The organism is Diplocloster agilis (genome assembly GCF_019042275.1).
Taxonomy (GTDB): domain Bacteria; phylum Bacillota; class Clostridia; order Lachnospirales; family Lachnospiraceae; genus Diplocloster; species Diplocloster agilis.
The window spans coordinates 1-57,671 of record NZ_JAHQCW010000034.1 but is presented as its reverse complement, the minus strand read 5'-3'; the positions used below and the strand labels follow the sequence as shown (position 1 = coordinate 57,671).

Annotated in this window: 49 protein-coding genes and 2 pseudogenes (1 of these 51 running past the window's edge); 9 read left to right on the top strand and 42 right to left on the bottom strand. The window is 50.8% G+C overall.

The window, feature by feature from the left end:
• The 13 genes from KTH89_RS17930 to KTH89_RS17870 all read right to left on the bottom strand — a co-directional run.
• Positions 1 to 916, bottom strand: the 5' portion of a protein-coding gene (locus KTH89_RS17930) for a response regulator (protein WP_238722589.1). 596 nt of this gene lie to the left of the window's left edge; 916 of the gene's 1,512 nt are visible here — the first part of the coding sequence; it begins with the start codon at positions 914 to 916; its stop codon lies off the left edge, out of view.
• A gap of 1 nt (position 917) precedes the next feature.
• Positions 918 to 1,565: an SGNH/GDSL hydrolase family protein gene (locus KTH89_RS17925; RefSeq protein ID WP_238722588.1), complete on the bottom strand. Its 648-nt coding sequence runs from the start codon at positions 1,563 to 1,565 to the stop codon at positions 918 to 920.
• A gap of 114 nt (positions 1,566 to 1,679) precedes the next feature.
• On the bottom strand, positions 1,680 to 2,495 hold the full coding sequence (locus KTH89_RS17920; RefSeq protein ID WP_238722587.1) for a carbohydrate ABC transporter permease: 816 nt from the start codon (positions 2,493 to 2,495) through the stop codon (positions 1,680 to 1,682).
• Complete coding sequence (locus KTH89_RS17915) at positions 2,492 to 3,415, bottom strand: carbohydrate ABC transporter permease (RefSeq protein ID WP_238722586.1); 924 nt, start codon at positions 3,413 to 3,415, stop codon at positions 2,492 to 2,494. Before KTH89_RS17915 ends, KTH89_RS17920 begins: the two co-directional genes overlap by 4 nt.
• A 105-nt stretch (positions 3,416 to 3,520) precedes the next feature.
• On the bottom strand, positions 3,521 to 4,870 hold the full coding sequence (locus tag KTH89_RS17910) for an ABC transporter substrate-binding protein (protein ID WP_238722585.1): 1,350 nt from the start codon (positions 4,868 to 4,870) through the stop codon (positions 3,521 to 3,523).
• 294 nt (positions 4,871 to 5,164) lie between these two features.
• Complete coding sequence (locus KTH89_RS17905) at positions 5,165 to 6,421, bottom strand: site-specific integrase (protein WP_003505062.1); 1,257 nt, start codon at positions 6,419 to 6,421, stop codon at positions 5,165 to 5,167.
• Between the two features lie 79 nt (positions 6,422 to 6,500).
• Positions 6,501 to 6,704 carry an excisionase gene (locus tag KTH89_RS17900; RefSeq protein WP_129878395.1) on the bottom strand — a complete coding sequence of 68 codons (204 nt, stop codon included), beginning with the start codon at positions 6,702 to 6,704 and terminating at the stop codon, positions 6,501 to 6,503.
• A gap of 430 nt (positions 6,705 to 7,134) precedes the next feature.
• Positions 7,135 to 7,374 (bottom strand): helix-turn-helix domain-containing protein, encoded by a 240-nt coding sequence (locus KTH89_RS17895; protein ID WP_003505055.1) that lies wholly within the window; start codon positions 7,372 to 7,374, stop codon positions 7,135 to 7,137.
• Positions 7,371 to 7,814 carry an RNA polymerase sigma factor gene (locus tag KTH89_RS17890; protein WP_044911539.1) on the bottom strand — a complete coding sequence of 148 codons (444 nt, stop codon included), beginning with the start codon at positions 7,812 to 7,814 and terminating at the stop codon, positions 7,371 to 7,373. The genes KTH89_RS17895 and KTH89_RS17890 overlap by 4 nt, the downstream gene beginning before the upstream one ends.
• 514 nt (positions 7,815 to 8,328) lie before the next feature.
• Complete coding sequence (locus KTH89_RS17885; protein WP_003505050.1) at positions 8,329 to 8,691, bottom strand: metal-dependent transcriptional regulator; 363 nt, start codon at positions 8,689 to 8,691, stop codon at positions 8,329 to 8,331.
• A 21-nt stretch (positions 8,692 to 8,712) separates the two neighbouring features.
• Positions 8,713 to 10,446, bottom strand: coding sequence for an ABC transporter ATP-binding protein (locus KTH89_RS17880; RefSeq protein WP_003505048.1), 1,734 nt, complete (start codon positions 10,444 to 10,446; stop codon positions 8,713 to 8,715).
• A 3-nt stretch (positions 10,447 to 10,449) separates the two neighbouring features.
• Complete coding sequence (locus tag KTH89_RS17875) at positions 10,450 to 12,264, bottom strand: ABC transporter ATP-binding protein (protein ID WP_003505046.1); 1,815 nt, start codon at positions 12,262 to 12,264, stop codon at positions 10,450 to 10,452.
• Positions 12,265 to 12,266: 2 nt separating this feature from the next.
• The gene (locus KTH89_RS17870) at positions 12,267 to 13,745 is read right to left on the bottom strand and encodes an ABC transporter ATP-binding protein (protein ID WP_117441017.1); all 1,479 of its coding nucleotides are present in this window, start codon (positions 13,743 to 13,745) and stop codon (positions 12,267 to 12,269) included.
• A 423-nt stretch (positions 13,746 to 14,168) separates the two neighbouring features.
• On the opposite strand from KTH89_RS17870, the gene KTH89_RS17865 reads away from it, so the two are divergent.
• The gene (locus KTH89_RS17865; RefSeq protein ID WP_227117340.1) at positions 14,169 to 15,470 is read left to right on the top strand and encodes an IS110 family RNA-guided transposase; all 1,302 of its coding nucleotides are present in this window, start codon (positions 14,169 to 14,171) and stop codon (positions 15,468 to 15,470) included.
• A 103-nt stretch (positions 15,471 to 15,573) separates the two neighbouring features.
• Here the strand turns inward: KTH89_RS17865 and KTH89_RS17860 are convergent, their stop codons facing one another.
• From KTH89_RS17860 to KTH89_RS17850, 3 genes are all read right to left on the bottom strand, one after another.
• Positions 15,574 to 16,272 carry an energy-coupling factor transporter transmembrane component T family protein gene (locus KTH89_RS17860; RefSeq protein WP_003505041.1) on the bottom strand — a complete coding sequence of 233 codons (699 nt, stop codon included), beginning with the start codon at positions 16,270 to 16,272 and terminating at the stop codon, positions 15,574 to 15,576.
• Positions 16,269 to 16,880 carry an MptD family putative ECF transporter S component gene (locus KTH89_RS17855; protein WP_003505039.1) on the bottom strand — a complete coding sequence of 204 codons (612 nt, stop codon included), beginning with the start codon at positions 16,878 to 16,880 and terminating at the stop codon, positions 16,269 to 16,271. The genes KTH89_RS17860 and KTH89_RS17855 overlap by 4 nt, the downstream gene beginning before the upstream one ends.
• A gap of 132 nt (positions 16,881 to 17,012) precedes the next feature.
• Positions 17,013 to 17,963, bottom strand: a complete 951-nt coding sequence (locus tag KTH89_RS17850) for a helix-turn-helix domain-containing protein (protein ID WP_003505037.1) — start codon at positions 17,961 to 17,963, stop codon at positions 17,013 to 17,015.
• Between the two features lie 659 nt (positions 17,964 to 18,622).
• Between KTH89_RS17850 and KTH89_RS17845 the strand changes: the two genes are divergently transcribed.
• The 5 genes from KTH89_RS17845 (at position 18,623) to KTH89_RS17825 (ending at position 21,918) form a co-directional block, all read left to right on the top strand.
• Entirely contained in the window at positions 18,623 to 18,946 is a 324-nt protein-coding gene (locus KTH89_RS17845; RefSeq protein WP_003505034.1) for a plasmid mobilization protein, read from the top strand.
• Complete coding sequence (locus KTH89_RS17840; RefSeq protein ID WP_003505032.1) at positions 18,913 to 20,247, top strand: relaxase/mobilization nuclease domain-containing protein; 1,335 nt, start codon at positions 18,913 to 18,915, stop codon at positions 20,245 to 20,247. The genes KTH89_RS17845 and KTH89_RS17840 overlap by 34 nt, the downstream gene beginning before the upstream one ends.
• Positions 20,244 to 20,597: a cysteine-rich VLP domain-containing protein gene (locus tag KTH89_RS17835; RefSeq protein WP_044911538.1), complete on the top strand. Its 354-nt coding sequence runs from the start codon at positions 20,244 to 20,246 to the stop codon at positions 20,595 to 20,597. Before KTH89_RS17840 ends, KTH89_RS17835 begins: the two co-directional genes overlap by 4 nt.
• Positions 20,598 to 20,877: 280 nt before the next feature.
• The gene (locus KTH89_RS17830; protein WP_003505027.1) at positions 20,878 to 21,516 is read left to right on the top strand and encodes a class I SAM-dependent methyltransferase; all 639 of its coding nucleotides are present in this window, start codon (positions 20,878 to 20,880) and stop codon (positions 21,514 to 21,516) included.
• A gap of 69 nt (positions 21,517 to 21,585) precedes the next feature.
• Positions 21,586 to 21,918: a DUF6050 family protein gene (locus tag KTH89_RS17825; protein ID WP_117441019.1), complete on the top strand. Its 333-nt coding sequence runs from the start codon at positions 21,586 to 21,588 to the stop codon at positions 21,916 to 21,918.
• Positions 21,919 to 22,246: 328 nt separating this feature from the next.
• Here the strand turns inward: KTH89_RS17825 and KTH89_RS17820 are convergent, their stop codons facing one another.
• The 25 genes and pseudogenes from KTH89_RS17820 to KTH89_RS17700 form a co-directional block, all read right to left on the bottom strand.
• Entirely contained in the window at positions 22,247 to 22,447 is a 201-nt protein-coding gene (locus KTH89_RS17820) for a transposon-transfer assisting family protein (protein WP_003505023.1), read from the bottom strand.
• A gap of 3 nt (positions 22,448 to 22,450) precedes the next feature.
• Positions 22,451 to 26,878, bottom strand: coding sequence for an LPD25 domain-containing protein (locus KTH89_RS17815; RefSeq protein ID WP_003505021.1), 4,428 nt, complete (start codon positions 26,876 to 26,878; stop codon positions 22,451 to 22,453).
• Positions 26,879 to 27,021: 143 nt separating this feature from the next.
• A complete protein-coding gene (locus KTH89_RS17810; RefSeq protein ID WP_129878397.1) occupies positions 27,022 to 29,112 on the bottom strand; it encodes a DNA topoisomerase 3 in 2,091 nt (696 codons plus the stop codon).
• Positions 29,109 to 29,906, bottom strand: coding sequence for a DUF4366 domain-containing protein (locus KTH89_RS17805; protein WP_003505015.1), 798 nt, complete (start codon positions 29,904 to 29,906; stop codon positions 29,109 to 29,111). The genes KTH89_RS17810 and KTH89_RS17805 overlap by 4 nt, the downstream gene beginning before the upstream one ends.
• Entirely contained in the window at positions 29,896 to 30,150 is a 255-nt protein-coding gene (locus tag KTH89_RS17800; protein ID WP_003505014.1) for a DUF4315 family protein, read from the bottom strand. Before KTH89_RS17800 ends, KTH89_RS17805 begins: the two co-directional genes overlap by 11 nt.
• 22 nt (positions 30,151 to 30,172) lie before the next feature.
• The gene (locus KTH89_RS17795; RefSeq protein WP_003505012.1) at positions 30,173 to 32,143 is read right to left on the bottom strand and encodes a C40 family peptidase; all 1,971 of its coding nucleotides are present in this window, start codon (positions 32,141 to 32,143) and stop codon (positions 30,173 to 30,175) included.
• A 29-nt stretch (positions 32,144 to 32,172) separates the two neighbouring features.
• Positions 32,173 to 34,578 carry a VirB4-like conjugal transfer ATPase, CD1110 family gene (locus tag KTH89_RS17790; protein ID WP_129878399.1) on the bottom strand — a complete coding sequence of 802 codons (2,406 nt, stop codon included), beginning with the start codon at positions 34,576 to 34,578 and terminating at the stop codon, positions 32,173 to 32,175.
• Complete coding sequence (locus tag KTH89_RS17785) at positions 34,481 to 34,930, bottom strand: PrgI family protein (protein ID WP_003505010.1); 450 nt, start codon at positions 34,928 to 34,930, stop codon at positions 34,481 to 34,483. Before KTH89_RS17785 ends, KTH89_RS17790 begins: the two co-directional genes overlap by 98 nt.
• Before the next feature lie 6 nt (positions 34,931 to 34,936).
• A complete protein-coding gene (locus KTH89_RS17780) occupies positions 34,937 to 35,503 on the bottom strand; it encodes an MT-A70 family methyltransferase (protein WP_081459767.1) in 567 nt (188 codons plus the stop codon).
• Between the two features lie 21 nt (positions 35,504 to 35,524).
• A complete protein-coding gene (locus KTH89_RS17775; protein ID WP_003505008.1) occupies positions 35,525 to 36,388 on the bottom strand; it encodes a VirB6/TrbL-like conjugal transfer protein, CD1112 family in 864 nt (287 codons plus the stop codon).
• An 85-nt stretch (positions 36,389 to 36,473) separates the two neighbouring features.
• The gene (locus KTH89_RS17770; protein WP_003505007.1) at positions 36,474 to 36,689 is read right to left on the bottom strand and encodes a Maff2 family mobile element protein; all 216 of its coding nucleotides are present in this window, start codon (positions 36,687 to 36,689) and stop codon (positions 36,474 to 36,476) included.
• A gap of 100 nt (positions 36,690 to 36,789) precedes the next feature.
• Complete coding sequence (locus KTH89_RS17765; RefSeq protein ID WP_003505006.1) at positions 36,790 to 37,017, bottom strand: hypothetical protein; 228 nt, start codon at positions 37,015 to 37,017, stop codon at positions 36,790 to 36,792.
• A gap of 29 nt (positions 37,018 to 37,046) precedes the next feature.
• Positions 37,047 to 38,372: pseudogene (locus KTH89_RS17760) on the bottom strand (VirD4-like conjugal transfer protein, CD1115 family); the annotation flags it as partial.
• Positions 38,373 to 38,477: 105 nt separating this feature from the next.
• Entirely contained in the window at positions 38,478 to 40,295 is a 1,818-nt protein-coding gene (locus tag KTH89_RS17755) for a reverse transcriptase domain-containing protein (protein ID WP_003504504.1), read from the bottom strand.
• A 580-nt stretch (positions 40,296 to 40,875) separates the two neighbouring features.
• Positions 40,876 to 41,355, bottom strand: a pseudogene (locus tag KTH89_RS17750) (VirD4-like conjugal transfer protein, CD1115 family); the annotation flags it as partial.
• Complete coding sequence (locus tag KTH89_RS17745) at positions 41,352 to 41,828, bottom strand: PcfB family protein (protein WP_117441073.1); 477 nt, start codon at positions 41,826 to 41,828, stop codon at positions 41,352 to 41,354. The gene KTH89_RS17745 and the pseudogene KTH89_RS17750, both read right to left, overlap by 4 nt.
• Positions 41,829 to 41,871: 43 nt before the next feature.
• On the bottom strand, positions 41,872 to 42,084 hold the full coding sequence (locus tag KTH89_RS17740) for a DUF5348 domain-containing protein (protein WP_129878401.1): 213 nt from the start codon (positions 42,082 to 42,084) through the stop codon (positions 41,872 to 41,874).
• A gap of 15 nt (positions 42,085 to 42,099) precedes the next feature.
• Complete coding sequence (locus KTH89_RS17735; RefSeq protein ID WP_270629536.1) at positions 42,100 to 42,987, bottom strand: DUF6017 domain-containing protein; 888 nt, start codon at positions 42,985 to 42,987, stop codon at positions 42,100 to 42,102.
• Between the two features lie 689 nt (positions 42,988 to 43,676).
• Positions 43,677 to 46,487, bottom strand: a complete 2,811-nt coding sequence (locus tag KTH89_RS17730) for a glycoside hydrolase family 2 protein (protein ID WP_238722584.1) — start codon at positions 46,485 to 46,487, stop codon at positions 43,677 to 43,679.
• A 350-nt stretch (positions 46,488 to 46,837) separates the two neighbouring features.
• Positions 46,838 to 47,404: a hypothetical protein gene (locus tag KTH89_RS17725; protein ID WP_238722583.1), complete on the bottom strand. Its 567-nt coding sequence runs from the start codon at positions 47,402 to 47,404 to the stop codon at positions 46,838 to 46,840.
• Positions 47,405 to 47,406: 2 nt separating this feature from the next.
• Entirely contained in the window at positions 47,407 to 48,222 is an 816-nt protein-coding gene (locus tag KTH89_RS17720) for an ImmA/IrrE family metallo-endopeptidase (protein ID WP_238722582.1), read from the bottom strand.
• On the bottom strand, positions 48,215 to 48,559 hold the full coding sequence (locus KTH89_RS17715; RefSeq protein ID WP_238722581.1) for a helix-turn-helix domain-containing protein: 345 nt from the start codon (positions 48,557 to 48,559) through the stop codon (positions 48,215 to 48,217). The genes KTH89_RS17720 and KTH89_RS17715 overlap by 8 nt, the downstream gene beginning before the upstream one ends.
• 881 nt (positions 48,560 to 49,440) lie before the next feature.
• Positions 49,441 to 50,457 (bottom strand): hypothetical protein, encoded by a 1,017-nt coding sequence (locus KTH89_RS17710; RefSeq protein ID WP_238722580.1) that lies wholly within the window; start codon positions 50,455 to 50,457, stop codon positions 49,441 to 49,443.
• A 33-nt stretch (positions 50,458 to 50,490) separates the two neighbouring features.
• Positions 50,491 to 51,504: a UDP-glucose 4-epimerase GalE gene (gene galE, locus KTH89_RS17705; RefSeq protein ID WP_238722579.1), complete on the bottom strand. Its 1,014-nt coding sequence runs from the start codon at positions 51,502 to 51,504 to the stop codon at positions 50,491 to 50,493.
• A gap of 10 nt (positions 51,505 to 51,514) precedes the next feature.
• Positions 51,515 to 52,441 carry a nucleotidyltransferase family protein gene (locus tag KTH89_RS17700; RefSeq protein ID WP_158348741.1) on the bottom strand — a complete coding sequence of 309 codons (927 nt, stop codon included), beginning with the start codon at positions 52,439 to 52,441 and terminating at the stop codon, positions 51,515 to 51,517.
• A gap of 320 nt (positions 52,442 to 52,761) precedes the next feature.
• Between KTH89_RS17700 and nagB the strand changes: the two genes are divergently transcribed.
• The 3 genes from nagB to KTH89_RS17685 all read left to right on the top strand — a co-directional run bounded on the left by nagB (position 52,762) and on the right by KTH89_RS17685 (position 55,964).
• Positions 52,762 to 53,490, top strand: a complete 729-nt coding sequence (gene nagB / locus KTH89_RS17695; RefSeq protein ID WP_238722578.1) for a glucosamine-6-phosphate deaminase — start codon at positions 52,762 to 52,764, stop codon at positions 53,488 to 53,490.
• Between the two features lie 29 nt (positions 53,491 to 53,519).
• Positions 53,520 to 54,641 carry an N-acetylglucosamine-6-phosphate deacetylase gene (nagA, locus tag KTH89_RS17690; protein WP_238722577.1) on the top strand — a complete coding sequence of 374 codons (1,122 nt, stop codon included), beginning with the start codon at positions 53,520 to 53,522 and terminating at the stop codon, positions 54,639 to 54,641.
• Positions 54,642 to 54,815: 174 nt separating this feature from the next.
• Positions 54,816 to 55,964: a M20 family metallopeptidase gene (locus tag KTH89_RS17685; protein WP_238722576.1), complete on the top strand. Its 1,149-nt coding sequence runs from the start codon at positions 54,816 to 54,818 to the stop codon at positions 55,962 to 55,964.
• Between the two features lie 7 nt (positions 55,965 to 55,971).
• Here KTH89_RS17685 and KTH89_RS17680 read toward each other — a convergent pair whose 3' ends face one another.
• A complete protein-coding gene (locus KTH89_RS17680; RefSeq protein WP_238722575.1) occupies positions 55,972 to 57,276 on the bottom strand; it encodes a Na+/H+ antiporter NhaC family protein in 1,305 nt (434 codons plus the stop codon).
• Between the last annotated feature and the right edge of the window lie 395 nt (positions 57,277 to 57,671).

Genomic DNA, 57,671 nt, shown 5'->3' with positions numbered 1-57,671 from the left:
GCAGTTCCAGTTCATATTGCATGAGATTCAGGTTCGTGATCTCTCTCCTGCCGGTTTCTTCCGCGGCGATCAGGCTTCCTTTCCCATAACAGAGCTTCTCCTCTTCAACCCGAAGTTCCCGCTCATACCAATCCGGCAGATCATCGGGAGTGCTCAGCCATTCGCTGTAAAGCACCAGGGCCGCGCTTTCCCGCCCTTCCAGATATTTGAGCACAATCCCGGCCGCGTCCCTTAATCTTTCCCTTGATCCGTCTTTCCGGCCGTGCATCCGAATCAGTCCGCACCACCCCAGATCGATCCTGAAAAAATATTCACAGCTGATTCCCTCGGGATAGGTAAGCTTCTCAACTTCACCGCTGTCGATCTTGAGGATCTGTTCCTCCTGTTTGCGGACATGGATCACATAAGGCGCAGTCACATACAGGAGGCCGTAAAACTCCCCTTCTTTAAAAAAACCGGTAAAGCCCTCACCGACCCTGGCTCTTCGCAAATACTGTCTTAAGCTGTGTTCCCGGTATACCTTATCCTGTTCCTTCTCACGCTTAATTTCCTCTGTGATCCGCAAGATCTCCTGTTCCAGCTTTTCCCTGGTGAGTTCATTCTTCAACAGATAGGCATTGATACCGATATCCATGCCTTTCTTTATGTAGTCAAAGTCGCGGTATGATGTCAAAAAGACGATCTTCTGCTTTGGATTCTGTGTCAGCACTGCTTCCGCAACTTCCAGTCCGTTCATCACCGGCATATTGATGTCCACAAATAAAATATCCGCCTTTACCGATTGAAGCTGATCCAGCGCGCTTTTACCATCTAACGCGGTTCCCGCCACCTCATAGTCCAGGGACGTCTTCGCCAGCAGGCTTTGAAAATATTGGACCGCCATCCTCTCATCATCCACCACAAATAACTTCACCATATTATACCAACTTTCGGATTTCCCTCTCTATTGCTTCTGCTAATTTACGGTGCTCTTCCATCCCTATATGAACGCTGTCCGTCTCGGATACTTTTGCAACGTCCGCCGCATCCAGGAAACCGCAGCCATAGGTGTCCGCTATTCTTTTGTAAATGGAGGCCAATTGTTCGACACGATTCGCAGAGTCCTCATCAAAGACGTCTCCAAGCCAAGAGGTCCTGATCTTTTCTCCCAACCGTACAGGTGATATGATTAACACCTTCGGAGTTTTCATTATATCATACACGTACGGGTTCAGACAAATTTTCACCAGTTCCTCCATCCCCCGCCCGATCTCCATGGCCGATGCATTATAAACCCGTTTCGCATCATTGGTTCCCAGCATTAATATGATCAGATCCAGCGGCTGATGAGTCTGCAAAAGCGGCACGATTTCCTTCAGCCCGTTCCGCCCCTGGGTGGGCGGATCATCCCAGGCGGTTGTTCTGCCGCCCAGCCCTTCCTCTATAATCTCGTACCCCTCCCCCAGCATCCGTCCTAGAATTCCGGTCCAGCGCTTGTCTTTCGGGAAGCGCATCTCCTGTGGAGCCGTCCACTCCGGATTGAATCCGAATGTGTTAGAATCGCCAAAGCATAAAATATTGATCAATGTATTCCTTCCTTTCCAACCGCAAATTTTATCTCAACAGTCCTCTGCTGAATCAACCTTATCCGTATCCGGCTTTAACTGAATCAGCCTTTACCCGACTAATTCTCAGCCGAATCATCCCTTGACTGCACCGGCTGTCAGACCCTGTATAAAATTCTTGGAGCCCGCAATAAACAGCACCAGCAAAGGCACAGTCGCCACCGCGAGACCGGTCAGCTGAGCGCCGTAATCCGTCCGGTAGGCATTTCCCAGACTCTTGATGAAGATTGGTATCGTCATAACACTGTTGTCATTGACAAATACCAGCGGTACCAGATAGCTGTTCCAGGACCAGAGGAATATCAGCAGCACCAGTGTAACCAGGCCGGGTTTGATGCAGGGCATCACAATTCTGAAAAATGTGTTCATTTCATTGGAACCGTCAATCCTGGCGCTCTCCACGATTTCCATGGGCAGCGAGGACTGCATGAACTGGATCATCCAAAAGGCTCCGAATCCGTTCGCCAGCCAGATCAGGATCATCGGCATCAGCGTCCCGGTCATATGCATGGTCCTCATCTCGATCATGTATCCCACCACCCCGATCTGAACCGGGACCATCATGGTCAGCATGACAAGATTAATCAACAATCTGCGGCCCTTAAACCGGTATGCCGTAATCCCGTATCCCACCATGGCGCTGATCACGACGCAAACCACGGTAGATAAGATTGAAACCAGCAGGCTGTTCACATAGGAGCCGATAAAATTAGACTGGAATACCGTTTTCATATTTGTCATGAAATAATTGGAGGGCAGAAACGGCAGTCCCTTAAATATCTCCTCGGTCTTGTAGGTAGACATTACGATCATCAGATAAAACGGAAACAGGGAGACCACCGATATAAACGCTAATATGACATAGGAGAATATTTTCGATCCCTTTTTCATATCACATCCTCCTTCCGGTTCATAAGCTTCATGCCGATCAGGGAAATCAACACGATCACAATAAAGATGCACACCGCCACCGCCGAACCATATCCAAGCTTTGCGGTCGATCCGAACGCCACGTCATAAAAGTTCCATAACAGGGTCAGGCACGACCGGTCCGGACCGCCGATCACGCTGGTGGTAGAGACGTTAAACATCAGGTTCGGTTCATCGAACAATTGGAGCCCGCCGATCATGCTGGTCACAATGATAAAGATCGTAATCGGTTTCAGCAGAGGCATCGTGATCTTTCGGAATATAGTCAGCGCACCGGCTCCGTCCACCCTGGCCGCTTCATAGATATCTTCCGATATAGATGTGATCCCGGCCAGATATAACGCCATATAATAACCCGTATATTTCCAGGCAATCATGATAGCGATCACCACCTGGGCAAGCCTCGGATTCCCAAGCCAGTTCAGGCCGTTCACGTTCAGCAGCTCCAGCAGCCGGTTCACCATGCCGGTATTGCGGTCGAACAAAAATGTAAAGATCAGTCCAATCGCAACCGGCGTCGTTATGTACGGCAGGAAATTCACAGTCTGGAAAAATCTCCTGCCATGTTTCAGATTACTTAAGAACGCCGAGATCACCAGGCCGAATATAATGGCAAACGGAAAGGAGATCACCATCATAAACAGCGTATTCCCCAATGATTTCAGAAACATCTTATCTTCCGTCACAATTCTCACATAATTCGCCAGTCCCACAAACGTCTTCTCCCCGACCCCGCTCCAGTCATAAAAACTCAACTGGAACGAATAAAGGATGGGAAACAGATTAAAGAGAAAGAAACATATCACAAACGGAGCCACAAAGACAATCGGCCAGAACACCGTATATTTTCTGTTTCCTCCCGTTTTTTTTATTTTATTCATCACATAACCTCCTGGACTCACAGACTATTCTTCGCCGACAGGGAAGCGCCTCAGGCAGAAAACAGGGACCGGCTGCTCAACCGGCCGGTCCCTGACCCTTCGTCACTATTTCACTTCCATATCCGTTATTCTGTTCTTGGCTTCCTCCAGCCCTTTGGCCAGCGCATCGGCCGCGGTCATGTTCGGGTCGTCCATGACTGCGATCGCCAGCAGGTCACGGATATCGATAACGGTCTGGTCATACTGGGATACCGTCAGCGTACCGATGCTGTTGACAATATCTTTGTAGAAGAAGCTCTCAATATCCTGTCCGCCGAAGAACTCGTCTTCTCCGCCGATGAATTCCGGATCATCGAAGAACTCTTTTGTAGGTACGAAGAAATTCAGTCTGTCACGCATCATTTCCGCGCCGTCCTTGGTCATCAGGCACCAGTTGATAAACTGCCATGCTTCGTCCTTACAGTCGCTGGTGTTGGTGATCCCCAAGGAAGTACCGCCGCAGCTGTAACCTCCGGTGGCCGGCATCATCAGGCCCCAGTTGCCGGAACCGTCGGCGTCGTTGGCCTTGATGTAATAGTTGATCGCCCAGTTGGGGCAGGGGTACATGATATGTTTGTCATCCGAATAGGTGGCATTGGCCTGTGCCGTACCGTTTTCATAGGTATCCACCACTTTGTTGTCTCTCATCTCACAGAGCATATTGATGGTGCCGGTCATTTTTCCGGTAAAATCTATGGTTCCATTTGTCTCAAGAGGGGTAGTGTCCGCGAAATACAGCCACTCAGCCACCGCGCCTGCCGCGTGGAACAGATAAGCTTCCCCGCCGCTCTCTTCCTGGACCTTTTTGCCCTGGGTAATATAATCAGAGGGATCCGCGAAGATCTTGGCCAGCTCATCCGGGTCATCCGTTCCGAAATACTGTTTCGCCAGATCTCTCTTATAGGCGATGGCCGAAGGGGAGATCGACTCCTCGATCCCGATCAGGGAACCGTCTTCCATCACTGCGCGGTCTTTGATGAAGTCGAAGAAAATATTACTGTCCACATTATAGGGTTCCTTGCTCAGATCCTCGAAAATCCCCAGTTCCCCGTAATTCTTTAACAGCGTACAGCTCTGAGCCACGATGTCCGGAAGTTCGGAGCCGGAGGCAACTGCCTGCTGGATCTTTGTGAAATAATCGCTGTAAGCTACATTTACCACTTCAATCTGGATATCCGGATATACTTTATTGAAGTCTTCCGCCATCATCAGCGTATTGTCATAGTCCCAGGTCCATATGGTCACTGTTTTTCCGGAGCCCTCCGAGCCGCCTGCGGCTTCCCCGCTCTGGCTGTCCTGTGTCTTCGCCTGTGCGTCTGCCTGCGGCGCAGCGGTATCTCCTTTTTCTCCACATCCGGTTATCATCCCTGCAACCATAGCGCAGGCCAGCAAAACGCCTAATACTTTCTTCTTCATCTCGCCTCTCCTTTTCTCACTCATAACTAAATTGGTTACCGTTCCCTCGTACTTAGGATGATAAAATTATAGCACCGGATTATTCCTTGTTTTGTTCAACATTCGTATTTTTTGTATGAATAGTTTAATAGATTTTCGATTATCTCTTTAGAAGTTCTTAAATGCCGGTATAGCCCGTAACTTCGGGCTTTTCCGGCGTTTTTCATATCGGAAGAACCTCACAAATACTTTTATAACCCCTTGTGTTTTCACGGTCAAAAGTAGTAGAAGAAGTAGTAAAATACCTGTCTACTACTAAGCGGCAGCTTCGGTTTTCTCCGTGTTTACCACTTTGATTTCCGTCTTGGCTTCCAGTCTGTCCATTTCCTCCTGTGCGGAATGGAATGTGGCGTGGGCGTAATAGTTCAGCGTCATAATGATGTTGGAATGGCCCATGATATATTGTAGTGCTTTTGGGTTCATTCCCGCATTTGCCATTCTGGTGCAGAACGTGTGCCGCATGGTGTGGGGCGTCATTACTGACGGCAACGGCTCCTTGTGACACTTGTTAAACTTCTTGGCAAGACACTTAAACATGGCGTCATAATGTACCGCTACTTTCGGCAGGCCGTCCCGGTTCAGGAATAGGAAATTACTATACCCATCCACCTGTATTGCCTTGCCGCCCCTGCGGTTCTTCAACACGCGCTGGAACGCCTCATAAGCTGCTGCGCTCATTGGCACTTGACGAAATCCGCTGTCTGTCTTGGGCGTTTCGATATAGTAGCCGTCCTCCGTGCTTCTCAAAAGCTGGTGGTCTACATGGATAAAACGCTTTTCAAAATTCAGATCAGCAGGGGTCAGGCCGCAGAGTTCAGAAATCCGAAGTCCTGTTTCCAGCAGGATAACCACCTCGTCATAATACTTGGAATAGATGGTATCATCCTGTATGAATTTCAGGAGTTCTTTTTCCTGTGCGGGGGTCAGAGGAACCTTTGGCTCGGTGTCGTCGTTGATTACTTCATTGATCTGGAAGTCAAAGGGATTTTTGCGGAGGTAATCATCCTGAATCGCCATATAGAAGATGGCTTTCAGGGAACGCTTGCTATTGCAGATGGTCGTGTAAGCAACACCCTTTTCCTGCATACGCAAAGCCCATTCTTTCGCGTCGGACAGCTTCACGCTGTCAATGCTGGCCGCCCCCAGCTTATCTTCTTCTAAAAGTTTCATTAGCTGCTGGCGGCTCTTTTGGGTTCCCCGCTTCACATTTCCCCGCTGCCGGATGTACTTGGCATAAAGCTGGCAGACCGTCATTTTCTTGCCGATGGTGTCTATCCCGTCGTCAAGGTCTTTCTGTATCTGCTTGATTTTCTCGCGGAGTGAAATATCCGCCCGCTTCCCGGCAGGGATTTTGTCTGTGGGTACTAACTTCCATGAGTAAACAAACTTCTGTTCCCCAAAGGTGTCCGTATATTTGTAAGCGTATCTTCCGTCTGGTCGCTGGCTCTCTCCAGATTTCAAAAGGCGGCCCTTGCTGTCCCGTCTTTTTACATCTCGTTCCTGTTTTGGCATTTCGTCATGCTCCTTTCCATGACGGAAAGAGCCTTGACACGCTCTAAGGATATTATAGCATAGTCAAGGCTCTTTTTCACTAGATTGTGTCCAGAGAATCAATGATTTTTTCAAACTTTTGCCGTTTGATCTGGATGCGGTTGCCGTTCAAAATCACCCAGCCAGCGAATGGGTTTTCCTCGGCAAGCCGCCGCAGCTTGTTTTCTCCAATGCGAAAATATTTCGACGCTTCCTCAATGGTAAGCGTATACTTTTCCCAAATAGGCACATCGTTATTACTCATAATGCGGCCCCCTTTCTGTTTAAAACAAAGGTTTCTTGTGAATGTGGGCAAAACACGGACGGCTGGCGGCCCAGCTCCACGGGACTTTCACCCCCGCGTGGTTTTCACGCGGCCCTACCCATTGCCTGCGACGCTTTTAACGCTCGGACTGTGGCTGTAAGGGAGTATCATTGTCCTGCCTACACGTCGTCGCCCATAAGCAGCCACGCTTATGTTGCGGCTGGGTGGTGATCGCTCCGCTGTTTTCGTAGAAATCAGCATCATGGCGCAACCGCCGTCCGGCTCGATGCAGACAGAATGTGTCCGTATGCCCTATGACGCACCGCCATTGTCCTGCGGGCGTATTTGTCAAGGTGCATCCATCAGCCACCAGGTCAGCGGAAATGCGGAAAGGGATGAGTAAAACATTTCCGTTCCCGTGGCCGGGCCGTTACTTCAAAGCAACGATGATGGAATGAATGAGCTTGAGTTCCAAACGGTGCTTCATATACTCGTCCACGCACACATAAGGGATGTCGCTGCTATCGTACAAGGTGCGGGTACAGAGCTTGTTTATGTAGCCCGCATAGTACCGCAGCACTTGTTCCATAGCCATTGCGTCCCCAGCGTGGGCAGCTTCCATCACCGAAAGGGGCAGAAGCTCTCTGCCGTTGAATGTGGGTTCCTTCATCCGCGTTTCCCTCCCTCTGGCATGAGCGCCATCAATTTCAAACGCAACTGTTTCAGGGTGCTTGTCCTGTGGCGCTGTACGGCGCTGCGGGACATTCCCATGAGGCTTGCGATTTCTCCGTCTGCCAAATCCAAAACACAGTGCAAAATCAAAATGCTTTGTTCCTGTTGTGGCAGGCTGGCGAATGCCTCGGCTACAAGCTCGTTGTCAATGGGCAAATCATATCCATGCGACGAAAAAACGTAGCTATCGCTGGGGTAATAATCTACCGTGGAGAGCTTTTCCAGTTCTTCCGGAGTCAGGCATTCAAACGACTTTTCACGGTCGCGCTGCCGTCCCATCTCACGCAGATAATCTTTGGCCTCATTGCGGAGTACCGCCTTGCAAAATGCGTCATAGCGGTGCCGTAGGATAAAGTCATTGCGGGGGATTGTATCCATCTTCTCACCCCCTTTCTGTGGGTGATTTTGGTGGTTATCTCCCTTTCCGCCAAAGTTACTTTTGAAAGGCCACCAGCTACCCGCTAAACGCCACTTTTTTAAACATTTTTTGAAAAAGTGTGGGGCCGGTGGTACGGGACGCAGGAAATAACAAAATTCGCCCGGAAGGGCATAAACCCTCCGGGCGAACATAAAAATAGTAAAATATTTTACTGCATGGTATAATGCATAGTTCCGGCCGCATTTCCGAATGGCCGGGGGATGGCTTTTTTTAACGGTACTACTCCCATTTCCGGTGGTCGCTCTCCCGTTCTACACATGACAGCTTCCTCCTAGAGCCGCCAATCACGCCAGTGTCAGGACGCCATTTCCAATAGAAGGCGAAGAAACGGCAGACTTGGTCTTGAACCGCCGAAGATTAAGGAATCCATTTTACGCGCAGGAAAGCCTCTGTCCCTGCAACGTTTTTTCTTTGCCTATTGGGCGGTGAAGCGTGTTTCGTGTGATTCACTTCCTATTGGTCGGCTGTTTCTTTTAACCGTTCAAAAGATTCCCTACTAATAACGTGTTCCAACCGACAGGCATCGGCTTCTGCAATTTTAGGATCAACGCCTGCGGCTATGAGCTGTTCCATGAAAAAGCAATGGCGCTCATAGATTTTTACGGCCACTTCTCGACCAATGTCTGTTAGATGCAGATAGTGTTCTTCATCCATTGTCAGAAAGCCGCCCTCACGCAAAATGCCTACTGCATGGCACACGCTGGGTTTTGACACCTCCATGTGCCGGGCTACATCTACGGAACGCACCATGCCTATTCTCTTATGCAGAACGAGGATAGCTTCCAAGTAGTCCTCCCCGGATGCATGAAGTTTCATCTCAGCCTCCTAGTACAAAAATTATACGGCCCAACTAAGGCTTTCCTGCTGAATATGAAATAACTTATGGTATAGACCGTTCTTCTTCATTAGTTCCTCATGAGTGCCTTGCTCAACCAACTTACCATTATCCAGGACAATGATCTGGTCAGTATCCACCACAGTGCGGAGCCGATGAGCAATCATAATAACCGTCTTACCCTCTACCAGTTTTGCAATAGCACGCTGAATCAAAACCTCGTTCTCTGGGTCAAGGGACGCTGTTGCCTCATCAAGCAGAATAATAGGTGCGTCCTTCAAAAGCGCGCGGGCAATGGAAATCCGCTGACGCTCACCACCGGAAAGAGTGCTGCCGTTCTCTCCAAGGACAGTCTGATAACCGTCTGGCAATCGCTGGATAAATTCGTCACAGTATGCCGCCTTTGCCGCCGCCATGACCTGCTCCTCGGTAGCGTTCATGTTGCCTACACGGATATTGTTAAAAACAGTATCATTGAACAGGGTCACATCCTGGAATACAAAGGACATACAGCGCATCAGGTGTTCCGGTTCAATGGTGCTGACATCTATGCCGCCAATGGTGATCTGGCCTTTTCTTACATCCCAAAAACGGGCGTTCAGTTTGGAAATCGTGCTTTTGCCGCTGCCGGAAGGCCCTACCAGAGCCGTTACGCTGCCAGCGGGAATAGAGAAAGACACATCCTTGATAACATCGTCCTGGTTATATCCGAAAGTGACATTTTTCAGTTCAATGTCATATTTGGATACATCCTTGTCCTCGCCCTCCATGGCGGGCGTGGTCAGCAGGGTACGCATACGGTTGGTAACAGTCCCCAAGTGAAACAGAGAGGTCAACTGCGAGAGAATGGCAAGGATCGGACCGTAAATTTGCGTAGAGAACATCAGTAGAACCAGTAAAGAAAGCAGTTCAATTTTACCGTTTGTTATCAGCACCGTTCCAATGAAAATAGTAATGCCAAGCCCTGCTTGCAGGATCAGGCTGGCTCCCTGAACCAGAATACCGGAGGCCAGTTCTACCTTGATGGCGATTTTTCTCATAGCCTGGAGTGCTTTATCCAACGCATCGAAGCGGGAACCGCCAAGACCACAGGATTTGATGATTTTGATACCTTCCAGGTATTCCTGAATCTGGCTAGACGCCTCCAGTTTCACATCCACCTGTTTGTCAAACAGACGAAGTTGTAGCTTGCGCCCGCACCAGATGATAAGGAATGTAACCGGCATTGTGCAGAAAATCGCAAGGGCCATTCTCCAGTCAAAAAATGCCAGACAAACGCAGGTCAGGGTAACAGAGATGATATTTGCAATCAGCGGCGGGATGGTACTGCTGAGCATGGATTCCATGCTGCTGCAATCCGCCATCATGTTGGTGGTAATATCGGACAAATCTTTTGTGTTAAAGAAGCTCATGGGGAGCTTGCGAAGATGCTCCGCGATCCGAAGTCTGGTCGTGCTGGCCTCCTTATAGGAAGCAATATAGGTTTTCCTATAATCGTTTTTCGCGGCCAGGAATACCAGAATAGCCGCCACCAGCCCCAGGCCCAGCAGCTTCCACAACGCGGCCCACGAAATTGCTTCTCCCGTAAACGGCTTTAACAGCTCCCAAAAGATCAGGCAGGCTACCATTGATGGGAGCAATAACGCGATATTGGTTATTGTGCAGGCCGTAATTGCTTTTTTCAGGTCGGAATAGCCTTTCTCCGACAGCATTAACTTTTCTTTCAGCTTACTCATAGATCACACCGCCTTTCCTGTGCCAATTTTCCAGTTGATCGACTCCGTATAGCTGCTCCACATCTGCGCGTATTTTCCGTCCTTCTTCAGCAGCTCGTCATGGGTGCCGGATTCAATCAGGCAGCCCTTTTCCATGACAAGTATCTGGTCAGCATTACGAATCGTGGACAGGCGATGGGCGATCATTACAACTGTTTTATTTTGGATCAGCTTTTCAAAGGCTTTTTGAATCAGGTACTCGTTCTCCGGGTCACTGAACGCAGTAGCCTCGTCCAGAACGATGATGGGCGCGTCTTTTACGATAGCCCTTGCAATGGCAATCCGCTGACGCTCACCACCGGAGAGATGGACGCCGGTACTGCCGATCACAGTCTGATAACCGTTTGGAAGCTGCTCAATAAAATCATGGCATCTTGCAGCCTTTGCCGCCGCAATCACCTGTTCTTCCGTGGCATCTGGATTTCCCATACGGATGTTATCCAGGATGCTCTGTTTGAACAGGAACGTATCCTGAAATACGAAGCTGACCTTATCCATCAGCGCATCCAGAGGAATATCCCGAATGTCAACGCCGCCGATCTGAATACTTCCGTCCGTCACATCATAAAACCGGGAGATTAGGCTGGCGATGGTACTTTTACCGCCACCGGAGGGGCCGACAATGGCTGTCACCTTGCCCTGATCCGCAAAGAAAGAAACATGAGACAGGGCCTTGACCTGGGAATCGGCTTCGTAGGAAAAGCTGACATCCCGGAAAGCAATCCCATAGTTTTCGATTGCTTGCGCCGTACTCTTTTCGGGCAGGGCCGGGATACGCAGGATTTCATCCATACGCTCCACGCTGCCGTCAATCTGCGTAAAGGACTCAGAGATATACATGATTTTATTCAGGACACCGGAAATCGCATGGACAATAATCAGGTAGAAAATAAATGTCAGCGAATACTCCCTGAAATCCGTAGTGTGCATCCCGATCAGAATGCCCACCGGAATCAAAAGCAGATAAATATTGTTGATGATCGTGGTAAAAGCAGGCATACAGTTCTGCCAGCCCAATGCGTACTCCAACACAAAAGAGGTATAGTCTGTAATGGATTTGCCCAACCGCTTAAAGGAATCGGCGGTCTGATTAAATGCTTTGATCTCCGACATACCACGTACATATTCCACAGAAGCGCTGTTCATGTTCTCCTGGGCGGTCTGAAAACGGTGCATTTTTTCCTTTGCTTCTCCGTTGAAGCCCGCAAACTGCACGATAAAGGCCAGAACAATACCGACCAGACAAACCACGCCATACCGCCAGTCAATTCCAAGAAGAATGATAACCAGAACAAGCGGCGCGACCAAAGAGGCCACAAAGTCCGGGAGCTGGTGAGCGATGAATTTCTCAACACTTTCAATGTTTTCATCCATGATCTTTCTCATTTTGCCGCTGCCCAGGGTCAGATGATACCCAAGGGGAATCTGCATGATGTGGTCGGCAAAGGCCACCTTCAATTCATAAAGCGTTCCAAACGCCGCAACGTGGGAACACAACAGGGCAAAAAAGTAAAATACGATGTTCCCCAAAATTCCAGCCAGGGCCAGCCATCCCCAGGTCGAGATTGCGGAAACATTCAAGAGCGACATATCCGGGTAAACAAACAGGATTTCCCGAATGATGTAGTAGATTGATAAGTACGGAACAAAAGAACAGATCGCAGCCAGCGCCGCCAAAAACCCTGCCAGGAACACCAACCCTTTATGGCCGGAAGCCAATTCCAGGCAGCGTGCCAGTCCGGTTTTCGCTATCGGCTGCTTCTTGTTTTGCTGTGCCATTTCTAACCCTCCTTTTTGTCATATCCAATTTTGTCTAAGAGAAGCTCTGCGCCTCTGATTTGAAAATCATCGGTAATGCAGCCGTTCTCCAGGCGTATTGCCCGCTCACAGCAGGCAAGCGCACACTCCGCGTCATGGGTAATGACGATAATGGTGCGCCCCATTTTCGCCAGCTTGCGGATCATCCGGCTGACATTCCGCATATTCGTACCGTCCAGCCCGCTTGTCGGTTCATCCAGTACGATAATCGGCGCTTCGTGCATTAGAGCCACGCCAAGAGCCAGCCGCTGCTTTTGCCCTCCTGACAGCGTAGAGGGATGCTGTTTGATGAATGGCGTCAGTTCCAGGGCCTCCAGGATTTCTTCCGCCGCTTGTTTCCGCTCCGGGTTGACTTCTGCGCCGGTAGTCAGTTCGTCAAGCAAATCCTCACCGAATAGCTGACTGTCTAAATCCTGGGGAATATACCAGACCTTTCCCAAGCGGCCTTTCGGTCTACAATGCTTTCCGAATAAAACGACTTCGCCGGATTTCTCTTTCAAAAGCCCTGCCAAGATTCGCCCTATGGTGCTTTTGCCCGTCCCGTTTGGGCCGATCAGGGCTATCGCTTCTCCCTTATGGCATTGAAAGTCAATATCCTTAGATACAATCGTTTCACCAAAAGAGTGGTTCAGTTTTTTCACTTCCAGAACAACCTCACTGGTTGCCGCAGACGGGATTTCCGTTTGCTCAATCTGATGCAGGTTAGGAGTTCGAAGCCCCAGCGCCTGGATTTCCTTATTAGTCAGAGCTTTCATCTGCTGTGCAGTAAATTCCCGCACAATTTTCCCTTTCTGGACACACAGGAAACGGTCTGCCAGATCCATCAGATAATAAAGCCGGTGTTCCGCTATAATGATGGTTTTTCCCTTCTTCTTCAAATCGTGAATAATATCTGCAAAGCGGTAGGTAGATGCAATATCCAGATTGGCAGACGGTTCATCCATGACATAGATTTCAGGATCAATCGCCTCTGCGGATGCAATCGCAACCTTCTGACGCATTCCATAGGACAGGCTGTGCAGGCTGTGATCCAAAATATCCTGAATCTTGATGTTCGCCGCTGCCCGGTGAACATGGTTCTGAATTTCTTCATGGGAATAACCGTAGTTCTCACAGCCAAAAGCAATCTCGCCTGCGACCTCATTGGCAAAAAACTGGCTCCTCGGGTCTTGAAATACATTTCCTGCGATTTTGCCGCGTTCCCAGGAAGGAATCTCTTTCAGCAGTTTTCCATCCACAAAAACCTCACCGCTTAATTCTCCCTCGTAAAAGTAGGGGATCAGGCCGTTAATTACTCTTGTCAAAGAGCTTTTCCCACTTCCCGATGGGCCGGTCATAACAATGACCTCCCCGGCGGCAATGTCTAATGATATATGTTCCAGTTGATTTCCGTTCCCGCCATAGGAAAAGGTCAGGTCACGGATCATAATTTCTTTTCCCATTCCATTCCTCCTCGTATAATAAGTTCGTAGGCAAGAAATATCGCTTATGAACTTATTCTTTTTATGGGTATAGATGGTAAGGACATCCAAGAGGAACTCCCCTCATCCTGAATCCCATCCATACGGTCAACAGTTACTTTTTATATGATTCATCCTGTGTTATGATATCAGGCAGAGTCTGATGTCCGAAGGCACTGCTTTTCCTCCTTTCAGCCGGCTTTGGCCGTGACTGCTTTTTTAGCATTCAGCCTGGCACATATGGCACATTCCGCTAACACAGAATTTTCGTCCCCCGCCGTAGCTCCAGCAAGAAAGGCTGGCCGGGTGCATGCTCATTGCGCGAGGCTTCGGTCACCATATGCAGCACAGGATAAACCTTTTACTTCAGGCTCCACAAATCCAGATCGGAAAGGATGTGATATCTTGTTAAAGATCAACTATATGTCCACCTTGTTTGTAGGTATTGATGTAAGCTCAAAATCCAATGCGGTCTATGCCATGGATTTTGAAGAAAACAAGTACATCTCATCCTCATTTGGCAACAATCAGCCCGGCGCTGATGAACTTGCCGATATGATCGCTAAATGCATGCAGAAACATAAAAACCTTGATACAATCATCGTTGCTTTAGAGTCTACCTCTGTTTACAGCGTCCATATCGCAAATTTTCTTTCTACATGTGAGACGCTTATGCCGTACAAGCCCTATGTTTTCTGTGTCAACCCCAAGGCTACATCCAATTACCGTAAATCCTATATCGGAATGGAAAAGACGGATCCTATCGATGCTTTTCTCATTGCTGACTTCGCAAGGGTCGGCAGGACGAAAAAGCTTGAGCCTTGGCGCGGCGGCCAGTTTATCGCCCTGAAGCGTCTTACCAGGCATCGCATGCACCTGTCAGAATGCATTACCAGGGAAAAGACCTACATGGTTTCAAACCTGTATCTGAAGTTCAGCGAACTGCAGCTTCTTGAGGGTGATAACAAGCCGTTCAGCAATATTTACGGCGCAACATCTTCTGCCATACTGACGGAGTTCCTGTCCCCCCAGGAGATCATCGACCTCTCAGAGGAAGAACTCCTTTCGTTCCTCGCTGAAAAAAGCAGGAACCGTATTTCTGACATATCCAGGACATCCGAGCTTTTGCGGAAAGCCGCAAGGGACTCGTACCGTTTGGATCAATGCATGTATGAACCACTGAATATTTCACTTGCAAGCTCATTTAACTGCATCCAGGCCTATCAAAAAGAAATAAAACTGATAGAGCAGGCAATTGAAAAGTGCATCAATGGGATGAACCCGAATGCGTTTCTTATCCTGAAGTCCATTCCCGGTATCGGACCGGTATGGGCCTCCGGCATGCTGTCCGAAATAGGCGACATAACTGCGTTCCACTCATCCGATGCACTTGCAAAGTATGCCGGTTTGTACTGGCTGAAAAACGATTCCGGCGATTTTATTTCCGAGGACAATCAAGTCTCAAAAGTCGGGAATCCGTATCTGCGCTATTATCTGGGAGAAGCGGCTAACAGCGTCAGGAAGCATGTGCCAGAATACACTGAGTATTATGCAAAAAAATATGCTGAAGTTACCAAGCATCAGCACAAAAGAGCACTCGCGCTTACATCTCGTAAACTTGTACGGCTTGTTTTTGGATTGCTGGTCAAAAACCAACTGTACACCGGCGAAAAGCTGGACACTCAATCAAATATCAACAAGAACTGATGTTCGCCTTTGGATTTTCCGCCGAAGGTCTATTAAAGTTACCCTTTTTCCTGAAAAATATATCAAAATCTTTTTTAAAAACTCTTGACATATCACCAGAATGCTATAAAAGACAGCAGCACACGGCAGCTCCCACGCTGACAACAATCAAAACGCAATCCAGCACAGCGATCCGGCTGACATAGTAGCTTTCTTTCTTGTAGGGGCTTTCAATTCCCCTGACTATGGCAGAAGCTGCTAACTCGTCCGCGATCTTTAAGGAGCGGAACACCATCGGAACAATGGCGTATTCCAACGTGTCCATTGGATGCCTCAAAACATTACCGACCGATTTTAAGAAGCCACGAATTTTCATGGCTTCCCTGACTTCTCCAAATTCATGCAGCACAGTCGGCGCAAAGCGGAGCATGACGATCAATACAAGCATGATATGGGTAGAAATCGGCATTCTTCTCAAGCTGGCCGTTAATTTCCCAGAGGGGATTTTAGCCAGAAGATAGGCAGGCATAGCCGGAAGCAAAAGTTTGTAAACCATGCTGAGCAACAGTGGAGATGGGACACTGATTTTATATTTCATTTCAATCAGTAGCCATACAAGTGCAACCATATAAATTGAAAAGCACCCAATCGCCTGACGAAACAAACCAAACCAGCACAGGATCAAACAAATCCAAAGGGTAAAAATTCCATGTCCTAAAAAACTTGTTGTAAGGAAAGTAACAAGACAAGCGCACAGCGTCAGGAAAAGAACTGTGCGCCCGTCAATTCGATCAATCCGTCTGCTTTTTGATACGGCCATCATCCTACAATGCCTGCCTTTTGGAAATGCTTTCTGAGCAGACGCTGGCCAAACAACGTGCCGAGGATTGCAAGAACCGCAGTAATAACAACGCCCAAAAGCATCAGCGCAGGAGACGTTACCATAGAGAGCTGCATATTTAAGGTGTTGGCATCAAAACCACTGTTTGCAGCCATTTCCTGATAACTGTCCCAGGACCACCACAACGGTACGGCACAACCTACAAAATTACCGATTGAGTTGACCATCCAGCCAATTCGGTTACGAACCGCACTTTGGTATGTATTCTTGCCAACCATGCACAGTTCGGCAACGAGAGCTACAATCAAGAAATAGGGAATCAAGAACATATAACCCATAACTCCTTGAATCACCCCATAAACCGCAGCCCATGCAAACAACAGTCCGTGTTTGTTGACGCGGTTTGCTGCAACCAGATAAAAGATTGCGCCGATAAATGCATCAATTCCGGCAGAGCCGTACAAATATACTACCGGAAAAGGCAATGTAACCATACCAATTATCATTGCAATAGCAAAATTGATGACCATCATTGCGGCAATCGTCATAATATCGCGAATGCCAAACTTTTTCTTCACCGTTTGTTCCATCTTTGAAACCTCCTTAAAATAAAATGACAGTGTAGTTAGCAATAACTAACTACACTGTCATTCTACACCGGTTTGCAGTCTCTAACTACTCCAAAGGGAAAAGTAAATCAAGAAAACAGCCCAAAAGTTAAATCACTTTTTTGCTTTACGGTAATCCTTTGGAAGCATTCCAAACACTTCTTGAAAGGCTCGCGCAAATTTACTAATATTTGAATATCCAAGTTCACCGGCTATTTGCGTGATTGATTGATCTGTTTCCTGCAAATAAACAGCCGCAAGATTCATTTTATACTTTTTGATATGTGCATAGGGCGTATCGCCATAAATCTGTTTGAAAATAGCTTGAAATGTGACCTTGCTCATTGGCTCCTTTCGCAAAAGTTCTTCTATGGATATTTTTTTGTCGAGGTTTTCTATGAGCTGTTGGCGGATGCGTTTGATGATTTCAATTTGTTCTTTGGCATAATACGTTGCCTCATACTGATCTTCAATCCGCAGCTGTTTGATATGGTAAAATAGTTCCAATAATTTGATACGGAAGTAATTTCTCCCTTCAATACCTTTTGCCGCGTACAATTCATCGAAGATATGTAACAGACGCTGAGGCGTTCGACATAAAAACCACTTTTTTTCTAATTCCAGTTCTCGTCCCAGATTTAGAACATCAATGTTGTAGTACGAAAAAATCTGTTGCGTTTCCGCATCGACAGAATCCTTATCAATCACACAGCTTAGTCCTACGCTATATCCAAAGGGAAAAGAATAGGCCGCAGGAATATTAGCAAGAGCATTGATACATAATTCTCCTTCTTTCATATGAAAAACCTTATTATTTCTTAGTTCAAATTCAACGCGCCCCTTTTGGTAATGACGAATTTCAATGATATTTTTATTTGGAATGGGTTCACGGAAGGTGTCTGTACAATTAAAGTCCATAAAGATCAAATCAATACCAAGGAACAGCGCATAATCATATAGAACCCCTATTCCATTGCACTTGTATTCAACTTTCGTGTAATCATTGCACACTTCAGCGAATGTCGCACCTTCACCATACCATTCTAAGCCATGATGTTGGGTCATCAGAATAGCCCTCCTTTTGGTTAGCCACTTCTAACTATAATATGCCATTTGAAGGAAGCAGTCAAGATAAAGCCAAAGTAAGACTTGCAGATAACAGTATTGGTAGAGGAAGCGAAGACGCTTTGTCCGTTGCTGCACGGGCAAATTATGTTATTGTTTCTTGATGAGGGCAGGCAGCCTAGAGCCGTTCAAAAGCCTCTGTGCTAATAAACTCTGAAAACAACGCTATATGCAGACCATGAAGCCTGATCAGATATAAGAGTAATGTCAACACAATATAGAACAAACCGAAAGAGCCTAGGAACTGAAAATTTTTCTCTTAACCAACAGATAGAGGAAGGCACACAAAGTGAATATCATTTTTCACAGTTTATCAGCACAATTATTGACCAGTACACAAAATAATATTCTCTATTCTGTGTGTTGTGGAGGCCACAAAAAGGCCTCTTATTTTTTTGCAAATTTTTCTTTCCAAAGCGCTATTTTGCGGGTAGTTTGAAAGCTTTTCAGAGTATTAGGAGTGGAGGAAAAGAAAAACAGCAGCAAGCATAGGGAGTGTAGCCACACTCCCGAACATCGGCCCCATCCCTCCCTGCGGGCCGGAGCCGGTTGCTTGTTGGGGAAATCCCCAAACCCCTGAATGAAAGGACGGTGAGGAAATGGCAAATCGAAAACGGAAGTTTGTGCTGCGCGTCCCCGTGACGCCGGAGGAAAGGGCGCTCATTCAAGCGAAGATGGCCCAGCTCGGCACAAGGAATTTTTCAGCCTACGCCCGGAAAATGCTGATTGACGGCTATATTGTCCATGTGGACACCAGCGACATCCGGGCGCAGACTGCGGAGCTGCAAAAAATCGGCGTCAACGTCAACCAGATTGCACGGCGTATCAACAGTACCGGGGCTGTGTACGCGCAGGACGTGGAGGACATCAAGGGGGCGCTGGCCCAGATATGGCAATTACAAAGATACATCCTATCAAGGTAAATCTGAAAAAGGCGCTGGACTATATCGAGAACCCGGACAAGACCGACGATAAGATGTTTGTTTCCTCCTACGGCTGTTCCTATGAAACGGCGGACATTGAATTTCAAATGCTGTTAGATCAGGCGTTTAAGAAAGGCAACAATCTGGCCCACCACCTGATACAAGCCTTTGAGCCGGGCGAAACCACGCCGGAGCAGGTCCACGAAATCGGGCGGCAGCTTGCCGATGAAGTGCTGGGCGGGAAATATCCCTATGTGATAACCACCCACATAGACAAGGGCCACCTGCATAACCACATCATTTTCTGCGCAGTGGATATGGCAAACCAGCGCAAGTACATTTCCAATAAGCAGAGCTACGCCTATATCCGGCGTACCAGTGACCGGCTGTGCAGGGAAAACGGCTTGTCCGTGGTGAAGCCGGGCAAGGACAAGGGAAAGAGCTATGCCGAATGGGACGCCCAGCGCAAGGGCAAGAGCTGGAAAGCAAAGCTGAAAATTGCCATTGACGCGGCAATCCCGCAGGCCAGAGATTTTGACGGCCTCTTACGGCTCATGGAGGCGCAGGGCTACGAGATTAAGCACGGGAAATTCATTTCATTCCGCACCCCCGGACAGGAACGCTTTACCCGCTGCAAAACCTTGGGGGAGGATTACACCGAGGAACGGATCACCCAGCGGATCAGGGGCATTGCCATCGACCGGGGGCCGCGCAGAAGAAGTGCCGGGGAAATCTCCCTGCGGATCGCCTTGGAGGACAGTATCAAGGCCCAGCAGTCGGCGGGCTATGCGCGTTGGGCGAAAGTCCACAACTTGAAGCAGGCCGCTAAAGCCTTAAATTTCCTGACGGAACATCAGATTGAGAGCTACGAGGGTTTGGAAAGCAGGCTGAACGAGATCAGCGCGGCCAACGACGAAGCCGCCGCTGCCCTGAAAGCGGTGGAGCGCCGCCTTGGGGACATGGCGCTGCTGATAAAGCATATTTCTACCTACAAGCAACTGCGGCCCGTGGCGCTGGAACTGCGGCAGGCCAAAGACAAGGCCGCGTTCCGGCGAGAGCATGAGAGCCAGCTTATTTTGTATGAAGCTGCGGCAAAGGCGCTCAAAGAGGCCGGGGTGAAGAAGCTCCCCAACCTGTACGCGCTCAAAACCGAATATAAAAAGCTGGACGGAGAACGGGAACGGCTGTCAGAACAGTATAACGAGGTAAAGAAAGAGCTGAAAGAATACGGCATTATAAAGCAGAATGTGGATGGCATTTTGTGGGTGACACCGGGAAAGGAGCATACACAGGAACGATGAAGCGACCAAGAATGAATTACAGCCAATACCGCAAGTCCCGACGGCTAACGCATGAGTGCTGCAATTACTGTGACGGGAACTGCCTCCTGCTGGACGATGGGGAGGAATGTGTCTGTGTGCAGAGCATTTCCTATTCGCTGCTGTGCCGGTGGTTCAAGGCCGCCGTCCTCCCGCTGGACGCGGCGCTTTATGCCGAACTAATGGAGCGGAGCCAGGCGTTGCGCTGCCGGGAGTGCGGGACGCTGTTTTCTCCCAGGCGGCCCAACTGCCTTTACTGTCCAGACTGTGCCAAGAAACGCAAACGGCAGAGCAAGAAGCTGTGGGCGAGGAAACACCGGGAGCATGCGTAGAAAAAGTAATGGGAAAAGGCCCTGAAATATCAGGGCTTTTTCCTTTGGTCAGAGGGGTGGTCGTATGTTAATACCTTTTCTCCTGGAAGCGGCATTTACTTTTTCTACAAAGTGATACCGATATCCCGCTCTCATTTCTGCGTTGCCATTCTGTTTCTTTTTCCTATGGCTTTCCCCACAATCATATATCCTTGAAAAATCAGTAGATTTTTCAAGTGAGTTCCTATATAATAAAATCAGTTAGTTAATGCGAACTCAGTAAGAGCAAGGAGGTTATTCCATGGGGATTCTCAAACAGTTTTTTAACAACACCAGAAAGCCGAACGGCTGGATGGGAAAAATGATGGTCAGAGGTATGAATCAGGGCCATGCTGCTGTTTCCGATTGGGGGCTTTCCTATTTTCCAGTCGTACAGAAGGCGTCTCATTCTATGATCGCAGATTTCGGATGTGGCGGAGGACGCAATACCGCAGCGCTTTTAAAGCGTTTTCCTGCTGCAACGGTCACCGCCCTGGATTATTCCAAGGTCGCTTGTGATAAAACAAAGCAGTTCAACCGGCATGAGGTGCAGTCTGGGAGATGTAACGTTGTGCAGGGGGATGTGTCTCGTCTCCCTTTTGAAGCGGCGACATTTGATGTGATCACAGCCTTTGAAACGGTCTATTTCTGGCCGGGGCCGGTGGAGAGCTTTCAAGAAGTCTGGCGGGTACTTAAACCGGGCGGGACATTTATGATTGTGAATGAATCGGACGGGACGAAACAGGCAGACGAAAAATGGACTGACATTATCGACGGAATGCGTATTTTTACTCAGGAACAGTTGACGCAATACTTAAAAGATGCAGGCTTTTCCCAGATAGCCGCACATATAAATCGGAAACAACACTGGATTTGTCTCCTGGCGGAGAAAGCACGGTAAGCGGAACCGCCGATTCAAAATGCGGATTCATAGAGATTTCTTACTTACAACACATGATGGAGGGATAGAATGACACGCGGAGAGATTTGGAAAGATTTGTTGAAACACACGGTTTTGCCCCTGATAATCGCACTGTTCCTGTTTTTGATTTTCAAGTCGGTCTTTACCAAAAACGGCGAAACGGAATATTTTTATGTCTGGCTCTGTTGCGGGATTCCCTTTGGGATTCGGCGGATGTTTGTTTGGCTGGTTCCCCATGGATATGACTTAGGCGGCACGGTTGGTATGATTGCTGTGAACTTTATAATAGGCGGCCTGATCGGCGGGGTCATCCTGACCTGGCGTCTGGTGGTTGCTGTATGGTATATTCCTCTGACTATTTACCGATTGCTCACGAATTGATTTGGATTTCCAGTTGTGTCCTGAAATGTTGGGAGGTGTGTGTAGAAAAAGTAAAGGGGAGAAACCCTGAAATATCGGGGCCGCTTCCCTTGGTTGGAGGTATGGCTGAGTGTTAATATCGTTTCCCCCAGGAAAGCCATTTACTTTTTCTACTACAAAAAAGCAGCAAATCGAACGCCAGCCAATGATTCGTCAAGGCGAATAAGTCTGCGTGACGGCTAAAGGTCACATTTGACTATGAAAATGCTATGGATTTGTATAACACGAAAAAAGCGCCGGACGCAAGGGACATATAGCCCCCCGCGTCCGGCGCTTTTGCCTGCTTGGGTTATTCGTCTGTGAAATGGAACGGCTGCGCTTCAAAGTCGGCATCGCCCATAGCGTCCAGCTTATCAAGGGCCTGACGGGCCAGCGCCGCCATATCCTCGCTCATATCCGACAGGGTGGCCCGGATGGCTCCCGATGTCCTGCGCCGGTCACTCTTATGATACATACAAATCAGGTTTTCTTCTTCCACGGTGAAATACATTCCTCATACCTCCAATTCCTTTGATTGTTCCCTATGCGGGGGATTCTTTTTCTGTTCCTTCTTAGCCGCTGCAAGCTGCGCCCGGATGGAGGGCTTTTTCTGGCTATGGTTGGCCTTAGCATTCTTGTGGGCCTGTTTTTGCGTTTGTCCCTCTGCTTTCACTGCCGCAGCGACATCCGAAAGGGAAACCTGTTCTCCGGCCTTTGCTCTGGCTTCCAGTTCTCCCATGGACGGAGTGTTGTTCAGGATGCCGTCGATCATATTTTCGTTCTGTTCGGTGGACATTTCAGCGGTTTTGATGTGGCTGTCCTGCTGGGCCGGGATGGCAAAGGCCCTCGTACCATTTGCCATAATGAGATACCTGCCATCCTCCGACTGGTGGTGAAATCCATACCCGGCAGCCTCCATCTGTTCCCGGCTCATGGCGGTTACATAGAAAGTCCCCCTCGGTGTTTTAACAGTTTCGCCCGTTTCCAGTTTGTCGGGGGTAAGCTGCCGTCCCTGCTCCTTGAAAAATTCCGGCACCTCCCGATAACCGATACGATCCACATAGTAGGCAGTCTGTTTCCCGTCCTGCCGGAACACTACAATATCTCCCATAGAGAGGGAACGTCCCTTGTAATCGGCGGGATGTTCCATATTAAAGCAATGGTAAATCTCGTCCAGAGAGGCGTTCTTATCCAACGGGGCTGTGTAGACCAGCTGGTAATTTTTCCTGTCTACTGAAAGCCCGTCCGCCTGCAAGCCCTCATAGGAACGGTAGCGGAAGTCGCGCCCCTCCGGGCCGCGCGGTACTTGGTAGATGGAAAAGTTAGGCTGCGCCGGGGCATCGGAGCCAGAAGCAATATATTCCTCCACCGTCAAACCGGCGGCCTTGGCCTCCTGCGCGACCTCGGCCTGTACCTGCTCCTTGTAGTTTTGCAAGCTCTTATCAAAGTCGGAAAGCTGCGGCGGCTCCGGCAAAGGTTCCCCCTGATTGAGAAGCGGGCGGCACTCCTTTACATAGTCCACAAGGGCGGTCAAATAGGCGGTCTGCTCTGGCGGGAGGGAATCGCCGGATTGCAAAAGGCGCTGGGCCTCCTGCTCCATACGGGAAAGGTTACAGTGCTGCTTCATATAAGGGATAAACTCATTGAGAAGCATTTCCCGCTGGGCCTTGTCCGCCTCCCATGCCTCCGGCCCCTCGTGGTGCAGCACATGGTTTTTCCAGCTTTCATCCTGCGCGTAGTATTCGTGATACCCTTGGATATGCTCGATCAGGGAACCGTCTCCGTCGCCAAAATCCTGCCGCCCCTCGTAGTTGTCCGGCTGGCCCTGCATAGTAAAATCAATGCGGAACTTGGTTTTATCGTACCAATGACCTGTATAACCCGGCTGTTCCCGGTCATGGCGCTGGGCCTCGTCCAGTGACTTAAAAACGGCATCGGCTTCATGTAACGGCATTTGCTGGCCGTCTTTCAGGTGGGGGCTTTCACTCCAAAGAATCGTAACAATCGGCTCCGCTGCCGGGTCAAGGGTGATCTGGCGCTCGGCGTTTGCCACGGCGATTTCCCCCTCTATCCGGCTTTTCACAAAGCTGTCCACCTCGCCGTACTGCATTTCATAGCCCTGTTCGCAAAGCTCATTGACAAGGGCCATCACCTTTTGCGTGTCGTCCACCGCCTCGGCATATTCCACAATCAACCGGCGTTCCCCGTTGCCTAACCGCTGGCCGTCCTTTTCTGCAAGGTCAATCAAAGCGTTGGCCCGTTCATTGGGGAACGCCTCCGGCATGAATGGTTTTCCGTTCAAAATCCCGTCTATCCTATTCCACGCCTGCGGCTGCCGGGCCTCGGCCTTTTCCAGCGTTCCATCCTTGGAGAGCGTAAAGCCCTGTGTCTGGATGGCCTCTTTCGTCCCCTGCGATACCTCGCCGGTAATTTTCAAATCCGTGTCAATCAGCATTTGCAGCATGGCCCGCACTTCATCGGTCATGGCCTGCTGCTGTTCCGGGGGCAGCTTGGAAAATACGCCGTCCGGGTTTGGCTGCTCGGCGGCCTGCTCTATTGGGGCGGCCTCCGGCTGTTCCTGCTGGGCCTGCCGCTGCTGCTGAAGTTCGGCAAGGTGGCCGTCGATGGCGGTTATCAACTCGTGGGCAGTAGCGCGGATGGTTTCAAGGGACGCCCGCAGCTCTTGCAGGTCTTTGCCAGAACTCCACCCGGCCACATACCCAAAGGAATAGTCGGACGTGTCCAGCCCGTAGTGCTGGCAGACGGCATAGGCCACGCTCTCGGCCTGTACCTCGCGGGTTCGGCTGTCGGGCCGGGCGGCCTGCTCTGCGGGCGTGGCCTCCGGGTCTATGGCGTGGAGCTTGGAATGGGCGATTTCGTGAATGGCCGTCTTGACGGTCTGCAATTCGCTCATGCCCTCCTGAATAGCAATCCGCTTTTCCGTCAGGTGGTAGTAGCCGTGAGAGCCTCCGGGGATGTCCTCAAAACCAATCGGGACGGGGGAGGTCTGTTCCAGCGCCTTGAAAAAATCTTGGTATTGCTCCACGCCGCCCGTCAATTCCTCCACCCCCAAAGAGGGCAGCGGCTCCCCCTCGGTCTGGCTCACGTCAAAGACGGAAACAATCTTAAAGGCCGGAACCTGTACCTCCTGAACCTCGGTGACAGGCTTTCCGTCCCTGCCGATCACTTGCTTGCCCTGGGCGTCCAGCTTCGGCACTTCCTTTTTGGCCTTAAACGGGGCTGGAGCCAGTATCTTGATGGCCTTTTCGCCTTTCTTGACGTTGCGGTGAAAATCATCCCGCCACTTGTTATAGCCTGCGACAAGCTGGCCGCCCTGCATGGCGATCAGGAGCGTGTTGTTAAAGCTGTAACTGTGGAACTTCGCCATAGAGGTGAGATAGGCTTTGTAGCGTTCACTCTCGAAAAGTTCTTGTATTCCTGTTTCCAGCCGGTCGGTGATTTCTTTCATGCGGTCGGCGCTGTTCTGGCTGTTCAGGATAATGGGGGTGACGGGCTGCGGGGGCGGAGCTGCGGCCTCCTGTTTCTGCTCTGGCTGGGCTTTTGCTTCCTCCCGCAGCGCTTCCGGCGCGGGATAGCCCATTACCCGGTATTCCTCCGGCACGGGCTGGCCCTCGTGGACGCGCTGCCACTCGTCGCCGGTTCGCAGGAGATAGCCGTACTCCGTAAACGTGCCTTTTTCCTCGCTGGCGATAAACTGGCCCAGCCGTTCCGTGTCGATGGCCGGTTTCCACTCGTCGGGGACTACCATCAGGCCGGAACGGTTTAAGTAGTAATCCCCCAGTGTGCGGTTGTCCTTGGCGTCGATCAGGATAAAACAATCGGTGTTCTCGGCGTAGTCGATGATCTGGCCGATAGACTGAAATTTTTCCGGAGAGTGCATGGCGGCGTTGAGGCCTGCAAGCTCCACAGCGTCCAGCTTTTGAAGCTGGGCGGCAAGGAAATTCAATTCGTCCACACTGGCGGCCCGTACCAAATCCTCCGGCAATTCCAGCGCCCGGCCCTCCGGGGCAGAAATGCCGTCAATGAAAAAATCCTGCGGGTTGTCGGCGCTGATGTGGATTTCTTTCATGGCGGCCTGCACCTGTTCAGCGGTGGCCGGCAGGGAAAGCCAGTAGCCGTGCGGCCCGCCGGACTGCGCTTCGGCGCGGTTGTCAATCAGGATAGAAAATACTTCGTTCACGGGTTCCCTCCTTTCAGGCGGTTGGATAGCAGGGGACGGCTCCGGCTGTTCTTTTTCGGCCCCGGTGGTCTGCTGGGGCAGCTCGGCGGCCTGACTGGGCGCTTCCCCCTCGATGGTGTAACCGGGGAGCAAAAGGCCATTCACCTTGAAATAGTCGGCGTACTCCTTGAGGATGGCCGGGGAGATTTCCGTAAACAAATGCTGGTGGGCCTTGATACGGCCATTCAGATATTTGTCCAGTGCTTCCCGGCTGTCAAAGACTTTCTTTTGCCCGGCGATTCTGGCCTGTCCGTAATTCCCCGGCGCATTGGTGTAAAGATTCCAGTCCAGCGTCCATGAATAGGGGATGGATTTCTCCGCCGCGCTGTTATACCGAGTGTTCTCGGTAATGGAATAGGACATTTTATAGACGGCGTTGCTGCGGACGCGGAGAAAATCGCCCTGCGGCTCCCATTGGTTTGCGGTATGCTTGACAGGAAGCGTCCGGGCATAGTCCAGCGTTTTATCAAGGGCAAGGGTCTTTCCGGCCTGTTCCTCCCATGCGGCGGCCAGCTCCTTTAGACGGTTAAACACTTCCTGTTCGGCGGCGGCGCTTTCCTCCCGCTGCTTCAAAAGCTCCGACAAGGGCAGGGCCGCCAGGCCGGAAAGGTCGGACTGTTCACTTTCAAAGTAAATCCGGCGCTCAATCTTCATGGTTTCAGCCGTTTCTAAGCTGTCATGGTCGTAAGAGCTGTACGACATTCATTCCTCACATCCTTTCTGTGGTCGTGTTTTGCGTAGGGGTTTGGGGATATTCCCCAACAAGCAAACTCCCCGGCCCGGCAGGGTGTACCGGGTCAGGGAGTTTTCGGGAGTGTGGCTACACTCCCTATGCTTGCTGTTTTTTAGTTCTTTGCCCTCCGTTCTATGCGATAGTTGACGTATTTCCCGCCCGTATCAGCCAAAAGTACCGTGCCGTCGTAGGTCTTTCCCGTTTTCACGGAATAGAGGCCCTTTATCTTGACTTTCCCGCTTTTAAGGAGCGCGGCGGCGATTTTCGGGGTGAACGCTTTCTTTCGTTCCTCAAAAAATCGGTCATTCTTCCACATGACAAACTGGCAGGCCCGGTTTCCGCAATAGTAGTTCTTTTTCCCCTCGTAGACGCTTTCCCCGCAGCGCGGGCATTTGCCGATAACCACACGCTCGTTTTGAAACAACTGCTGGGCGTCCTCGCTGATCTGGGAATAGTTCGCAATCAGGCCCCGCGTCATTTCCTCAATGCCCTGCATGAAGCTCTCCGGGGCGGCCTCCCCCTTGGCAATCGCCGTCAGCTCCTTTTCCCACTGTGCCGTAAGCTGGGGAGAGGTCAGCACATCCGGCAGGAGGCAGGCAAGGTTGTGGCCGTCCTTGGTGGGAAGTAGCTGCTTGCCCTTTCGCTCGATAAATCCCATCTGCACCAGCTTTTCTAAGATGGAGGCGCGGGTGGCCGGTGTGCCTAAGCCCTGCCTCTCGGCGTCCTCCGGCATATCCTCGGCCCCGGCCCGTTCCATAGCCGACAGCAGCGTATCTTCGGTGTAGGGCTTTGGCGGCGTGGTGAAATGCTCGGTGGCGCTGGCCTCCACCTTGTCAAAGGTCTGGCCCTCGGTAATCTCCGGCAGCTCCCGCGCAAGCTCCGGCGCGTCCTCGTCGGCGTCGGTCTGAAAGGAAGCCTTAAAGCGCCGGTCAATCTCTTTCCATCCCGGCGTCAGGATGGTTTTGCCCTTGGCGGTAAATTCATTCCCGGCGCAGGTGATTGTGGCGGTGACGGCCTCATACACATGGGGCGCGGCCACGGCGCACAGCAGCTTGCAGCAGACAAGGGAAAGTAGTTTTTTCTCCCCCTCGGTCAAGCCGTCAAAGCCCTTGGCGATAAACTCCATTGTGGGGAGGATGGCGTGGTGGTCGCTCACCTTTTTACTGTCCAGAATCCGGCCAAACTGCGGGGAGAGGTCAAGCCCCTTTGCAAAGGGAAGCAGGGGCCAGAGGCCGGACACAAGGCTTTCCGCTGTGGGCTGCATATCGTCGGTTAAATACCGGCTGTCCGTGCGGGGGTAGGTCAGCAGCTTTTTTTCGTAGAGCTGTTGGGCGTAATCAAGGGTCTGCTTGGCGGTAAAGCCAAAGAGCCGGTTGGCCTCCCGCTGCAAGGTGGTAAGGTCATAGAGGCGGGGCGGCTGCTCCGTCTTTTTCTCCCTCGCCACGGAAACACAAACGGCCTGCGCCCCGGCGCAAGCCGCTTTCAGGCTGTCCGCCTCGCCGGGGTTGGAAATGCGGCTGCTGGCCGCCTCCATGCCGCCCGCTGCGATATGGACAACGTGATTTTTCTCTTTCTTGAAACCGCTGATTTTGGCCTCCCGGTCAACCAGCATTTTTAAGGTGGGCGTCTGCACCCGGCCCACGGTCAGGGTCTTGTGGTAGAGGATGGAGAAAAGCCTTGTGGCGTTTATCCCCACCAGCCAATCCGCCCGCGCCCGGCAAAGGGCCGATTGATAGAGGGCGTCATAGTCCGCGCCGGGTTTCAGGCTGGCAAAGCCGTCACGGATGGCCCCGTCCTCCATGCTGGAAATCCAAAGACGCTTGAACGGCTTTTGACAGCCCGCCATCTGATAGACGAAACGGAAAATGAGTTCCCCCTCGCGTCCGGCGTCGGTGGCGCACACAAGGCCGTCCACATCGGGGCGCTCCATCAGGGAACGCAGGACTTCAAACTGCTTTTTCTTCTCGTCCGGGATGATATACTGCCATTCCTGCGGGAGAATCGGCAAATCGTCATAGCGCCACTTCTTGAAACGCCCGTCGTAGGCCCCGGCGTCGGCAAGGGAAACCAGATGGCCGATACACCAGCTCACCAGATAGCCGTTTCCCTCAAAGTAGCCGTCCTGTTTCTTATCCGCGCCGGTCACGCCTGCAATGCTGCGGGCTACGCTCGGCTTCTCTGCAATCACTAACTGAATACTCATTCCTCGTCCTCCTTATTCGTTTCTGTTGCTTCTTCCTCTATCAACAAATCTTCCCCCGGCTCTTGGGCGTCCCCATCGGTGGCGTCGTCCGGCTCCGGGGCTTCTTCTTCGTCCTCGCCAAAGTCGTACTCATCCAGATCATCGCTGCCCTTGACATCCGCTTTCGGCTTACGGAGCTTAAAGAAGTAAAGGGCCGCGCCGCCGCCTGCCAGCGCTACCACAAGGAACACCACAAGGCCGCCCATACCGCCACTTTCTTTCTCCGGCGCTGCCGGTTCTTCCTCGCCTACGGGTTCCGGCTCCGGCCCGGCGCAGGCGGTCAGGTTATTCTTACAAACCGGGCAGGCCGTGTTGACGGCTCCGGCTTCACACTTGGCCGTGCAGGTGCAGGCTTGCGGCTCCTGTTCGCCGTCCTCCAACAACGCTTGCAGGTCGGCGTCGTCCACTTGGTTCAGGAAATGCACGGAGGTTTCCTTGTCCTCGTTGGCCCGGTCAATCAGGATATAGAAATAATTCCCGGCCTTGGTTGTGACGGTGATAAGCTGTTTATCCCCGTAGAAATCATCTACCAGAGCCGCGTTGCCCTCCGGGGTGACGGGTACGCCCTCCGGCTCCATCTCTATGCCCCCGGTGGTGGGTTCCTCCGTTTCCTCCGGCAAAGGGGCCTCGGTGGTTTCCGGCAGCGGCTCCGGGTCAGGGTCAGCGCCCCCGGCGTAGGCGGTGACGGAAAAAGCCGCCATGCAAAGCACAGCGACCAGCGTCACGGTAAATCTGCGAATGAGCTTATTCTTCATCAGCGTTTCCCTCCTGTTCAAACTCCGGCTGCGGGGCCGGGGGCGCTTGCAGAGCGCCGCCGCGCACAAAGGCGGCGAACTCCTGCGGGGTCATGTTCAGACCGCGCACAAGCTGGACGATCTGCAAGTTTTCCTGTTCGGTCTTTGCCGCTTCCAGCTCCCGGAGCTGTTTCTGCAATTCCGCGATCTTGCCCTTGGTTTTCTCAATGTCCTTTTCAATACGGTCAAGTTTATTTGCTGCCATAGTCTAAAACTCCTTTCTGGCGTCAGGGTAGACGCCCGTAACAAAATAGGTGAGATTGCCAGTAACTTGAATTTAGATTTGTGTAAGAAATGGGGTCGCCACAGTGCAGCATGACGGAATTACCCACATAAAGCCCCACATGGGAAACGCCGGGAGTGTCGTAGGTGCCGACGAAAAACACCAAATCGCCGGGCTTGGCCTGCCCCGCTGTGACGGGGGTACAGAGGTTATAAAGCCCCTGCGCCGTCTGCCGCCCGACGCTCCATCCGCTCTGATTGAGTACCCAGCTAATAAAGCCGGAACAATCAAAGCTGGTGCTTGGAGAGCTGCCGCCCCACACATAGGGATAGCCCACATATTTGTCCGCTTCCGCAATCATGGCCGCAAAGGTTTCATCTTCCAAAGCTTCCGGGGGGATTTCATAGTAGGTCGGCTCCTTGACGGTGGAGGCATGGGGATAGCTGCCGGTTGGAAAGAGGTCTGGCCGGTTGCCTAATGTCTGCATATAGGCCGCGTACAGGCTTAACTGTTCCTCGTCCATGAGATAAACGGGCAGGTGGGATAAGTCGTTGTTGGTAAGTGTCACGTTGCAGATATAGTAGGTATAGGGGACTTCCACCTCGTACTCGTTGCCCTCGCTGTCTGTCCTCGTTTCCGTGCGGTAACGGATTTCCGTTTCAATGGTCTGCGTCAGGGTGTATTGCTGTTCAAAGAGCATGGCAAGATCGCCCTGTACCTCGTCCAGCGTAAACGCCCCGCCGTGGAGCGCGGAGAGGATAGATGTCAGCACATAGGGGTCATGGCTGATTTCGTCCAAATCAAAACGGTACTCGTCGTAGCCGGGGTGCAGGCTTTCGTAGTTGTCAAGCTCATGCTGCAAGTCGGCCTCCATCCCGGCGTAGGCGTCCTCGGCCCCCAGCATATCGCTGTCCTCGGACAGATAGGAGGTGGCCGCAAGCCCCGTCCCGGCGCTGCCGAACATGGCGGTGCAGGATTGCAGGCCGCCCATAATCAGCATGAGAAGCAGGCCCACGCCGCCGATCAGCAGCGCCCCTTTCCAGTGGCGGGCCACAAAGGAGGCGGCCTTTTTGCTTTCCTTGGCGGCTTTCCTGGCTGTGGTGGCCGTGGTCTTGGCGGTGCTGGCCGCGCCCTGTGCCGTCTGGCCCGCCGCCCGCGCTGCCTTGGCATACTGCCGCTTGATTTTCTGCTTCTGCCAGAAGCGGGAAACCGGGTTCTTTACCGCCTGCGCCATTTCCGGGTTATCCCGCAGGGATTTTTGATACACAAACTCGGCGTTGGCGGCTATGGATTTCCTCTCGGCCTTGGCTGCGGCCCGGTAGGGCTTTAGCTTATGCCGCTGTCTGGTGCTTCTTAGGGCCTTGCCCGCCTGACGCTCGGCCAGTTCTTCCCCCTTGTGGCCGCCCTCCACGCCCACGTTTTCGTGTTCTACCTCGTGGATTTTCCCGTGGAGATATAGCCCCGCCTCCTGTACGGGGCGGCTGGCCGGATTGGTTTTGAGCTTCGGCGGGTCTTTTTCCACTTTTTCAAAGTGAAGTTTACTCTTGGCCTTTCCCTTGGCTTCATCGTAGACGGTTTCCTTGGTAAGTACGCGCTTCTTCGGGAGGGCGTCTTTGGCCGCGTCCAGCTTATCCGCCCGTTTCTCGGCTTTTTTGATATAGGGGGCAAGCTCCGGGGAGGCCCGTTCCTCGGCGGTAAATTGCAGGCGGGAGGTGGGCCGGTGCAGGGCTTCGCCTCCCTCCGCCACTACCTCTCCGGCGTCCTTGGCCGCCTGCTTCGCCTTATGGCGGCTGTGGAGCTGGTCGGCCCGTTCCAGTGCTTTTTCCGCCGTGCCGCCCGGCTCGGCGGTATATTCCTGCTCGGCCTCCCGGCTGGACACGTTGACGTTCTCGCCGGTGGTCTGGTTATCCAGCGTCAGCCCGTCGTGGGTCATGCGCTGGGTGATTTTATCACGGGGTTTTAAGGGGCGCTTCATGGTAAATCACCTCCTATCTGGCCCGGCGCTCATATTGTGGCCCCCTCGCCTAACCGGGTCGTCATGATCTGGTAGAGCTGCGTGTTCTTCGGGATCGGGTTCTTAAACGGCAGAATCACGTTCTCATAAATCAAAAGCCCCTCGCCGGGTTCGGAATTGTCCACATACCGTAGCTGCTGGGGGGAAATGTTCAGCCGTTCCGCAAGGATTTTCCTATCACCGCTGGCCTGATTTAACAGGCAGATAAAGTCGCTGTTTTCCAAAATGTTCTCGATTTCCGGGGAGGAAAGGAGGTCTTTCACGTTCTGGGTGGCACCTGTCGGGACGCCGCCCCACTTCCTGAAACGCTTCCAAATCTCGCAGGAAAAGGCCGCCGTTTGTTCCTCCCGCAAAAGCAGGTGAAATTCATCACAAAAGAACCACGTCGCCTTGCCCTGGCTGCGGTTCTGCGTCACCCGGCCCCAAATCTGGTCTTGGACAATCAGCATACCGATTTTCTTTAGCTGCTTGCCTAACTCCTTGATGTCAAAGGCCACAATCCGGCTTTCAATGTCCACGTTGGTACGGTGGTTAAAGACGTTCAGGGAGCCGGACACATACAGGTCAAGGGCCTGCGCCACCCGGTCAGCCTCCGGGATATGCTGGTCTAACAGGGCTTGGTGGAGATCGGAAAGTATTGGCATATTTTCCGGGCGGGGGTCTGCCAGATAGAGCCGGTAGATCACCTGCACGGCCCGGTCAATCACCGTCTTTTCGATGGCTTCCAGCCCGTTCTTGCCGCCCATGACAAGCTCACAGAACGACAGCACAAAGTCGGATTTTAAGGCCAGCGGGCTTTCATCCTCGGAGTAATTCAGGTTGATGTCCAGCGGATTCACATAGCTTTTGCTGGTGGGCGAGAGCTTCACCACCTGACCGTGAAGCCGCTTGACAAGGGGGTAATACTCCGCCTCCGGGTCACAGATATACACGTCGTCCGGCGTACAGAGGAACACGCTCAAAATCTCGGATTTACAGCTCATGGACTTGCCGCTTCCGGGGGTTCCCAGCTTTAAACCGTTGGGGCAGCGCGCCCGCTTCCTGTCCAGCATAATCATGTTGCCGGTCTTGGCGTTGACGCCGTAATACATGGCGTCGCCGCCCTGAAAAAGCTCCTGCGTCACGAAAGGCACGAATACGGCTACGCTGGAAGTCGTCAGGGAACGCTCAATTTTGATGTGGCTGGCCCCCAAAGGGAGGCTGCTCATAAGGCCCTGCTCCTGCTGGTAGTCCAGACGGACAAGCGAACAGTTGTATTTCTGCGCCACGCCTGCGGCCCAAAATACATCGTTGTCCAGCTTTTGCCGGGTGTCGGCGGTGTTCAGCACCAGAAAGGTGAGCTGAAACATCCGTTCATTCCGGCTCTGCAAGGTCTTTAATAGCTCCTTGGCGTCCTGCCCGTAGGTGGCAAGGTCGCTGGGAAGTATATCCATGTCGTAACCGCTGCGGACGGCCCGTTTCTGTTCCTGAATCTTCATGGCGTCAAGGTCGGTGATTTTCCGCTTGACGGTTTTAATGGCCTCGCTCTGGTCGATGGCCTGCACATGGAGGTTGACGACAATCCCGTTTTCCGTGTTGAGGAAGTCCGCCAGCATTTCATCCGACAGCTCCGGGGAAAGGATGTTTAAGAAGCTCACAGCCCCATACTTGCCACCCAGCCCAAACAGCCGGGCATTTCCGAAACGGAACGAGGACGGGGCGATAAAGTCCTTGGTGGAGAGGCCGGAGGGGGCCAGCCATTTCCAATCGAATGGAAACGGCTCCCCGTCCGGGTGGAAAATGCTGTACATGACTTCCAGACGAGCTTTCGCGTCCAGCCCCCACGCCACGGCCCCCATGCTCTTGAAATAGCCTAAGAGGTCGGTTTCAATGCGGCGCAGCCTTGCGCGGGCCAGTTTCAGGTTGTCGGCCTCGATGGTGTAGGTCAGGAATTTCCGTTTCATGAGGCCGTTGTTCCCGCTTACAAGCTGGTCTTTCAGGATGGCGGAATACTCGGCCCGGATGTCGTCAAAATCATCCCCCTGCGCCCGGATTTCAAAGCTCTTGGCGTACTGCTTAGGGTCGATCTTGTGGTTGATAAAAGAAAACTGGACGTGGATAGAGGCGTCCAGATAGTTGTATAAATCGCACAGGTTTTCAAAGATGGCCGTCTTGGTGTCCGCCTGCGCGAGCTGATAGCTGATGTCCGCAAACTCGATACACTTGGAGAACGTGCGGGGCGTCAGGCGGCAAATCCCGTCCTGATACATGGCCTCGTAGGGAATACTCTCCTGTGCGGAGTGGGGCTTGCCGTCGCCCTTATACTTGCGGATGACGGCCTGAATCTCTTTCTTTTCTGCGCGGGTCAGCTTTACCGGCTTTTTTTCCGGCGCTTCGTTCCTTTGCTTTTTGGACAATGGCGTTTACCTCCTTTTCCATTTGTCGCTGCCGCACAAGGGCAGAATAGGCGTTGTTGGTCTGGTAGGGGCGCTCTTTCGGCATAAGAAAGCAGCACTGGATGATCTGCCATACCACCACTTCAAGGGGCTGGCCGTGGCGCTCATAGAGGGCCAGAAGCAGGCCCGGAAGCATGGCGAACACCATAATCAGTGCCGCCGCGCTAGTGGGGACGCGGCCCCTAAGTAAAAAGAAAAGCGGGACGCCTACAAGCAGCGCACCGCCAAAACAAATGAGCTGCCGTTTCGTCAGCCCAAACACCACCTTGGATTTCACGCGGGTAAAATCCTTGGGAACAGTTACATAAGCCATAAAATATCACCTCGTTTCTGATACGGACAGTGAAACGTCGCTGTCCACTTCGTTGCCCCACACCTCCCAGCCGGGGGTTTTCTGTCTTGCGAACAGTTCCACGCGAGGCAGGTCGCCCGCCAGCTCTATGATTTTCTCGCGGGTAATGTCTGGTTTCTTGCTGTGTTCCTCAATGGGGGAAATGATAAACTGATGGACGCTTTTAGAATGGCGCTTCGGCTGGCCCCGCTTGGCAAGCAGGCAGATTTCCGCGTTTCCCCTTGTCCAGTAGCCCAGCCCGTAAAACCATGTGGGGCTTTTGCGGTTTAATTTCAGCCAGACAAAGGCCACGGTCTTGAATGTGAAGCCCCACGCCTTAATCAGCCGCAACGCCTCTGGAAGCTGCGGGAATGTGGCCCACAAAAACAGCAGGCAGTCCCGGTCAGCCAGCGTTTCCACTGGCAGGGCGCACAGCTCGTCAATCCCCATCGTGGGATAGTGCTTTTCCGCCGCCCCCTGTACCGCTTTCCGTTCATAGCGCCACGGCGGGTCGGCGTAAATGATGTTGTAGGTTTTCTTTTGTGTTTCCTCTATGGTTGGTGTTCCTCCTGTCTGTCAGTGTGCAGTAAATACGGCTTTCGATATGCTGCCGGTCTTGAACAGACAGAAGCAAAGCAAAACGGTATAGCCCATACAGCCCCATATCGCGCCGGAAATGTCGTCCGCCGTGCCGATCTCCTGAATCAGCACCGCATAAATCCCGACAACCACCATAATGAGAAAGGCTTGGAAGCCCAGCGCCAGCAGGGATTTCAAATAGTTCTGGCCGACGCCGCGCCACTCCGCGTTTCCCAGCGTGGCAAGGGGGATAGGCCCCAGCGCGGTCACAGCGTATATTTCAATCATTCTCCCGTAGGTCACAAGGAAAATGCAGATGGAAAGAATGTTCATCGTCAGCCCCACCACAAGGGTCTGGAACCACAGGCCGAGCAGCGGCCCAATGTCCATCGCGTCAAGGCGGCTTTCCAGATCAGGCAGCAGCGTGTCAAAGTCAATGCTGGTTTCCCCGATGATTACCCCGGCGCTCTGGTTGACGACTTGTTGCGTGGCGTCGAACACGCCCATGACGATATTCCATGTGTTCGTCACAATGAGGATGGCAAAGGCGCTCTTGAACATCCAGCGGAAAAACATGGAGCTGTCAAAATCGTGCATATTGTTCTTTTCTACAATCATTTCAATCAGCTCATAGCACATCACAAGGGCGAGAATGGCCGCCGCGATAGGGACGATTACCGTTTCCGACAGGGATTGCAGCATAGAAAAAATACCGCCGTTCCAGTCCTGCGGGGTACTCCCCACGTCCGACGCGATTTCCCCGACTTTGGTATTCACGGTGTTAAACAGCCCTGACAGGTTCCCCATGATACCGTCAATCAGGATTCCTTTTATCCATTCCCCAATCAAATCACCGATCATGTGGGTACACCTCCTTTCCCGCGCCCTCCCAAAAAGAGGGAGGGCGCGGGGGCGATTCTAAGGTTAGCGGTTGGCATTGGGCCGGTTATCCCAGCAGCCCGGAGAGCAGCGGAACAAGGGTAACGCCGATCAGCGCCACGCCGCCGCCCGCGACTAACTGCTTGACCCCTTGGCTTTTGGAGGCCGGGTTGTCCTGCCCGTACCCCTCCAAAAGATTGACACCTCCCCACACGCAAAGCGCACCGCCGAGGCCCACAACGATAGTCTGTAAAACGTCAACAGCAGAATTGAAAAAATCCATAAATTACCTCCATACATTCAGATTGTGATGTTGTTTGGTTTCAAAAAAAGCTGCCGGTCATTTCCCGGCAACAGCGTCACAATCCGCAGGCGGCCCGGAGTTATTGGCCGCCCAGCCATTCCCGCAGGGCAGTCACATAGATTTCCGCCCATGCGTCACACACTTGCCGGTTGATTTCCATTTCCATCTGTACGGCCTCCGCGTCGGTGGGGACGGTGTTGTGTTCCGCTATCCACCGGCACATGACGGCAACAGAAAAAATGGCGCGATAGACGTTCTCTATCGACTTGAAGCAATCCGCAAATGTAATTTCGTCCGAGTGTTTCATAGGTCAGGCTCCTTTCTTTGCCAGCCGCCTTACTGGTCGGCGGAATCTTCGTCCGACAGGTCAATGTCGTAAAGCTCAAAGGCTTCATCCTCCGATACCACACGCCGCTTTTTGCGGCGCATGGACGACAAGTATCTGTCCACGTCAAAGGTGTTCTTTTTATCGGCGTCCGAGAGGTACTTATAGCGGGGGTGGCGGGTAATGTCGTACTTCTCCGAGAAAAACGGCCTCACGCCGCGTACCTGCAAAATACACTTGCCTCCGTCCATCGTTGCGATTTCGTCCTGGCTCATCAACTCCTTTCCTAACTTCTGATAATTCAATCCATGGGAGGTCTGCGCGCCCCGGTTCTCGCTCTGGTTGTAGCTATCAATGGTTTCTTTCCCCAGCACGTCCGCGATCTCCTTGGCGTTCTTGCCTCTGCCACTAAGGAAAAGCGTACAATCGCAGTTGTCGGAAATGATTTCCGCCGCGTCCTTGTAAATGGCCTTTAGCTGCGATTGGCTTTGTAAAATGATAGAAGCCGAGATTTCCCGGCTTCGGATGGTGGCAATCAGCTTGTCAAAATTTGGTATCTGGCCGATGTTGGCGAACTCGTCCAAAATCAGCCGTACATGGACGGGCAGCCGCCCGCCGTATTTATCATCCGCCCGGTCGCACAAAAGGTTGATAAGCTGGCTCTGCACCATAGCCAGAATGAAATTAAAGGTCGTGTCCGTGTCGCTCATAATGAGGAACAGGGCCGTTTTTTCATCCCCGATGGTGTCAAGCTCCAACTCGTCGTCCTCCATCAGCTCCCGCACTTCCCGGATGTCGAAGGGCGCTAATCTGGCTCCGCAGCTAATCAGAATCGAGGAACGGGTCTTGCCGGCGGATAACAGGAATTTACGGTATTGGCGCACGGCAAAGTGTTCCGGGTCTTTTTCTTCCAGCCGTTCAAACATCAGGTCAACCGGCGATTGAAATTCCGGGTCGTCCTCGCGGGCTTCACTGGCGTTAATCATTTCAAGCAGCGTCGTGAAATTCATTTCATCGTCCGGCGCTTCATACCAGATATAGCCAATGAGGGCGGAGTACAAAAGCCGTTCCGACTTCACCCAAAAATCCTCGGCGCTCTTTTCGCCCTCCCCCTTGGTGTTGCAGATCAGCGTGTTTACCAGCTTCAAGATGTCCTTTTCGCTGTGGATATAGCGGAACGGGTTATACCGCATACTCTTGGAAAAGTTGATGGTATTTAGCACTTTCACCCGGTAGCCGCTTCGCACAAGGAGCTGGCCCACCTCCCCGATCAGGCCGCCTTTGGGGTCAGTGATAACAAAAGAGGTCGGATAGTCCTTGGACACGCACTGCATGAGGTATGAGGTAGGCACCCTGCGCCTTGCTGACTTTCATCAGTAGGTTTCAGGGAGCCGCCTCCCAAACCGGACGTACACCTCTCAGCGTATCCGGCTTTCCATGAATCACCTTGATTCTTTGGTTTCGTGTAAGAGTTCAAAGCAGTCAGGGCAGAGAGCCAGAGATTTTCTTCTCATTTTCAGCATTTTCTGCTCAAATATATCCCTGCCTTTCAGCGATTTCAGCGTTCTTACGTGGTGCATACATAAATAGTCTGCATGTTCCCCGCAAATCTCGCATACTCCGGCTTTTATGCGGTTTACTATCGTGTGCCTGCTGTCATATTTCCTATAACTCGGCATAACGTCTGCCACATTGTCATAGCCGTCGCTGTGCTTTCTGAATCCATCATGGTAAAATTCGCAGTATTTACGTCCCTTAGTTGTATCGTATGGGATTCTCAGTACTCCGTTTACCATGTGCCGCTTCTTAATAACACTGACATTCGTTCTGTGCTTTCCTGCCAGAGTTTTTAACATGCTGTACCGCACCATGTAGTAATACTTGTGCAATGCGCCTACGTTTTCTGCTATCCGATAGAAGTTATATAACCCTCGAATTTCGGAATTGAAAGTAGACACAATCTCTGCGTCGCTGCGGTTCATCAGGTCTTTCCTTGGCATAGGCCGCCACATTTCTTTGCCTGTGTCATTGTTGCGTTTCACCTGTATCGCTCCCCGTTCCATCGCTTTTTTAATCCATTTTTCTTTCGGCATATACAGGAATACTTTTCCATACCACACCCGTTTCATGTCGCCGTTTTTACAACGCTTCATGTTCTTGGAATGGATTACTTTGAAATCGTACCCCAGATAGCGTACCGGCTTACTGGAATGGGTGACTTTCGTCTTTTCCTCGGACATTTCCAAATGCAGTTTTTCTTGGAGAAAGATTTTTACATCTTCCTTGATTTTTTCTGCGTCCTTTTTGGAGCCGATAACGCCGATTACAAAATCATCGGCGTAACGGTTGTACTGGATTTTCTTGAAGCCTTCCTCAAACGGATTGTAATAGTGCTGATTCATCTTCTTCCTTCTGGAATCCTTAAATTCTTTTACCAGTTCAGGAGTTGATTTTTCTGCGCCCATTAACGCTTTACGTGCCTTTCTGTATCTCCGGGACGCCCGCTCGTATTCTCTGGTCGTCCTTCTGCGTTCTGGCTCGCAATCATACTTTTCTTTGTATTCCTGCATATAGTTGTCCAGTTCGCTGAGGTAGATGTTTGCACATATCGGACTGATACCGCTGCCCTGCGGAACACCGGAGTAGGTGCAGTTGTACTGCCATTGTTCCATATATCCGGCTTTCAGGAACTTCCAGATTAGACCGATAAAAGCCTCGTCTGAAATCCTTTTCCGCAGTAATTCAACCAACACATGATGGTCGAAGTTATCAAAGCACGCCTTAATGTCTCCCTCGACAATCCATGTAACACCTGTGAAGTTTTTCTTCACTTGCGTAAGTGCCGTGTGACAGCTTCTTTTTGGTCTGAAACCGTGTGAATTGTTGCTGAATGTCGGCTCATAGATTGCTTCAAGAATCATTCTGACCACTTCCTGCACTAACTTATCATCAGTAGAAGTGATTCCCAACGGGCGAAGTTTCCCGTTCTTTTTAGGAATGTACTTTCTTTTTGCAGGCTTTGGCTGATATGTCCTGTTGCGTATGGATTCAATAATCCGGTTAATTCTCGGCAGGCTCATGTTGTCCAGCGTCTGCCCGTCTACCCCCTGCGTCATGCTCCCCTGCGATTTCGCAATGTTCGCATATGCAAGGAGATAGAACTCTGGATTGTATAGGTTGCGATATAATCTTTCATATTTGTAGTTACTTACACTTGCCTTTTCTTCAAGGCTTTTCAAGACATGAATCGGATTTCTCATAGTGTCTCACACACCATCCTTTCTGTTTTGAAAATGATTCACTGTTCCCCTTTGCCATGTAGACGGCTTTCCCGTCCGCAGACTACTATGGGAACTCTGTTGCCATGGTGAATATTCAGAACCCCGCATTTCAGCGTTTTCATAGCCTTTCGGCATTTCACTTTAGGCAATCCCCGTTTAGTACGGTATAAACAAGCGTTCCACGTTGTCGGTATGTGACGTTCGCCTTTTTCCACTTTCCCGTGGCTGAACCTGCTCCGAGTATCAGCAGCCGCATAGCCAAACAATGCGACTGTCAGGAACACTGACGAGTACAACCTCTCTACGTCAGGGGTACGCTCTTGGTCCCGATTTCAGGCTGTCATTCAAGCAGTCTAGCTTCCATCCTCATACGTGGATTTTCATTCCGTCACGCCGGCGCTTCTGAGGCTTCAGCGCCCCGTGTCCTCCGTCATGCTATGGTCGCCCTCCGGTTTCCCTTTTGGGGTAAGACGGGGAATGATAGGTTGCGGCACAATGCCGCTTGATACTTTTACCTACTACTTGCTCAAGGTAGGATTTATACCGCCCTTACGGGCGCACTGGGCTTCACAAAAAATCGCGTCTTGCCGCTGCCGGAGCCGCCGATCACCAGCACGTTTTTGTTTCTGGCCGTCTTGGGGTCTTTGGGCCGGTTGTTCATGGTGAGGCGTTCCGTCTGTGTCAGCAGGATATTGTTATCAAACACGGGGTCGATGTACGGGGCTATATCTTTGGGGCCGCCCCAACGGGCGCTGCCATACTCTACCCCGCGCCGGTATTTCTTGGCGTTCTTGCCTTTCAGGTACACCATCAGCCGCAGCAGCGCCGCACCGGTCACGCCGATTAGCAGGTCAAAGCCGTGGAAGCTGGGGGCGGCGCTCTCAAAGGCCGCTGAAAACCCGTCGAGGAAGTGCAGCAGCTTTTCCGAAATATCCGCCCCGGACGCCAGCCGGTATGCCTGCCCCAGCTTGCCGAACAGATAGACAAACAGGAGATAGGGCAGGTTGGCAATTATCAGTTTTTTTACTTCTGGCTTCACAGCGACAGCCCCCTTTCCTTGACTTTCTCCTTGGCCCGCTGTTTCTCTTTGGCCGCAGCCTTTTGTTTCATGGCGGATAGGGTCTTTCGGATGGAGGGCCGTTCCTCCCGGTTTAGCTTCTTGGCTGTGAACTCCTTGAACGCCTGTTCCAGATTGTCCGCCTGCTTGGTCTTAAAAATCACGATATAGCGGGGCGGATGGGTGGTATTGTCTTTCCGCAGGCTAAAATCAAGGTCGTATTTCTTGGCGCAGGGCTTAAACAGGCCGATGTTGGCCTCGGTGATTTCGATATTGGACAGCGCGGAACCGTCCCGTTTGAGCTTCCGCAAGCTCTGCTGGCCGTGGGGAAGTCTGGCCTTGCCCTTTTTCCGGGCTTCCAGATACTTCTTCATGGCCGCTTGCAGCGCTTGGCCGGTGAGCTTGCCGGTCTTGATTGCTAACGCTATGGTTTTCTGATCGACTTCTTCCTGCAACTGCCATCCCTCCTTTGGAAGTCAAGCAGGCAGGCGGCGCGGCTTAAATCCGTACCCGCAGGCCGGAGAGGTCGTCGGCGCGTATGCCGACAAGATACCATTTCTCCGCCATTTCAATGCGGGTCGGCCTCCACCTGCCGCCCACCATCACGTCAAGGGTTTCCCCACAGTGCAGGCCGCCGTAGTAGTCCGCCAAATCAAAGCGGATGTCGTAGCGGTCTGTCTGTTCGTCAAAAATCAATGCACCCTGTTTCATAGGGCCGTCCTCCTTTCAGATTTTGCCGGTGTTCATATCGTGGGCCACCAGCGCCGTATAGTAACCGCTGATTGTGCTTGGCGCATTGAACAGCGCCGCCAGCAGGTACTTCTTGATGTTGCGAATTTCCGTAGTGTTCTTGCTGATACAGTCAAAGACAAACTCGATATGGGAACTGTTCAGCTTCATCAGCTTGGCCTTTACCAGCTCGGCGGGGTAATCGTCCCCGGCAACGCGGATGGTCTTTCTGGCGCTGCATACGGTTTCCACAAGCAAGTCCACGATCTCGTCCAACAGCTCCCGGTCAAGCCGGGTGTTCTGTACCAGATGGGAATACTCGATATTGTCCATGATGATTTCCCGATAAATCGCTACGGCGCTCTGTGTCGCCGCTTCCTTTCCATTCCGTTCCGGCGGCTCTGCCGCCCCGTCCTCTAAAGGAGAGGGAGGGGAAAGGATAGGAATGGAATCGGTATTTAATCCATCCGTAGTTAATGGTTCTTTTATTTGTCTATCTTTATTTAATTGCATTGGTTTTCCCTGCGTAGGCTTTTCCTGTGTTGGTTTTTCCAACATTGGATTTTCCAACGTAGGGGAATCCGGCACTGGCTGGGGCTGCTCGTAAATAAGATAGTCCGCGCCGCGAAGCCGCCCCTGCCCGTCGCGCTCACGGGAACGGACGATATACCCGGCCTGTTCCAGCTCCCAGACAGCCGCCCGGATAGCGTCGATCTGTTCCCGGTTGATAAGGGATAGGCCCTTTAGGGTAAAGTCCCAGTCCTCCGGCAAGGACAGCATTTGCGACAGCAGGCCCTTGGCCTTTAGGGATAGGTCTTTGTTCCGCAGGTGGTGGTTCGACATGACCGTGTAGCCCCGGTTTTTCTCCACGCGAAAAACTGCCATTTCGTCGTCAACTCCTTTCACTTGGAATTTCGCCGCGCCGTCAAGGGCGGTGAGCTTGCCCGGCTGGTAGGGACATTCTGCGTAGACGCAAAACTGATACTTCCAGTACGGGCGGTAAAAGCGGCAGGTGCCGCAATCCTCCGGCGCTCCGGCCTCGCCGTTGTCAAAGTGGTCTGCGCCCGGCCTCTCCTGCATGAGCTGTTCAAAGGCCCGGTCGTCGCCGGATGTGAAGTACATAGGCGGTCGCCTCCTTTCTGGTTTTAGGCGCAAAAAAAGCAGCGTCCCTTATTTCCCCGCAGGGAAAAGAGAACGCCGCTTCTTGCGGTGTCGTATTCAATTTTTGATGTGTCCTATTTGGGTAGGGGGTACTTCACGGGAGAAAGCAGCGTGTCAAGGCTCAATCCGAATGTAGTAAATGAGTAGTAAATTCAGTTCTCATATCCCGTGAAATGCCCGTATTTCCGGGCTTTTTTGAGATAATCAGAGTTTTTCGGGCAAATACGTGCATTTTCTATACGAATTCACCGCTCTGCCGCAAAATTCACATTACATTTTCGTCTATCTAATTCTTCTTTCTCTATTTCTTGTTCCTATTTCCGTCCTTCTTGATCCTGGTTTCGCACTGCTCGTTCCTGCTTCTGTCCTGCCTATCGTTGATTCCACCTTGTTTATTTCCGCTTCCGTCTTTCTTATCCCTCATTTAGCGCATAATCAAGTATGCTCTGATATAACTGGCACATCTCCGGAATGTCCGGATATTTTTCCGGTTCGCAGGTGCACACGATCAGGCGGCCGTGCCTGAGCATGACTTCAAATAAGAGTCCAAGCCGGTTATTTCTGGATACATGGTCGATGCCCTGCACAATCATATGGACAGGCGCCTGTGAATCCGTTATACATACCGGCCGGGACCGTACGGCCACAGGCTGCCACTGCCAGTTGGAAAAATATTCTGTGGGAAACTGCGCCAGCGCCGGATGTCTCTCATCGATCAAAAGGCCCATAGTTCCCGGAGCCGGAGGCAGTCCCTTTTGATCCGTAGCCTGCCGGAACATGGGATAGCACCAGAAATCCGGAGCAAATCCCATTTCCACGGAATTTTCCAGATCTGCGCTGAATAATACAAGCGTCTCTCCCTGTTCCAGCCGCCTGGCCGCCTCCTGATCCCATCTGTGTATCACACAATCGTGAGGTTCGATCCTACCGGGCGGATAGATCCACAGATCATAATGATTCTGCCGTCCCGCATACGCAAGCTCCAGACATACCTGTTCCGGCTTATCTATTCCGGAGGTATCGAATGAGAGGGTTCCCAGTTCCACCGTTTCGCCGCGTTTCACGGTATGGCACGGCAGAAACTGTTCCAAAGCAGCCGAAGCTCCCCTGATGCGAACCCGGACATCGCCGCAGATATCTTCTCTTCCATAATGACATACGACAACGGTAACCGGAATCCTGTCCCCCGTTCGATATACATAAGAGGGCATTTTTGCCATCACTACCGTGTCATTACAAAACTCCCTCCAACGTTCAGAAGGCAAAATACCCTTTTCCTGCCAAAGGCTGTTAAACATACCGATCAATGCGGTGCCCTGACCCGGGAAATCCTGCAGGGACAGCAGTTGGAAGCCGCTCATCCCGGGCGTTCTTAAGATTGCCTCTATATCCTCTTTGTAGCAGCGCCATACAAGCTTGGCGCAAGCCTGGCGAAAAGGTTCCGCCTGGTCAAGCAGCCCGGTTTTCTCAAGATCGTCCCGATAAACGTTAAGCGCCGTCATGATAGCGGTACCCTGATAGGAATCCCCCTCGTTCAGATCGGGGAATACCTGATATTGCCCCACTTCATGAGATAGCAAGGGTAACCCGGACGCTCTAAGAGGCTCCTCATATGTATGCATGGTATTCTGCCGTTCTTTTCCCTGAATATGGCCAAGCGGCAGGTCATTGTGGGAGAAGGAGGCCCGGATATTCCCTCCGGCCTGGGCTGTCCGCATGATTACCCACAGATCATCCTCCCTGCTGCACACCGGTGTTTCAAGAAAATTATTGGCCCCCTGGGTAAAAAGCAGATCGTCCCGGACTTCCCGGTATCCGCGAATCAGCTGTTCAAACGCAGCCAGTTCCCCGTTCATCTCATTTCCAACCGCAAAGATCAGGAAAGACGGGTGGCTGCCATAGGCTTTTAGAACCGTTTGGCCCTGGTTCTCCAGATAGCGGTACAGGCAGCCTTCAAGAGCTCTCTCCTTATCCCTGTTAAGTTCTGCGGCAAAGCAGGACAGTTCCACCTGCAGATAGATTCCCCTCTCGTCCGCTGCCTCAAACGCTTCCTCCGGGGGACACCAGCTGTGAAATCTGCAATGGTTCATCCCATAGTCCCTGAGAATCCGAAACAGACGCTCCCAGCTGCTTTTTTCCATAGGCGCCGCTCCGGTCTTGGGAAATATGGCACAGTCGATATTTCCGCGCAGGAATACCGGGTTTCCGTTTAGGAGAATCGTTTTTCCCTGCCGCTTAATTGTCCGGTGTCCGGTGCGGAGTTTCTTTGTATCCAAAAGCATCCCGTCCCGTCTCATTTCCACCGTGATCTCATACAGGTTTGGCGAGAATTCATCCCAGCAGCGAAGTTTATTGGGAAGTTTTATGGTAAATTCTTTTCTATTTTGGCCCTCAGATAATATTTCTTGAAAACGTACTTCCGTAAAATACGTCTCTTTAACCTGTGCGTTTTGTGTACTTAACTGCTCGGCGCATCGTTCTTTGGTGTTAACTTCTTTGGTATATGCCTTAGGGATGTTGGCAGTTATCCTGAACTCCACCTTTGCGGCACTTTCACTGCTTATCCCAGCACTAATACACAGTTCGCCATTCTGGTCTGATTTCTTATAAAATTCTGTGAACCATGCGGATTCCAGGGCTTCCAGATAAATATTGCCCAAGATCCCGTTCCAATTTGTCTGCGTATGCTCTGAAAACTGGTGTCCTTCATACAATTCTTCCGGGAAATCCGGGTAGGGCGCCAGGTGGTTGTCCACCTCTATGAACAATTCATGCTCTCCTGCTGCACAGGCCCTGCTGAGCAAATGCTCCTGGGGGATCAAAAATTCATGGGAACCGGATACCAGCGCGCGGTCCCAGAACACCCTTGTATATTTCGTCCGCTCCAGTGTCAGCCGGATTCCTTTTCCCTCCCAGGACTTTGGAATTCTAACCGACTTCTTGTAATAGCATTTTCCGGTAAATGGACGCAACCGGCTTAAGTGCAAGGTCTCTTTGCTGTTGACCAGGATTTCCCCTTTCCCGCTCATTTCCGTTGTGGAAGGCAGTTCAATTTGATCGGCTAATATGTCCGGTAACGGCTCGTCAACAAACAGGCGGTCCTCCTTTTTTTTATCACCATATTTCTGACCGGGGTGGAATTCCTCCTGATCCATCTTCAAAATATAGTGATTCTTTCCCATAGCAAATTCAAAAGTTCCTGAAAGATCCATTTTTTTCAACATCTTACTTCCGCCCTCTTTCCAGATTATTCAATATCTGTTTCTTGCTCTTTTTTAAGCAGCGTTCTGTGGTGGACAGGCCCTGAGTTACAGAAATGCTTAGCTTTGGACTTTAGCTGCTTTGCTGTTAATTATAATAGTATGCTCAGAAAATACATTACGGATATTTGCCACATTATTTTGAAATATTGCTCTCACATTCTGTTTCCTGTGATTGCCTTCCTTCTTTATAACAATTCTCAGTTGTAGGTATTGGCTTTCTTTCCTCTTTTTTATACTCTTCATTCTCAATTTTGCCATATAAAAGACCTTCACTCCAGATCGAATGAAAGTCTTTTTTTAATTCGTATGTACTAATCAACTGTTACCGGCCAAATCTCGTTATCAAATATTTCTTTCCTTTTTCCGGCAATTACCCAAAGTGCCTTTGCAATTTTTCTTGGTACTGCAATTTCTCCTTCTTTAGCCTTCAAAATTATGTCTACAATTCTGATACAGGTTATGTCATCCATCCCGGTATTTAACTGCTTATCAATAATAGGTTGAAGATCTTTTTCATCTGTAGCAAATATAGGAATTCCTGTTGCTTTTGCATATGCGAGTGAACACATCTCACCTTTATTTTTGTTTGATCTTGTCGGATCTATCATTACCTTATAAAGATTAGAGTATGCAGCATCATACGTGGCCCGAACCTTACTATCCAATCCACTTTCATTTACAAGAAACACTTTACCTTCTGTAATCAGGTCTTTTAACTGGCTCACTGCACTTGCAGGCATCATTACTTCCCCATATACATGTGTATGCATATAAATCTCCTCCGAGATCATTGGAAGTACATCATGCAAATATTTATATTTATTACTTCCTCCAAGCTTAATACACAAATCTGCATCCACAATTATTTTATCAAACATACTTATTCCTCCATGATACTATCTAATTCGTCATCAGAAGGAAATTCATAGGTCGATTTCTTTTCAATGCTCAAATCCTCCGGCTTCAGCTTACAGATTCCAAGCAAATATTCTAATTTTTCAAAAGTAATGTATCCAGCCTCATATGCATTAACTGCTAACTCAACCAGATTATCCATTACAATGCGATTATCGGATTTCTGAGAAGCTATAGCATATCTCTTTTTATATTTTTCGATTGAATCTTCTGATTCTGCCAAAAAATTATTCAAGTCAGATTCCCCAATAGCCCCTATTTCTCTCAGCCGCTTTACCATTGTTCTGTATGGAACCGTGAATAATTCTGCCAATTGCAATATGCTTTTTATCGTAAACTTCTTAATATTATATAACTCAATCTCCTGCTTCAATAACATTTTATCCATGAGAAATTCTGCTGCAAATCTATTTGCCTTTTTCTCACTTGTCTTTTTATTCTGATCATTTAACAAATCAGAAGGTAATATATCCGGATTTTGTTCGTACCAAATATGGTACAATTCATGTGCCGCAGCAAACACCTGGCAGTCTAATGGAATAGAAGAATTTAGTGCAACAAACGGTTTTTCCAAAGAAGCATCATTTTTAGACCCGCTGATTCTAGTGAATCCCCAAGGTGCATGTTTTCCCAGTGGATAATAGATCACTCTAGCATACAATCTAAGGATTGAAAAAATCTGTGTTCCTATAATATCGTTTCCTTTTCTACACAAACCTAGCTTTTCCATTGCGCGACTCATTATTTCATTTATTTCAAATTCATTTAAATCGTTAGTCATCCAATAATTCCTCCAGCATATGAATCTCATCAACTGCTGCTCTGATTAAGTTCACGCGTTCTCGTGTTACCTCATCATCAACTGCGCCCATAAAGCTTAAGCTTTCGACAGTTGCCGGTTCGGTTCCTACTGTAAGTAATGCATCTGTAGATGTGTTTAATATATCCGCTATTCTTGCAAGTTCATTCACATTGATCGCCTTGCTGCCTTTAATAATTTTATTCATAACCTGTTTTGATATGCCAAGGGCATCCGCCAAACTCTGCTGAGTCATTTCCTTTTCTGATAATTTATTTTGTATGTTAGCTCCTACTTGAGCAAAATCCATTGCGTACATGAAATCATCCTCCTTTAATTATTATTATAGCACTAGGATTTATTTTGGTCAATATTTTGTTGACCATTCACATACATTCTCTTTTTATTTTGTTTACCTTGAATGTATTATATACAATCTCTACCCAATTAATACTCTATCACCCGCCAAGCATATATGTCTGAATGACGCGGCTTGCACTAAAGTAATCCGATTATCTCACTGGTTAAACATCTAATGGCGCTTCGGAAAAATTCAATAATCTTTATACCTTCCCGTCCACTTTCACAGTCATACAATTGACATCGAATCTTCCTCAACCAATTATAGGCTTGTGTACGACTATACTGGCTGAATCCATCTGGAATAAATACCGATTGCGGCTGTCGCTTCAGCCTAACGTTTCGGAGATAAAGTAAATGCAGAACCCCCTCGAATTCGAGGGGGTAAATAAGGATTATGCAAAGTATCCCATAACATCAAATCAAATGACATCACAGCTTCGCATTCTGTTAATTAATTTGACCGACTATCGTATAAATAGACGTTTTATCGTATTTTGTTGAAATTCTGCTTCTACAACCTTAGCCATACGGTGGCTACTAAAATGCACCAAAATGACCACTTTTACGCTGTGGTAGAAGACTTGGGGAATGCATTAAACGGGCAATGTATAACTTATGGGCTTTAATGAACTTTGAGGCCGTGACCTCCCGTTATGTGGATATTTCGTTTAAATGATAAAAATAGGTATCCGCCACCTCCCACAAAGAAATCAAACCTGCTGCCTCGGCAGTAAACGACGTCGGCCGTAACACAAAAAGCCGCAAAACATATTGTTTTTGCGGCTTCTTACGTTCCCTATAAAATTCCATTTAGGCACAATTATTTTATCCCTTTTTCTACCTGCGATCATCCCGTTCTGCCACTCCCGCAGCCTGTCCCATTTCATCCTGTCCTTTTACTTCCTGTTCAGTTGCCGCCTGTTCTGCCACTGCCTGCTCCACTACACCGGATGTCGCTTCCACCTCATCCGTTGTCATTTCTTTTCCCCCAAAGCCCAGTTTCCGTTCCTCTGCGGCCAGTTCTTCTACCTCCGCGATATGCAGGAAATCCGCTTCCTGTTTCTTTACGCTGGGAACAAAACGTCCCACCAGCTTCCCTTTTCCGCGATTTTTTACATAGAGGAAGCCAAAGACGGAAAAGACAACAGCTCCAATAAAGTTTACGAACAGGTCTTTCATAGTATCCAGAAGGCCGATGTCCAGATAGCCGCCAAGGCCCAGAGGCTGACCGTCTATGACTACCTCACGTATATTGTGAATTGCCGTGGGGTGGTTGCCCCCGGCCGGGTCCAGCATGACGGAATTGACCGTATGTATGATCGTGTCTTTCTGCATATCCATGCCGAAGAACATATCCATGCCGCACTCGAAAAATTCCCAGATCACCCCGATGGTCATGGAAAAACTGAAGGCCACAATAGCCATGAATACCGGGGAAAGCTGGAAGGAGAAGCGCTCGTTCCGGTTCAGAATATCCACCATAGAAAACCCGATAGCTGCGGCCAGAAAGCCGTTCAGCGTATGAAGCAGGGTATCCCAAAAAGGGTATTTGATATAATAGGCCCCGATCTCTCCGAGAATCTCCGCTGAGAAAATGAAGAGCAGTATGATAATTTCCAGAGTCGTGGGCAGCTCGATTTTCAGATTGATCTGCACAAAGCTGGGAACCATAAGAAGCAGCAACGTCAGGACACACAGGAATACATTTTCATAGTTATGGTTGAACAGCTGCAGGATCATCATGAGGATGACCAATGCCCTTAATATTACAAATACGATAAATGAGCTTCTATGCTCCCGAAGCTCCATCTTCATCGCTTTCCACAGGGTCTTACATTTTCGAGATACTTTCATATTTTCCTCCAGTGTTGCAGTACTACCGTCTGCTTACTCCCTATATCCTTCCGGGTTCTGGGACTGCCATCTCCAGGAATCCTCGCACATTTCTTCTAATCCGTATTGGGCTTCCCAGCCAAGCTCTGCTTTTGCCTTGGACGGATCCGCATAACAGGCGGCGATATCTCCCGCCCGCCTGGGCTTAATCTCGTAAGGGATCTCCCGGCCTGACGCTTTTTCAAAAGCCTTCACCATATCCAGGACGCTGTAGCCGTTGCCGGTACCCAGATTATAGATCGACACGCCCTCTTTACTTTTCAGCTTCTCGATAGCCTTCACGTGTCCATTGGCCAGATCCACCACATGGATATAGTCCCGGACTCCCGTACCGTCAGGCGTATCATAATCGTTTCCGAACACACCGAGACGGGTCAATTTTCCGATTGCCACCTGCGTAATATAGGGCATCAGATTATTGGGAATGCCCTTCGGATTCTCTCCGATCCGGCCGCTTTTATGGGCGCCGATGGGATTAAAGTAACGGAGCAGGATAACATTCCACTCCGAATCCGCCACATGAAGATCCTGCAGGATCTCTTCCAGCATAAGCTTCGTACGGCCATAGGGATTCGTGACGCTCAGCGGGAAATCTTCCCGGATCGGGACCGTGTGGGGATTCCCGTAGACCGTGGCCGACGAGCTGAATACGATGTCCTTTACGCCATGTTTTCTCATCACATCACATAAAACCAGTGTCCCTGTGACATTGTTATAATAATATTCCAGCGGTTTTTGGACGGATTCGCCCACCGCTTTCAGTCCTGCAAAATGGATGACCGAATCGATCCGCTCATCTTCAAAAATTTCTTCCATAGCATCCCGGTCCAATAGATCCGCCCGGTAGAACTTAAGCGTCTTACCGGTGATCTCTTCCACCCGTTTTAAAGACTCTTCACTAGAATTGCACAGGTTATCCACTACCACCACTTCATAGCCCGCATTTAAAAGCTCCACACATGTATGGCTGCCGATATATCCGGCGCCTCCCGTAACTAAAATAGACATCCTGTCACCTTTACCTTTCCGTCCACAGATTCCGGGGATATCTCCCCTGATCCTTAAAGGACTGAATCGCCTGTTCCACCATTGCCTTGTCTTCCTTATATGTCACTCCGTACCATTTATCCTCTGAGCGCAGCACGGTAACCACCGCCTTTTCCTCCTGCAAAAGCCTCGTGACTACCGCCGGCAGATAATATTCACATTTCAGCGGCTGGCTCGAAAGCCCTTCCTTCAGGAAATCATCAAAGCCTTTCCGGATCTCATCCAGAAAACTTTCGGTAAATCCCCACAGGTTCATAGAAACCGTACTGTCCGCAGGCAGCGGTATCCAGGTGGCTCCATTATCCTCCGAATACGCGGTTTCTCCCTCTATTTTCTGAATCTTCGTCCGCTCCGTCACACTCACCAGGTGGCTGTCCTCACTGATTTCACATACGCCGCGGGCCACGGAACCATTTTCCGTCAGGGTGTTCTCCAGCACATAGCCCACCATGGCGTAACTGTACTTTTGGCCATCCTCATGACTCACCAGAAAATCATAGATCATCTGAAACGCCTTAGGCCCATAATAATCATCCGCGTTAATCACGGCGAAAGGCCCCTTGATCAGATCCCGGCAGCTAAATACCGCATGCGCGGTCCCCCATGGTTTCACCCTTCCCTCCGGCGCCTGATATCCGTCCGGCAGATCCCCAAGCTCCTGATACGCATACTCCACTTCCACGTACTCTTCCAGCCGGTTGCCGATCACTTCCCGGAAAACCTCTTCATTTTCCCTCTTAATAATAAATATAACCTTTTTAAAGCCGGCGCGAACCGCATCATATACCGAAAAATCCATAATAATATGGCCTTCCCGGTCCACCGGATCGATCTGTTTTAATCCGCCGTACCGGCTGCCCATACCCGCCGCCATAATCACCAACACAGGTTTATCCATCCGCTTACCCTCCATCCGTTCCTGCATTTTTGAATTCGTCATTTTTGAATACATCATCTCTAAATTCATTATGTCTGAATTCATTATTTCTAATTTCATTATCCACTTCCTAAATTCATCTCTATAAGTATAGTCAGCTTTCCCCCAAATGGCAATAAAAAATTTAATACTCCACTGCCCTTAGCCAATCATCCACTTTTTTTGCAGGATTCATTTTTTCTCCTCCTTTGCGATTGCTTTTTTTCCTGTGGTTTGATACATTTATAAGGAATATAAATAGAGTATATGTACAACAATTATCCTAAAGGGGGATTTCCATTATGCGAATTCTGAAAGCAAAAGATTATCTGGAAATGAGCCGTAAAGCGGCTAATCTCATCGCCGCTCAGGTTATTATGAAACCGGACTGCGTCCTGGGGCTGGCCACCGGTTCAACGCCGATCGGCCTGTACCAGCAGCTGATTCAGGGATATCAGCAGGGAGACCTGGATTTTTCTCAGGTAAGAACCGCCAACCTGGATGAATACAAAGGGCTGACCAGAGAGAATGACCAGAGCTATTACTATTTCATGCATCAGAATTTATTCAAATCCATTAATGTAAAAGAAGAAAACACGAATATCCCGGACGGGACCGTTGCCGACAGCGCAGCTGAATGTGCCCGTTATGACGAAGTAATCCGGGCGCTTGGCGGCGTGGATCTGCAGCTGCTGGGTCTGGGCCACAACGGACATATCGGCTTCAATGAGCCGGCGGATTCCTTCGCGAAAGGAACACACTGTGTGGACCTGACCGAGAGCACCATCGAGGCGAACAAGCGCTTCTTCGCTTCTGCCGACGACGTTCCCCGCCAGGCTTATACTATGGGAATTCAGACGATTATGGGCGCCCGTAAGATCCTGGTTGTCGTTAACGGGGAGGCCAAGGCCGATATCGTGCAGAAAGCTTTCTTCGGTCCGGTTACGCCTCAGGTTCCGGCATCCATCCTGCAGTTCCACCCGGATGTTACGCTGGTGGGCGATGAAGCCGCACTGTCGAAAATCAATTAACAGGCAAAAAACCACGCTTGGAGAAAACTATGAAAATTATAAATGCAAAAGTATTCACAGAGGACTGCGCCTTTGAAGAGAAGGAGATCTGTATCAGCAAAGAATACATCTCCCATTCTTCCGGCGATGATGTGTGTATCGACGCGGCGGGCTGCATCGCGATTCCGGGCCTGACCGATATACATTTTCACGGATGCATGGGGCAGGATTTCTGCAACGGAACGCAGGAAGCGATCCAAACCATCGCGGATTATCAGCTGGCCAACGGTATCACCTCCATCTGTCCCGCGACCATGACCTACGACGAGGAAACCCTGACCGGAATCTGCCGCGCCGCGGCCGCTCATGTCAACGGGCAAAAGGGCGCGGATCTGGTTGGGATCAATATGGAAGGGCCGTTCATTTCCCTGGCGAAAAAAGGGGCTCAGAATCCGAAATACATTCATAAACCGGATACCGAAATGTTCCGCCGGCTTCAAAAGGAAGCCAACGGTCTGATCAAACTGGTAGACCTGGCCCCGGAGGAAGAGGGCGCTATGGATTTCATCTCGGCGCTTAAAGGGGAGGTGGTCTTATCCATCGCCCATACTACGGCTGATTTTAACACGGCCGCCGAAGCGCTCCGGCGGGGCGCCAGCCATATCACTCATCTTTATAACGCCATGCCCTCATTTACCCACCGGGCGCCGGGCGTAATCGGCGCGGCGGTGGATGATCCTCATTGCGAGGCGGAGCTTATCTGTGACGGTATCCATATCCACCCGGCGGTGGTTCGGACTACCTTTAAGATGTTCGGGGACGACCGGGTCATCCTGATCAGCGACAGCATGGAAGCCACCGGCCTAAAAGACGGGGAATATTCCCTTGGCGGCCAGGCCGTGCATGTGGTGGGAAACCGGGCTACCCTGGAATGCGACGGAACTATCGCAGGTTCTGCCACGAACCTGATGGACTGCATGCGCACCGCTGTTCAGAAGATGGGGATTCCTCTGGCCTCCGCGGTAAAATGCGCTGCGGTGAATCCCGCCAAATCCATTGGCATCTATGACCGGTACGGCAGTATCAGCGTCGGGAAGTACGCCAATATTGTGCTGCTGGATGAAAATACGCTGGAAACAAAAAAGATTATTTTCCGCGGGAAAGAGCTCTGATATACAGAAAAGAATTTTTATTCCATAGGCGCACTTTCTATGGAATAAAAGTACGCCGCTTACAGAAACAACGGCCGGGTTGGGTACCGGCCGGATGTTCTGTGTGCGGCGTTTTCGCTTAAGCAACGGAATATAAATAAGCTTCGGATTATCAATCATCCAGGAGGTGGATCTATGAACAATCTGAATCAGGAGGATGCGCTTCAATTTTTAACCGGGGTACTGTCTGTCCCCAGTGTAAATGGCACAGACGGCGAACGCGCCATGGCTGAGTATCTGTGTACATATCTTAACTCCCATGGGATCGCGGCCACACTTCAGCCCATCGATGACCGGCATGCCAATGTCATTGGAAGGATTCCGGGGAAATCGGATCAGACAGTCATCTGGAACGGTCATCTGGATACGGTCCCCTGGGGGAAACTGGATGAGTGGGACACCGATCCTTCGCTTCCCATAAGGCTTGGAAACCGGATCTACGCGCGGGGAGCCAGCGACATGAAAAGCGGTCTGGCAGCCATGGCCTATGTATGCGCCAAAATGGCGGAAAATCATGTCGTTCCCGATGACACGATTCTTTTTCTCGGAACCTGTGATGAGGAGAAGGGCGGCCTTGGAGCGGAATCCTTTCTTTCCATCGCCCGGGAAGAGCATCCTTCCTTTTTGCTGATTGGAGAGCCTACCGGCTGCAGGCTCGGTATCGCCCAAAAAGGATGTCTGTGGCTCTCTCTGTCTGTAAACGGAAAAACCAGCCACGGCGCCAACCCGGAAGAAGGCGGCAATGCCCTGGAAGGCGGCTTCGAAGTGCTGCGGGAATTAAAATGCTATATCAATTCCTTTTACCATGAGATCCTGGGGGCATCCACGATGCAGGTCACCATGGCCGAAGGCGGGATCGCGCCGAATATGACGCCGGATCACGCCCGGTTTCTTGCCGATATCCGAATAGTTCCCGCCCTCACCCGGGATATGGCGCTCCACCATCTGCGCCGGCTCTGTGCGGAATATACGCAAAAGCTGGGCGGAAAGGTTACATTTGACATAGAGCTTCAAAACGAACGGATGGGGATCGAGATCCCGAAAGAGGACCGGCGGCTGAGCCAGTTTGAGGAAATACTGCGCAGTCAGGGACTGCCGGTGGAATATTCCGGCATCAGCTATTTTACGGACGCTTCCATTTTACTCCGGCAGTTCACCGGCTGCCCCGTACTTCTCTACGGCCCTGGAGATCCGCAGCTTTGCCACAAACCGAATGAATCCGTAGATGTGCGAAATTACCTTAAGTCGCTGGAAACCTACCGCAGCTTCTACCATAGGGACTGACGCCGTATTATCCGCTCTTGGCCGGGTTTTTATCACTTTTTCTCAGTATAATAAAAAATAACGCGCTGATCGCCATCAATATCGGATAGACCAGATAAGGCATGATTTCAAATGGGGTGAGCCCCGACAGGCTGGAGGCTTGAAGCAGCTGCGCTCCATAAGGAATCAGGCCCTGGCAGACCGATGTAAAGATATCTAGCAGGGATGCCGAACGCTTAGGCGTAATCTCATACACGTCGCTGATTTCCTTCGCAATCGGCCCGGCGATCACGATAGCCACCGTATTATTGGCGGTGCACAGATCGACCAGGGCCGCCAGCGCAGCGATTCCCAGCTCTCCGCCTTTCTTTCCCCGAATCCGCTTCTTAATAAACTGTATGATACACTGAATTCCCCCGTATTCCCTCACTAATGATACAATGCAGGCGACGATCAGGGAAATCACGGTAATATCATACATCCCGGTCACGCCTTCCCCGATTACCGTAAATATTTCAGAGACAGCAAAAGCGCCGGTTCCAACTCCCACCACCAGTGAAAAAACCGTGCCGAACAGCAGCACGACAAATACGTTTACGCCCAGCAGCGCTCCGGCCAGCACTCCAAGATAAGGAAGTACACGGATTATCTGATAAGGATGTTCCCCCGGCAGCACATAATTTTTCCCCCAGGTTATGGCGACAAAAAAAAGCAGGGTCAGCACCGCCGCGGGCAGTACGATAAAGAAATTGGCCTTGTATTTGTCCTTCATCTCGCAACCCTGGGTTTTGACCGCCGCGATGGTCGTATCGGATATCATCGACAGGTTGTCCCCAAACATCGCGCCGCAGACCACGGCTCCTACGCAGATCGCCATAGAGAAGCCTGTCTTTTCGCTGATTCCCACCGCGATGGGTGTCAAGGCCGCGATGGTCCCCATGGAAGTCCCCATGGACAGGGAAATAAAGCATCCGATCAAAAAGAGACCGGCCACTGCGATACCGGCAGGCAGGACGCTAAGGCCCAGATTGACGGTACTCTCCATACCTCCCGCTCTGGTCACGGCCCCGGAAAAAGCTCCGGCCGACAGAAAAATCAGGCACATGGTAACGATATTTTCATTTCCCACTCCCTTGGAGATCACCTGTATTTTATCCGCAAAGGAAAGCCGCCGGTTCTGGCAGAAGGCCACCACCAGAGCGATCAGAAAACCCACAATCGCCGGCATCCGGTAAAAATCCCCGGTCAGCCAGCCCACTCCCAAAAAGATAATCAAAAATATTCCGATAGGAAGCAGCGCTATGAGCCTGCCCTTTTCTTCCTGTTGATCCATAAATTTCTCCTTTATATTTATTCATCGCTATGAGCACTTAGCGGCTGATTTTAGCCGCTTACGTGCGATGCTTGAAAAATGGCCAGCGAGGTGTTTTCGAGCGTTACTTTTTTATTTTATTATAGGTGCCGAGTGTTTACAAGGGGAAATAACTGGGCTCATCCTCTTTTCCCCGGTTCTTCCTCGAGTTTGGGGATGCCCGCTGTTTAAGACTGGGGACAGAGACGGTATCCGGGGAGGCTCCCGCCCGCCGGGTTCTTTTGTTTCTCCCCGGGTGCGCATAGGCGGCACAGCCACCGCTTAGTGGAATCGGAAAGCCGGGTTCAGGATGCACGGCGGACTTCACGTCCGACGGGCAAGAGCCTCTGAACCGGGAACACATCACGTGTTCCTGG

Bases quoted from the DNA above. Each gene is read 5' to 3' on its own strand.
- KTH89_RS17920 (WP_238722587.1), bottom strand. From the start codon at position 2,495: ATGAAAAAGGGATCGAAAATATTCTCCTATGTCATATTAGCGTTTATA.
- KTH89_RS17915 (WP_238722586.1), bottom strand. From the start codon at position 3,415: ATGAATAAAATAAAAAAAACGGGAGGAAACAGAAAATATACGGTGTTC.
- KTH89_RS17910 (WP_238722585.1), bottom strand. From the start codon at position 4,870: ATGAAGAAGAAAGTATTAGGCGTTTTGCTGGCCTGCGCTATGGTTGCA.
- KTH89_RS17905 (WP_003505062.1), bottom strand. From the start codon at position 6,421: ATGCCAAAACAGGAACGAGATGTAAAAAGACGGGACAGCAAGGGCCGC.
- KTH89_RS17900 (WP_129878395.1), bottom strand. From the start codon at position 6,704: ATGAGTAATAACGATGTGCCTATTTGGGAAAAGTATACGCTTACCATT.
- KTH89_RS17895 (WP_003505055.1), bottom strand. From the start codon at position 7,374: ATGAAGGAACCCACATTCAACGGCAGAGAGCTTCTGCCCCTTTCGGTG.
- KTH89_RS17890 (WP_044911539.1), bottom strand. From the start codon at position 7,814: ATGGATACAATCCCCCGCAATGACTTTATCCTACGGCACCGCTATGAC.
- KTH89_RS17885 (WP_003505050.1), bottom strand. From the start codon at position 8,691: ATGAAACTTCATGCATCCGGGGAGGACTACTTGGAAGCTATCCTCGTT.
- KTH89_RS17880 (WP_003505048.1), bottom strand. From the start codon at position 10,446: ATGAGTAAGCTGAAAGAAAAGTTAATGCTGTCGGAGAAAGGCTATTCC.
- KTH89_RS17875 (WP_003505046.1), bottom strand. From the start codon at position 12,264: ATGGCACAGCAAAACAAGAAGCAGCCGATAGCGAAAACCGGACTGGCA.
- KTH89_RS17870 (WP_117441017.1), bottom strand. From the start codon at position 13,745: ATGGGAAAAGAAATTATGATCCGTGACCTGACCTTTTCCTATGGCGGG.
- KTH89_RS17860 (WP_003505041.1), bottom strand. From the start codon at position 16,272: ATGATGGCCGTATCAAAAAGCAGACGGATTGATCGAATTGACGGGCGC.
- KTH89_RS17855 (WP_003505039.1), bottom strand. From the start codon at position 16,880: ATGGAACAAACGGTGAAGAAAAAGTTTGGCATTCGCGATATTATGACG.
- KTH89_RS17850 (WP_003505037.1), bottom strand. From the start codon at position 17,963: ATGACCCAACATCATGGCTTAGAATGGTATGGTGAAGGTGCGACATTC.
- KTH89_RS17845 (WP_003505034.1), top strand. From the start codon at position 18,623: ATGGCAAATCGAAAACGGAAGTTTGTGCTGCGCGTCCCCGTGACGCCG.
- KTH89_RS17840 (WP_003505032.1), top strand. From the start codon at position 18,913: ATGGCAATTACAAAGATACATCCTATCAAGGTAAATCTGAAAAAGGCG.
- KTH89_RS17835 (WP_044911538.1), top strand. From the start codon at position 20,244: ATGAAGCGACCAAGAATGAATTACAGCCAATACCGCAAGTCCCGACGG.
- KTH89_RS17830 (WP_003505027.1), top strand. From the start codon at position 20,878: ATGGGGATTCTCAAACAGTTTTTTAACAACACCAGAAAGCCGAACGGC.
- KTH89_RS17825 (WP_117441019.1), top strand. From the start codon at position 21,586: ATGACACGCGGAGAGATTTGGAAAGATTTGTTGAAACACACGGTTTTG.
- KTH89_RS17820 (WP_003505023.1), bottom strand. From the start codon at position 22,447: ATGTATTTCACCGTGGAAGAAGAAAACCTGATTTGTATGTATCATAAG.
- KTH89_RS17815 (WP_003505021.1), bottom strand. From the start codon at position 26,878: ATGTCGTACAGCTCTTACGACCATGACAGCTTAGAAACGGCTGAAACC.
- KTH89_RS17810 (WP_129878397.1), bottom strand. From the start codon at position 29,112: ATGAGTATTCAGTTAGTGATTGCAGAGAAGCCGAGCGTAGCCCGCAGC.
- KTH89_RS17805 (WP_003505015.1), bottom strand. From the start codon at position 29,906: ATGAAGAATAAGCTCATTCGCAGATTTACCGTGACGCTGGTCGCTGTG.
- KTH89_RS17800 (WP_003505014.1), bottom strand. From the start codon at position 30,150: ATGGCAGCAAATAAACTTGACCGTATTGAAAAGGACATTGAGAAAACC.
- KTH89_RS17795 (WP_003505012.1), bottom strand. From the start codon at position 32,143: ATGAAGCGCCCCTTAAAACCCCGTGATAAAATCACCCAGCGCATGACC.
- KTH89_RS17785 (WP_003505010.1), bottom strand. From the start codon at position 34,930: ATGGCTTATGTAACTGTTCCCAAGGATTTTACCCGCGTGAAATCCAAG.
- KTH89_RS17775 (WP_003505008.1), bottom strand. From the start codon at position 36,388: ATGATCGGTGATTTGATTGGGGAATGGATAAAAGGAATCCTGATTGAC.
- KTH89_RS17770 (WP_003505007.1), bottom strand. From the start codon at position 36,689: ATGGATTTTTTCAATTCTGCTGTTGACGTTTTACAGACTATCGTTGTG.
- KTH89_RS17765 (WP_003505006.1), bottom strand. From the start codon at position 37,017: ATGAAACACTCGGACGAAATTACATTTGCGGATTGCTTCAAGTCGATA.
- KTH89_RS17755 (WP_003504504.1), bottom strand. From the start codon at position 40,295: ATGAGAAATCCGATTCATGTCTTGAAAAGCCTTGAAGAAAAGGCAAGT.
- KTH89_RS17740 (WP_129878401.1), bottom strand. From the start codon at position 42,084: ATGAAACAGGGTGCATTGATTTTTGACGAACAGACAGACCGCTACGAC.
- KTH89_RS17735 (WP_270629536.1), bottom strand. From the start codon at position 42,987: ATGGCAGTTTTTCGCGTGGAGAAAAACCGGGGCTACACGGTCATGTCG.
- KTH89_RS17730 (WP_238722584.1), bottom strand. From the start codon at position 46,487: ATGTTGAAAAAAATGGATCTTTCAGGAACTTTTGAATTTGCTATGGGA.
- KTH89_RS17725 (WP_238722583.1), bottom strand. From the start codon at position 47,404: ATGTTTGATAAAATAATTGTGGATGCAGATTTGTGTATTAAGCTTGGA.
- KTH89_RS17720 (WP_238722582.1), bottom strand. From the start codon at position 48,222: ATGACTAACGATTTAAATGAATTTGAAATAAATGAAATAATGAGTCGC.
- KTH89_RS17715 (WP_238722581.1), bottom strand. From the start codon at position 48,559: ATGTACGCAATGGATTTTGCTCAAGTAGGAGCTAACATACAAAATAAA.
- KTH89_RS17710 (WP_238722580.1), bottom strand. From the start codon at position 50,457: ATGAAAGTATCTCGAAAATGTAAGACCCTGTGGAAAGCGATGAAGATG.
- galE (WP_238722579.1), bottom strand. From the start codon at position 51,504: ATGTCTATTTTAGTTACGGGAGGCGCCGGATATATCGGCAGCCATACA.
- KTH89_RS17700 (WP_158348741.1), bottom strand. From the start codon at position 52,441: ATGGATAAACCTGTGTTGGTGATTATGGCGGCGGGTATGGGCAGCCGG.
- nagB (WP_238722578.1), top strand. From the start codon at position 52,762: ATGCGAATTCTGAAAGCAAAAGATTATCTGGAAATGAGCCGTAAAGCG.
- nagA (WP_238722577.1), top strand. From the start codon at position 53,520: ATGAAAATTATAAATGCAAAAGTATTCACAGAGGACTGCGCCTTTGAA.
- KTH89_RS17685 (WP_238722576.1), top strand. From the start codon at position 54,816: ATGAACAATCTGAATCAGGAGGATGCGCTTCAATTTTTAACCGGGGTA.
- KTH89_RS17680 (WP_238722575.1), bottom strand. From the start codon at position 57,276: ATGGATCAACAGGAAGAAAAGGGCAGGCTCATAGCGCTGCTTCCTATC.